Below are 55,635 nucleotides of genomic sequence, written 5' to 3' on the forward strand. Positions count from 1 at the left end.
GGCAGGGGCTCGAAGATCGAGGTCCACACCGAGTTGTAGTTGACCGAGGAGGCCATGACGGCCACCAGGGCCTCGCCCGGGCCGAGTTCCGGCACGGGGACGTCGTCGAGGTGGATCGACTTGCGCGGGTCCTTGTCGCGGGTCTGAAGGCCCGCGAACATCTCCGTCTCGTCCTTGTGCACGGTGATCGCGCGGTACGAGTCGGGGAGCGGCAGGGCGGCGAAGTCGGCGGACGTGGCGTCCTTCGACTGGATCGCGTCCAGGATGTCCTTCACGGTCACGGTGTTGCCTCCGGCGGTGAGCGCCCTGAGGGAGGGGCGCTGAGGGTTCGTCGGTGCTGCTGCTTGGGAGTGCTGCTGAGGGTTTTGGGGGAGGTGCCGTCGGTTCGGCCCGGTGGTGCTTCGGCAGCGCTTTGTGGCGCGGGAGGGTGCCTGTGACGCAGGCGTCCGGGCGTGGGGGCCATGGCCCTTGGGGACAGCCGGCGAGCGAACGGTCTCTGCTCGCCGGCCGCCCGGACCCCTTCAACGTATGACACCGCGTGTCAGGTGACAAGGCACTGAGTGCCAGAACTTGAGCTCAGGTGAAATCTTTACGTAACAAATGAGCGATGATCGATCGAACGGCGCTTGAAATCTGCTGGAAAACGGGCCCTGACATGGCAAAACGGCCACCCGGTCGGGTGGCCGTCGTCACAGTGGGGGAGCGAGGCTCGGCGCTCCTTCCGAGCCTCGCTCAGCGCTCTTTCAGCGCCTCCTCGATGGTTCGCATGACCTCGTCCAGCGGGGCGTCGGTGCGGGCGACCGTGACGAGCACCTCGCCGTGCGCGGAGGCCGTCGCCGGGGCGGTGGCGGCCGGCGTGGGGGCCGAGCCGCGTCCGGCGCCGATGCCGGTGCCGAACGTCTTCCGGACGATCGCGAAGGCGTGGTCGAGCTGCGCCTCCACGTCGCCCTGGCCGCCCGCCCGCAGCCAGCGCCTGAGGACGTGGTTGTGGGCGGTGACGACGGCGGAGGCGGCCACCTCGGCCAGCAGCGGGTCGTCGTTGGCGTCGTCGGCGTGCGCGTGCTCGTCGAAGTGGCCCAGGAGATAGCGGGTGAACAGGCGCTCGTACCGGGCCACCGAGGCGATCTCGGCCTCCCTGAGGGTCGGCACCTCGCGGGTGAGCTTGTAGCGGGCGACCGAGATCTCCGGGGCGGCGGCGTACATCCTCATGACTTCCTTGATGCCGCGGCACACCGTGTCGAGCGGGTGCTCGTGCGCGGGGGCGGCGTTCAGGACCGCCTCGGCGCGGATCAGGGTGTCGTCGTGGTCCGGGAAGATCGCCTCTTCCTTGGAGCGGAAGTGGCGGAAGAAGGTGCGGCGGGCGACTCCGGCGGCGGCCGCGATCTCGTCGACGGTGGTCGCCTCGTACCCCTTGGTCGCGAACAGCTCCATCGCTGCGGCCGCCAGTTCTCGGCGCATCTTGAGCCGCTGGGCGGCGGCGCGACTGCCTGCGGCACTTTCCGGCGCGTCGGGCGTAGCTGGTGTACGTGAGGACTTGGCGGGCTGGGACATGACCCGAACGTACTGCATGTGCCCAGTTCGGTGCGCGGGTGAGGGGTTTTCCCCGCCCCGGCGGCCCGCCTCCGCCGGGGAGCCTCCCCCGCCCCAGGAGGGCGGGGGAACGTCCACCGGGCCGAGCAGTCCGCCCCAGTCCGTCTCCGCGTGGGACCAGTCCCCGCCGCCGTCAGCGGCGGGCATACTCGCGGAAGCCGCGGCCGGTCTTGCGGCCGAGGCAGCCCGCGGCCACCAGGTGCTCCAGCAGCGGGGCCGGGGCGAGGCCGGGGTCGCGGAACTCGCGGTGCAGGACCTTCTCGATGGCCAGCGAGACGTCCAGGCCGACCACGTCCAGCAGCTCGAAGGGGCCCATCGGGTAGCCGCCGCCGAGCTTCATCGCCGCGTCGATGTCGTCCAGGGACGCGTAGTGCTCCTCGACCATCTTGATCGCGTTGTTCAGGTACGGGAACAGCAGCGCGTTGACGATGAAGCCGGCACGGTCGCCGCAGTCCACCGCGTGCTTCTTGATCTTGGCGCAGACCTGGCGGACCGTCGCGTGGACGTCGTCGGCGGTCAGCACGGTCCGCACGACCTCGACCAGCTTCATCGCCGGGGCCGGGTTGAAGAAGTGCATGCCGATGACGTCCTGCGGGCGCGAGGTGGCGCGGGCGCAGGCGACGACGGGCAGCGAGGAGGTGGTGGTGGCGAGGACCGCGCCGGGCTTGCAGACCTTGTCCAGCGTGGCGAACAGCTGCCGCTTGATCTCCAGGTCCTCGGCGATCGCCTCGACGGCCAGGTCGACCTCGGCGAAGGCGTCGTAGGACCCGGCCGGGGCGATCCGGTCCAGGATCTGGGCGGCGGCCTCGGCGGTCAGCCGGCCCTTGTCGACAGAGCGCGAAAGCGACTTGCCGATCCGGGCCTTGGCCGCTTGGGCCTTCTCCTCGCTGCGGGCGGCCAGCACGACGTCGTAGCCCGCCTTGGCGAACACCTCGGCGATGCCGGAGGCCATGGTGCCGGAGCCGGCGACGCCGACGGAGCGGACCTCGCGCCCCTGGGCCGTCGCGCCGTCCGCCGCCGGAGTCAGCGCGTCCGGCACGACCGTGGCGCTGCCCGGCGCCTCGTACGTGTAGAAGCCGCGCCCGGACTTGCGGCCGGTCAGGCCCGCCTCGCTGAGCTGCTTCAGGATCGGGGCCGGAGCGTGCAGCCGGTCGCGGGACTCGGCGTACATGGCCTCCAGGACCGTACGCGCGGTGTCGATGCCGATCAGGTCCAGCAGCGCGAGCGGGCCCATCGGCAGGCCGCAGCCGAGCCGCATCGCCGCGTCGATGTCCTCGCGGGAGGCGTAGCTGGCCTCGTACATCGCGGCGGCCTGGTTGAGGTAGCCGAAGAGCAGGCCGTCCGCGACGAAACCGGGGCGGTCGCCGACCGCGACCGGCTCCTTGCCCAGCTCGATCGCGAGATCGGTGACGGCGGCGACGGCGCCCGGCGCGGTCAGCACCGAGGAGACGATCTCGACCAGCTTCATGGCCGGCGCCGGGTTGAAGAAGTGCAGGCCGAGCACGCGCTCGGGGCGGGCCGAGTCGGCGGCGAGGCGGGTGACGGACAGGGCGTTGGTGCCGGTCGCGAGGATCGTCTCCGGGCGGACGACACCGTCCAGCTCGCGGAAGATCTGGTGCTTGGTCTCGTACGACTCCGGGGCCACCTCGATGACGAGGTCGGCCTCGGCGGCCGCCGACAGGTCGGTGGCGGTGCGGACCCGGGCCAGGGCGTCGGCGCGCTCCTGCTCGGTGAGCCGGCCGCGCTCCACGCACTGGGCGGTGCGGGCCTCCAGGGCGGCGACACACCTCGCGGCCTGGGCCTCGCTGATGTCGATGCCGATCACCTCGCGGCCCGCCTTGGCGAGGACCTCGGTGATGCCGGTGCCCATGGTGCCGAGGCCGACGACGGCGATCGTCTTGAGGGGGGACAGGCTTGAGTCGGAAAGGGGAGTGGCCATCGCGGGACTCCAGAAATGAGGGTGACGACGAGGAGCGCGCCGGGTGCGCCGGGAGGGCGCACCGCGGAGCGGAGAGAATTGCGGGTGTTTTCCGGGCTGCGAGCGCACACGCCCGGTGCTGCCGGGTGCCACGGGCGTTGCACACGCCCGCCGACGGCCATCGGCAGGGAATCCGACCGGCCCTGTCCCGGAGCCGGGTCGTACTGCGGTACGTCGTACCGAACCGACAACGCTCACAACGGCTGCGTCACCAAACCGTCGCCAGCGGAAGTGCGAGTGGGTAACTCGCTCGTCTGAGCTTAACCCGCGAGTAACGAGCGCGCCAGAGCTGAGTCCGGGCGGACTTTGTGATGTAGCTCCCTCCGGCCCCGCCACCCGCCTACGCTGGACTTCGTGGACGAAGAGTTGCGATCGCTCACGGAGCGCTTACGGCAGGAGTCGCACGGCTCGGCGGCGTTCGACCGGTTGCTGGCGACCGAGGACCACGACGAACTCGCGGAGGTGCTCACCGCGCCCGGGCAGCCGCTGTGGGCCAGGGAACTGGCCGCGTTCCGGCTCGGCCTCGCCGGCGACCGGCGCGCCTTCGAGTCCCTGGTGCTCCTCCTCAACCACCGCGACGCCCCGCGCTGCGCCTCCGCCGCCCATGCCCTCGCCCGCCTGGGCGACCCCCGCACGGCCCGCGCCGCGGCGGCCCTCGCCACCAACGAACTCCGCGTCGCCTACGCCCTGCACCCGGTGCGGCTGCTGACCGACCTGCGGGCCCCGGAGTCCGTGCCCGCCCTGATCACCACCCTGGAACGCCGGCTGCGGCCGCACGACCCCTACCGCCGCGTCGCCCTCGCCTGCGTGGAGGGCCTCGGCGCCCTCGGTGACCCCCGCGCCCGCCGCGTCCTGAAGGAGGCCCTGGCCCATCCGGCCCTCGCTCAGGCGGCGGTACGGGCGCTGGCCCTCATCCCGCGGCAGAGGGAGGCGAGGTGACGCCCCGCCGACCGGGCAGCTCCCTGACGTACCGCACCTCGGGCACGGACACACCGCCCGCCTCGGACGGCTCCTCGGCGCCGTCCGGCCGGAAACCGGCGCGCTCGTAGAAGCGGCGGGCCGGGGCGTTGCCGCGCACGACCCACAGATACATGCGCGGGTACGACGAGCACCGCTCGACCGCCTCGGCCAGCAAGGCCCGGCCCACGCCCGCGCCGAGGTGTGCGGGATCGACGTAGACGGCGTACAACTCGGCGTCCCGGGTGCGTACTTCACCGTCCCGGTACGGCCCGCACGCCGCCCAGCCGAGAACCTTTCCCTCCTGCTCGGCCACCAGGTTCACCACCGAGCCGTCCCCCTGGGCGAACCAGGCCCGCCGCCGTTCGGCGTCCGCCTCGACGCTGAGCCCGTCCAGGTACGACTGCGGCATCAGCTCCCGATAGGCGTGCTGCCAGCCACGGATGCGGATCTCGGAGACGCGGCCGCAGTCGGCGAGGGCCATCTCCCGGACGTCCACGGAGGTCACCCGGCCACCACCGCGAGCGCCTCGATCTCCATCAGGAACTCCGGGGCCACCAGCGCGGCCACCTGGACCGCGGAGGATGCCGGGAGGCGGTCGTCGGGTATGTGGGCGGCACGGGCCGCGCGGATGGCCGGGAGGTGGGCCGTGTCGGTGACGAAGTAGGTCAGCTTCACCACGTGTTCGAAGCCGGCGCCGGCCGCGGCGAGGCAGCGCCTGAGGTTCTCGAAGACCTGGCGGGCCTGGGCCGCGGGGTCGCCCTCACCGACCAGCTTGCCGTTCTCGTCCAGGGCGAGCTGGCCGGAGACGGCGACGAAGCGGCCGGTCGCCGAGACGACGTGGCTGTACTGGGTCGCGGGGGCCACGCCGTCGGGGGCGGGGATGCGGGTCGGCTCGGTCATGGCTCCATGATGGAGCACGCCGCTGACAACCCCCGACGGGTCCCGGAGCCCTCCTGCCGGCGGACCCCCTTCCTAGCGGCGGAAGCCCAGCAGGCCGTGCAGCGCCGAACCGCGTGCCGACGTCGACGCCGCCTTCGCCGCCAGGGGTTTCGGGTCGGGCGACTTCGCGCAGACGGCGTCGGCGACCCCCTTGCCGCGCGGCACCCTGCCGTCCGTCAGATACGCGGCCAGGTACCTGTCCAGGCAGGCGTTGCCGCTCAGCGTGATGCCGTGGTTGCCGCCGCCCGCCTCGACCACCAGGCTGGACCGGGCGAGCAGCCGGTGCGCCGTGACACCGCCGGCGTACGGCGTGGCCGCGTCGTCCGTCGCCTGGAAGAGAAGCACCGGCGGCAGCGCGGCGTTGGCGATGTTCACCGGCTTGCGCCGCGCGGTCGGCCAGAACGCGCAGGGCGCGTTGTACCAGGTGTTGTTCCAGGCCATGAAGGGCGCCTTGCCGTACACCCGCCAGGTGTCCGCGCGCCACCGGGTCCAGCTGCCGGGCCAGTTGGCGTCACGGCACTGCACCGCCGTGTACACGCTGTAGCCGTTGTCCCCCGAGCCGCCCACGGCACCGAGGTTCTCGTACGCCTCCACCAGCGGCCCGGTGTTCTTGTCGCGCACGTACGCCGCGAACGCCTCGGCCAGGTAGGGCCAGTAACCGTCGTAGTAGCCGCCGGGGATGAAGGTGTCCTCCAGCTCCGAGGCGCCCACCTTGCCGTCGGCCGGCTTCTTCGCCAGGGCCGCCCGCATCGCGTACCACTCGGCCGCGACGTCCTCGGGATTGCTGCCGAGGTGGTACGTGGAGTCGTACCGGGCGATCCAGGCCATCAGCGCGCGATGGCGCTCGTTGAAGGCGTAGTCCTGGCCGAGGTTGTCCTCGTACCAGACGCCGGCCGGGTCGACGACCGAGTCCAGCACCAGGCGCCGGACCCGCTGCGGGTACAGCTTCGCGTAGACCGCGCCGAGGTAGGTGCCGTAGGAGTAGCCGAAGTAGCTGATCCGCGGCGCGCCGAGCGCCCGGCGGACGGAGTCCATGTCGCGCACGGCGCTGACGGTGTCGATGTACGGCAGCACGTCGGCGTACGTGCGCCCGCAGGCGGCGGCGAAGGACCGGGCGCGTGCGAGGTCGGTCCGCTCCAGCGCCGCCGTGGCGGGCACGGTGTCCGGGCGCACCGTCTTGAAGTGGCCCGGGGCGCAGACCAGGGCCGGGCTGCTCCGGCCCACCCCGCGCGGGTCGAAGCCGATGACGTCGTACTGTGCGGCCACGCTCCGGGGCAGTGCCGAGGCGACGAACCCGGCGAGCGTCAGTCCGCTGCCGCCGGGGCCGCCGGGGTTGACCAGCAGCGGTCCCTGGGAGGTCTTCGCGGTGTGCGGGACGCGGGAGAGGGCGAGCGTGATCTGCCGGCCCGACGGGTGCGCGTGGTCCAACGGCACCTTCAGGGAGGCGCACTGGAGCGTCGGATAGTCGCCGGTGGGGCACTTCTTCCAGTTGAGGTGTGGCAACGGGGCGGCCCCCGCGGGGGCGGCGGAGAGCGAGCCCGCCAGCAGGGCGGCGGCTGCGCACAGCACGGCTGCGCGTGTTCTCATGCGTCCTCCCGGGACGGAGGTGTCGGCGGACCGCGAGGGCCACATCTTCCGCCGCATCGTCCCGGAATCGGCGCCCTGAAGAACGCGTTATAGGCATAGTTGACCCGTTTGGGTCGCCCGAAGCCCTCGAACGCCCCGAGTTGGGGGAGACGCCCTCGCACCGGGGTGGGCCATGCCCTCACAGGAGGGTGAGCTGGGTCGGTTCGGTCAGGGCCGGGGGCTCGGCGGGCTGCGCCGGGCGGATCCGGCGGGCCAGGCCCGGGCGGGAGGGGCCGATGCCGAACTCCTCGGCCAGCTCGTGCACCTGACGGGTGATCCGGCGCTGGTACCACTTGGGTGCGTACGCACCCTCCGCGTACAGCCGCTCGTAGCGCCGCACCAGGTGCGGATGGTGCTGCCCGAGCCAGGCCATGAACCACTCCCGCGCGCCGGGCCGCAGATGCAGCACCAGGGGGGTGACGGAGGTGGCCCCGGCCGCCGCGATCGCCCGTACCGTGGCCCGCAGCCGGTCCGGATGGTCGCTCAGGAACGGGATGACCGGCGCCATCAGCACCCCGCAGCCGATGCCGTGCTCGCCCAGCGTGCGCACGACGTCCAGGCGGCGCTCCGGCGCGGGCGTGCCCGGCTCCACCGTGCGCCACAGCTCGGTGTCGAGGAAGCCGACGGAGACCGAGATGCCGATGTCCGTCACCTCGGCCGCCCGGACCAGCAGGTCCAGGTCGCGCAGGATCAGGGTGCCCTTGGTGAGGATCGAGAACGGGTTGGCGTGCTCGGTCAGGGCCGAGATGATGCCCGGCATCAGGCGGTAGCGGCCCTCGGCGCGCTGGTAGCAGTCGACGTTCGTGCCCATCGCCACGTGATCGCCCTGCCAGCGGCGGGAGGCGAGCTGGCGGCGCAGCACCTCGGGCGCGTTCACCTTGACGACGATCTGGGTGTCGAAGCCTATGCCGGTGTCGAGGTCCAGATAACCGTGCGTCTTCCTGGCGAAGCAGTAGACGCACGCGTGCGTGCAGCCCCGGTAGGGGTTCACGGTCCACTCGAACGGCATGCGCGAGGCGCCCGGCACCCGGTTGAGCACCGAGCGCGCCCGGACCTCGTGGAAGGTGATCCCGCGGAACTCGGGCGTGTCGAACGTGCGGGTGATGACGGCGTCCGCGCCGAACAGCGCCGCCTCCGCGGCCCGGCCGTGTTCGCTCTCGCCCGTGAGGTTCTCCCAGCGCATGACGCCTCCTCGGTAGCACTGCGGCACACAATAGAACATCTGTTCCCATGATCGTGCGAGCCCTGGTGAGGATCCTTGACGGCGACCCCGGATTTGGCGGCCGGGCACCGGGGTGGTTGGCTTTCCCCAACCCCGAGAAACACGGTCCTGGAGGAACGCAATGGCGCAGGTCGAGGCCACTACGGAGCGGGTCGTCGCGGCGGACGCGGAGAAGGTGTTCGACGCCCTCGCCGACTACCGCGGCACGCGGCAGAAGCTGCTGCCCGAGCACTTCAGCGAGTACGAGGTCCGCGAGGGCGGCGACGGCGAGGGCACCCTCGTGCACTGGAAGCTCCAGGCCACCAGCAAGCGGGTGCGCGACTGCCTCCTGGAGGTCAGCGAGCCCACCGACGGCGAGCTCGTCGAGAAGGACCGCAACTCCTCCATGGTGACCACCTGGCGCGTCACCCCGGCCGGTGAGGGGAAGTCCCGGGTCGTCGTCACCACCACCTGGAAGGGCGCCGGCGGCATCGGCGGCTTCTTCGAGAAGACCTTCGCGCCCAAGGGCCTCGGCCGGATCTACGACGCCGTGCTCGCCAGGCTCGCCGCCGAGGTCGAGAAGTAGACCCAAACCCCGCACGGTGAAGGCGGGTTGCCTCCCGGCCGCCCCCTTCACCGGTTCGAGTGGATCCCCCTCTCTTCCGGAATGATGCCGTAACCCACCGCAGTTGTTCACAGTTGACGCTCAATGCGGGAAATGTGACAGGTGCGACGAGGGGAGCGGTACGTGGGCGGGACGACTCTGGTGCGGGACGAGCCGCTCACGGCGCCCCCCGGGGCGCCCGAGGTCCCACCGGCCGAGAGCGCCGAACTCGGCGCGCGCCGCGTGCGGTTGGTGTTCTTCGGGCTGATGCTCGCCCTGCTCCTCGCGGCGCTCGACCAGATGATCGTCGCGACCGCGCTGCCGAAGATCGTCGGTGAACTGCACGGCCTGGACCGGATGTCCTGGGCGATCACCGCCTATCTGCTCACCTCCACCATCGGCCTGCCGCTGTACGGCAAGCTCGGCGACCTCGTGGGCCGCAAGGGTGTCTTCCAGTTCGCCATCGCCGTCTTCGTCCTCGGCTCCGCGTTCGCCGGCCGGGCCCAGTCCATGGACCAGCTGATCGCCTTCCGAGCGGTCCAGGGAGTCGGCGCCGGCGGGCTCATGATCGGCGTGCAGGCGATCATCGCCGACATCGTGCCGCCCCGGCAGCGCGGCCGCTACATGGGCCTGATCGGCGCCGCCTTCGGCCTCGCGTCCGTCGCCGGGCCGCTGCTCGGCGGCTACTTCACCGACCACCTGTCCTGGCGCTGGTGCTTCTACGTCAACGTTCCCTTCGGCCTGGTGACCCTCGCCGTCGTCACGGTCGTGCTGAAGCTGCCCAAACCCGCCGGCCGCGGGCGCTTCGACGTCGTCGGCGCGCTGCTGCTCGCCGCCGCCTCCACCTGCCTGGTGCTGCTGACCAGCTGGGGCGGCACCGAGTACGCCTGGGGCTCACGGCAGATCATCGGCCTCGGCGCCGGCGCGCTCGCCGCCGCCGTCCTCTTCCTCGTCGTCGAGCGCTTCGCCGCCGAACCCCTCATCCCGCTCCGGCTGTTCCGCGACTCCGTCTTCGACGTCAGCGGTCTGGTGGGCCTCGTGATCGGTGTCGCCCTGTTCGGCGCCGCCAGCTACCTGCCGACCTTCCTGCAGATGGTCGACGGGGCCAGCGCCACCGGGTCCGGGCTGCTGATGCTGCCCATGATGGCCGGGATCGTGGGCGCCTCCATCATCGGCGGTCAGCTCATCAGCCGCACCGGCCGCTACAAGATCTTCCCCGTGCTCGGCAGCGCCGTCTCCGCGGTCGGCATGTGGCTCCTGTCCCGCCTCGAAGCCGACACGCCCCGGCTGCACTACAGCATCTGGATGGCCGTGCTCGGCGCCGGCATCGGCATGGTGATGCCCGTCCTCGTGCTCGCCGTGCAGAACTCCGTACGGCCCGCCGACCTCGGCACCGCCACCAGCGCCAACAACTACTTCCGGCAGATCGGCGGCAGCGTCGGCGCCGCGGTCTTCGGCACCCTCTTCGCGAACCGGCTCACCGACGCCCTGCGCAGGCAACTGCCGCCGCGCACCGGGACACGGCTGCCCGACCCCGAGTCCATCACCCCGCAGCTCGTCCACGCGCTGCCCCCGGCGCTGCGCGACGCCTACATCCGCGCCTACGCCGAGGCGATGCCCCGGATCTTCCTCTACCTCGTCCCGGTGCTCGTCCTCGGCCTGCTCATCGCCTTCTTCCTCAAGGAGAAACCCCTGGTGTCCCACCACACCGCCGAAACCGAGCCAGAAACCATGAACACGCCGATTCCGCAGGCCCGTTCGCCCTACGCCGCCGGAATCCCCGTCTGCGGCACCGTCCAGCACCCCGACGGCACCGTGGTGCCCCGCGCGGCGCTCACCCTGATCGACGTCGCCGGGCAGCAGATCGGGCGCGGCGCGAGCGGCGAGGACGGACGGTACGCGCTCAGCACGCCGGGCTCGGGCTCGTACGTGCTGATCGCCGCCGCCGGCGGCCACCAGCCGCAGGCCGTCTCCGTCACCGTCGGCGAACGGCCCGTCGAGCTCGACGTCGTCCTCGGCGGCGCCGGACGCCTCGCCGGCAGCGTGCTCACGGCCGACGGCACCCCCGTGCGCGACGCCACCGTCACCCTCACCAACGTGCACGGCGAGGTCGTCGCCACCACCCGCAGCGGCCGCGAGGGCGGCTACGTCATCACCGAACTGGTCGCCGGCGAGTACACCCTCGCCGCCAGCGCCCCCGCCTTCCGCCCGGCCGCGCTCCCGGTCACCGTGCAGGCCTCCCGGGAGACCCGCCAGGACGTCGAACTCGCGGGCGGCGCCGTGCTGCGGGGCACGGTCCGGGCGAGCGGCGGACGGCCCGTGGAGGACGCGCGCGTGACGCTCCTCGACGCCGCCGGGAACGTCGTCGACACCCTCACGACCGGAGCGGACGGAACGTTCCGGTTCGTCGACCTCTCCTCCGGCGAGTACACCGTCATCGCCGCCGGCTACCCGCCGGTCGCCACCGTGCTGCAGGTCGCGGGCGGCGGCCGTACCGAACGGGACCTGCAGCTGGGGCACGAGGACTGACGCGAGCGCGGGGGCGGCGGCGCCCGCGGGGCGCCGAGCTGCGCGGCGGTGCGATCCGGTGAAACCAATTCCAGGATTGCCACACATCGCGACCGGCCGTCGCCGTACCGTAGTGGCGGGCGGCACAGATCGTTTGCGTACAGCCGTGGGGAGAGAGGGCCTGGGCCATGGACCGTGGCAGCGAACGGGACACACCTCCCGGCCGCGGCGTCGGCGACGCGGCGGGCCGGATTCCACTGGCCGTGGTCGTCGTCGACCGCGCCGGCCTGGTGTCCCACTGGAGCAGTGGCGCGCGCCGTCTGTTCGGCGTCGGCCGGGAAGAAGCCGTCGGGCGTGCCGCGGCCGACCTGCTGCCCGTCTCCGGCGCCCTTCCCGAGGACCTGCGCGGCGAGATGACACCGGACGCCTGCCAGGAGTACGACGGGCTCGGCCCCGACCTGGAGGCCTCCCTCGGCGGGCACACCGCCTACGCCACCGCCGGCCGCGCCCGGCTCTTCCCGCACGAGCCGGCCCCCGACGGCGAGCGGCTCGACGTGCTCTGGTGGGCCTATCCGCTGGTCGGCCCCGGTCCGGCCCGGCTGCTGGTGCTCGCCGCCGACGCCACCCGGCTGCGCGACGAGCGCGGCTACGACGACGAGACCGCCGAACGCATCTCGCCCGGCTTCGCCCGCCACACCGAACTGCCCGCCTCCGAGGAACTCGAACGCCGGCTGCCCGAGATCCTGCCCAACATGGGCCCGGGACTGAGCGGCCGTATCGTCTCCCAGGTGCTGGAACTGGGCTATCCGGTCCTGGAGTTCAGCCAGTCCGACCGGGTGCCGGTCACCCCGTACTGGGGCGTGCCCCGCCGCGCGGGACGCACCCGCACCGAGGTCGTCGTACCCCAGCAGCGGGTGACGTCGGTCGTCGTCCCGGCCGGTGCCGAGCAGGAACTGGAGTACGCCGCCGTGCGCGAGCGGCTGGAGTTCCTGAACGAGGTCAGCTCCCGCATCGGCTCCTCCCTCGACCTCGGCGAGACCATCCGCGAGGTCACCAGCGCCGCCGTACCCCGCTTCGCGGACTTCGCCGGCACCCATCTGCGCGCGGCCGTCCTCGCGGGCGAGGGCTTCCCGGACGGGCCGCCGGACGCGCACACCGTGATGTTCCGCGTGTGGGTCGAGCACAACGACGAACCGGGCCGCTGGGACGACACCGTGCCGGTCGGCGAGTCCTTCGCCTTCCCCGAACACACGCCGTTCTACAAGTGCATGGTCACCGGCGAACCGGTGCTCATCCCGCGGGTCACCGAGGAGCTGTCCGAGCGCATCTCCGGCGAGTTCGAGAAGCGCGACCTCAGGCCGCTCATCGGCGGCCGCTCCCTGCTGATCGTCCCGCTCAAGGCGCGCAACGTCGTCCTCGGCTTCATGGTGCTGATGCGCCGCCCCGACCGGCCGGGCTTCGACGACATGGACCGCACCACCGGCGCCGAACTCGCCGCCCGCGCGGGCCTCGTGCTCGACAACGCCCGCATGTACACCTACCAGGAGAACGTCGCCGACACCCTGCAGGACAGCATGCTCCCGCAGGTCAACCCGCGGATGGCCGGCTGTGACGTCGCCACCCGGTATCTGCCGGGCACCCGGCTCGGGCGGATCGGCGGCGACTGGTTCGACACCATCAAACTGCCCGGCTCGCGCACCGCCCTCGTGGTCGGCGACGTGATGGGCCACGGCCTCAACTCGGCGGCGATGATGGGCCAGTTGCGCACCGCCGTGCAGACCATGGCCACCATGGAGACCCCGCCCGCCCAGCTCCTGCGCAACCTCGACGACCTGGCCCGTCGGCTCGGCGACAACTACCTCGCCACCTGTCTGTACGCGGTCTACGACCCGATCCGCGGCGAACTGCACCTGGCCAACGCCGGACACATCCCGCCCGTGCTGGTCCGCGCGGAGGACGGCGGCAGCGAACTCCTCGATCTGCCCACCGGCGCCCCCATCGGCGTCGGCGGCGTACCCTTCGAGGCGACCCGGGTCAAGGTCTCGCCCGGCGACCGGCTGGTGCTGTGCACCGACGGCCTGGTCGAGGTGCGCGGCTCCGACATCGGCGAGGGCCTCGCCGCGCTCTGCGAGTCCGCCGCCCACCCCGCCGCCTCCATGGACGACGCCTGCGACACCATCATCCGCGCCCTGAACACGCGCGGCGGCCGCAAGGACGACGTCGCCCTGCTCATGGCCCGCCTCAACGGCATCCCCGACGACCACGTCGCCGAATGGCGGCTCGACGCCGACCCGCGCGAGGTCGCCCGGGCCCGCCGCCTGGTCCGCGAACGGCTCCTCGCGTGGGGTCTGCCGCAGGCCGTGGAGACCGCCGAGCTGCTGGTCAGCGAGGTCGTCACCAACGCCGTACGGCACGCGGTGAGCGAGCCGGTCGGGCTGCGCGTGGTCCGTACCGACGCCCTGCTGTTCGAGGTCACCGACGACGAACCCGGGCTGCCCGAGATGCTCGCCGCCGAGCCCTACGACGCGTCGGGCCGCGGCCTGCGCGTGGTCAGCCGGCTGGCCCGGGAGTGGGGCGCCAGCGCCAGCGGGCACCGCAAGACGGTCTGGTTCGAACAGGCTCTCACCGGAAGGGGATGACGAAGGGGGCGTGCATGCTGCCGGCGCGCGCCCCCCGCAGGCTGTCCAGGGTCCGTACATCCGGTGAAGGTGGCCTCCGGCCCCTTGCCTCGTTCCAGGCCCGCGCGATATTCCGATCACGGAACCGAACCGTGGGGAGATCGCCATGAACGTCTCGGACAAGTACCGCAGCAACTGGGAGAGTTACTGGAGCCAGACCTCCGACGAGGCGGGCGAGGCGATCTGGGACTGCGATCCCGCCCTGTCCGCCGAACCGCACACCGCCCTCCTCCTGCCCCACGCGGACCCCGCACGCACCATCGTCGACCTCGGCTGCGGCAACGGCACCCAGACCCGCTACCTGGCCACCCGTTTCGCGCGCGCCGTCGGCGTCGACCTCTCGCACGCCGCCGTCGAGCACGCCCGCCGCGCCACGCAGGACGACGCCGTCGAGTTCCAGCAGCTCGACCTCACCGACTCCGAGGCCGTGCATGCCCTGCACGAGCGCCTCGGCGACGTCAACGTCTACATGCGGGCCGTCATCCACCAGAGCGAACCGGAGGCGCGACCCGCGGTCGCCGCCGCCGTCGCCGAGCTCGTCGGCACCGAGGGCCGCGCGTTCGTCGCCGAACTCACCTCCGGCTCCCGGGACGTGCTCAGGCGCGCCGCGTCCCAGGAGGGTGGCCCGGGACCCAAGTTGCAGCGTGTCTTCCACCACGGCCTCAAGCCCGCCGACGCCGACGATCCGGAGATCCCGCGGCTGCTCGGCGAGGCCGGGCTGAAGGTCCTCGCCGAGGGGGAGACCACCCTGCCGCAGACCGAGTACCTGACCGACGGCACCCGCATCGACCTGCCGGCCCACTGGTTCGTCCTCGCCGGGGCGCAGTAAGGGGCTTTTGCGGCTTTCCGGGGCCGAGGAGGCGGCCCGTCAGGAGAGGCGGGGCACCTGGAGACGGGTCGGCAGTGGAGCGCTCGGTGACCGGGCGCTCCGGGTCGTAGCCCGGCCGCTCCGCGGCGCGTAACGTGACGCAGCATGAAGATCCTCATCAGTGCCGACATGGAGGGGGCCACGGGCGTCACCTGGCCGGCCGACGTGCTGCCGGGGACGCCGCAGTGGGAGCGGTGCCGGTCGATGTTCACCTCGGACGTGAACGCCGCCGTGGAGGGCTTCTTCGACGGCGGCGCCGACCAGGTGCTCGTCAACGAGGCCCACTGGACCATGCGCAACCTGCTGCTGGAGCGGCTCGACGAGCGGGTCGAGATGCTCACCGGGCGGCACAAGGCGCTGTCGATGGTGGAGGGCGTGCAGTACGGCGACGTCGACGGCATCGCGTTCGTCGGCTACCACGCGGGCGCCGGCATGGAGGGCGTCCTCGCCCACACCTACCTCGCCAACCAGATCACCGGTGTGTGGCTGAACGACGCCCGCGCCAGCGAAGGCCTGCTCAACGCGCATGTCGTCGCCGAGTACGGCGTCCCCGTCGTCCTCGTCACCGGGGACGACGTGGCCTGCGAGGACGCGCTCGGCTACGCGCCGGAGGCGCTGAAGGTCGCGGTGAAGGACCATGTGTCCCGGTATGCGGCGGTGTGCCGGACGCCCGCGCGCACCGGCGCCGACATCCGCGCCGCCGCCGAGGAGGCCGCCCGGCTCGCGGTGCGTCATGAACCGGTCGAGGCGGGCCCGTTCACCGTCGCCGTCGAGTTCGACGCCGAACACCTGGCGATGGCGGCCACCGTCGTGCCCGGGGTCGCCCGCATCGCGGAGCGGAAGGTGGCGTACACCAGCGCCACGATGTACGAGGGGATCCGGACGTTCAAGACGGTCACCACGATCGTCTCTGCCGCCGTGGAGGAGCAGTATGGCTGAGAGGCCCGCCGACCAGCAGGCCCTGGACGAGGTCGTGGAGTTCACCTCCGGTCTGATTTGCATCGACACCACCAACCGGGGCGGCGGGGACTGCCGGGAGCGGCCCGCCGCGGAGTACGCGGCCGAGCGGCTGGCCGGGGCCGGACTGGCACCCGTGCTGCTGGAGCGGACGCCGGGCCGCACCAATGTCGTCGCCCGGATCGAGGGCACCGACCCCTGCGCCGACGCGCTCCTGGTCCACGGTCACCTGGACGTGGTGCCCGCGGAGGCCGCCGACTGGAGCGTGCCCCCGTTCTCCGGGGAGATCCGGGACGGGGTGGTGTGGGGGCGGGGCGCCGTCGACATGAAGAACATGGACGCGATGATCCTCGCGGTCGTCCGCTCCTGGGCCCGGCAGGGCGTGCGGCCGCGCCGGGACATCGTCATCGCGTTCACCGCCGACGAGGAGGCCAGCGCCGAGGACGGCTCCGGGTTCCTCGCCGACCAGCACGCCGAGCTGTTCGAGGGCTGCACCGAGGGCATCAGCGAGTCCGGCGCCTTCACCTTCCACGACGGCGCCGGGCGGCAGCTCTACCCCATCGCCGCGGGGGAGCGGGGCACCGGCTGGCTGAAACTCACCGCGCGCGGCCGGGCCGGACACGGCTCCAAGGTGAACAGGGAGAACGCGGTGACCCGGCTCGCCGCCGCCGTCACCCGCATCGGCGAGCACGAGTGGCGCATCCGGCTCACCCCGACCGTGCGGTCCGCGCTCACCGAACTCGCGGCCGTGTACGGCATCGAGCCCGACTTCACGGACGTGGACCTGCTGCTGGAGAAGCTCGGCCCGGCGGCCAAGCTGGTCGAGGCGACCGTCCGCAACAGCGCCAACCCGACCATGCTGGACGCCGGTTACAAGCTGAACGTGATCCCCGGCGAGGCGGTCGCCTATGTCGACGGGCGCTGTCTGCCGGGCACCGAGGAGGAGTTCACCGCCGCCCTCGACCACCTGACCGGGCCCGACGTGAGCTGGGAGTTCGCGCACCGGGAGGTGGCCCTCGAGGCGCCGGTGGACTCGCCGACCTTCGCGAAGATGCGGGCCGCCGTCGAGGAGTTCGCGCCCGAAGGGCACGTCGTGCCGTACTGCATGTCCGGCGGCACGGACGCCAAGCAGTTCTCCCGGCTCGGCATCACCGGCTATGGTTTTACTCCCTTGAAGCTGCCCGAGGACTTCGACTACCAGGCGCTGTTCCACGGTGTGGACGAGCGCGTGCCGGTCGAGGCGCTGCACTTCGGTGTGCGGGTGCTCGACCGCTTCCTGCGGACGGCCTAGGCAAGGGGGGCGAGATGCGGGCGTCGCCGTACGGATCGTGGCCGTCGCCCATCGACGCGGCGCTGGCCGCCGCGCACGACGGGCACCCGGAGTGGGTGGGTTTCGTCGGGGACGAGGTCTGGTGGACCGAGCCCCGGCCGGCCGAGGGCGGACGCCGGGCACTGGTGCGGCGGACGGCACAGGGCGCGGAGGAGGTCGTACTGGCCGCGCCGTGGAACGTGCGCAACCGAGTGGTGGAGTACGGCGGCCGCCCCTGGGCCGGGGTGCCGCGTGACGGCGGACCGCTCGTGGTGTTCACCGACTTCGCCGACCAGCGGCTGTACCGGTACGAGCCCGGCGGCGAGCCGCGCCCGCTGACCCCGGTGTCCCCGGTGGGCGGCGGACTGCGCTGGGCGGACCCGCACGTGGACCTCGCACGCGGCGAGGTGTGGTGCGTGCTGGAGGAGTTCACCGGGGACGGCCCCTCGGACGTGCGGCGGGTCCTGGCCGCCGTACCGCTGGACGGATCCGCCGCCGGGGACCGGTCCGCCGTGCGTGAACTCACCGGCGGCCGGCACCGGTTCGTCACCGGGCCCCGCGTCTCGCCGGACGGCCGGCGGGCGGCCTGGCTGGCCTGGGACCATCCGCGCATGCCGTGGGACGGGACGGAACTGCTCGTCGGCGACATCGGCGACGACGGCACACTGCACACCGTCCGCACGGTGGCCGGCGGCCCCGAGGAGGCGATCGCGCAGGCCGAATGGTCGGCGGACGGCCGTCTTCTGTACGCGAGCGACCGCAGCGGCTGGTGGAACCTGTACCGGGACGGCGTCCGGCTGTGCCCGCGCGAGGAGGAGTTCGCCGGCCCGTTGTGGAAGCCGGGCCTGCGCTGGTTCGCGCCGCTGGACAACGGTCTGGTGGCGGTCGTACACGGCCGGGGGGCGACCGTACTCGGGATACTGGACACGGAGTCCGGGGAGATCGTCGACGCCGCCGGGCCGTGGACCGAGTTCGGCGCCACCCTCGCGGTCCACGGCGGCCGCGTCGTAGGTGTCGGTGCCAGCCCGCGCACCGGGCCCGAGGTGGTCGAACTGGACACCGCCACCGGCCGGGCCCGCGCGATCGGTGCCCGGCACCGGGACGCCGTCGACCCCGCGTACTACCCGGAGCCGCGGATCCGCGTCTTCGCCGGCCCGGACGGCCGCGAGGTGCACGCCCACGTCTACCCGCCGCACCACCCCGAACGCACCGCTCCGGACGGCGAGTTGCCGCCCTACGTCATCTGGGCGCACGGCGGCCCCACCGGCCGGGTGCCGCTCGTGCTGGACCTGGAGATCGCCTACTTCACCTCGCGCGGCATCGGCGTGGCGGAGGTGAACTACGGCGGCTCCACCGGGTACGGCCGGGCTTACCGCGAGCGGTTGCGTGAACAGTGGGGCGTGGTCGACGTCGAGGACTGCGCGGCCGTCGCCCGCGCCCTGGCCGACGAGGGCACCGCCGATCCCACCCGGCTCGCGATCCGGGGCGGCAGCGCGGGCGGCTGGACCGCCGCCGCCTCCCTGACCACGACCGACGTCTACGCCTGCGGCACCATCATCTACCCGGTCCTGGACCCGGTCACCTGGGGGCCGGGGACCCACGACTTCGAGTCCCGCTACCTGGAGTCGCTGATCGGCCCGCTCGCCGAGGTGCCCACCCGGTACGCCGAGCGCTCGCCGAGCACCCACGCCGACCGGCTCACCGCGCCGTTCCTGCTCCTCCAGGGCCTGGACGACGTGATCTGCCCGCCCGCCCAGTGCGAACGCTTCCTCGCCCGGATCGCCGGCCGGGACGTGCCGCACGCCTACCTCACCTTCGAGGGAGAGGGGCACGGGTTCCGGCGGGCGGAGACCATGGTGCGTGCCCTGGAGGCCGAACTCTCCCTGTACGCCCAGGTGTTCGAACTGGACGTGCCCGATGTCCCGAGACTGGAGCTGCACACGTGAAGGAACTGACGCGCCCGGAGCGGCTGGCTCCGGGCGCCCGTGTGGCCGTCGTCGCCCCCAGCGGGCCGGTGCCCGAGGAACGGCTCCAGGCGGGGCTCGACGTGCTGCGCGGCTGGGACCTGGATCCAATCGTGGCACCCCATGTGCTCGGCCGGCACGAGGAGTTCGGCTACCTGGCCGGCCGGGACGCCGACCGCGCGGCCGACCTCCAGAACGCCTGGTGCGACCCGTCCGTCGCCGCGGTGCTGTGCGCCCGCGGCGGGTACGGCGCCCAGCGCATGGTCGACCTGCTGGACTGGGACGCGATGCGGGCGGCCGGGCCCAAGGTGTTCGTGGGCTTCAGCGACGTCACCGTGCTGCACCAGGCGTTCGCCACCCGGCTGGGCCTGGTCAGCCTGTACGGACCGGCCGCCGCCGGGGTCGACTTCGTCAAGAGCGCCCGCGCACAGGATCATCTGCGCTCCACCCTGTTCGCTCCGGAGAGCGTGCGGACCCTGACCTCGACCGGGGCCGGGTTGGCGCCCGGCCGGGCCCGGGGGATCACGCTCGGCGGCTGTCTGACCCTGCTGGCCGCCGACCTCGGCACCCTGTACGCCCGGCCCGGTGCCCGGGGCGGGCTGCTGCTCCTGGAGGACGTGGCCGAAGCGCCCTACCGCGTCGACCGGCTGCTGACCCAGTTGCTGCGCTCCGGCTGGCTCGACGGGGTCGCCGGGATCGGGCTCGGCTCCTGGCGCGACTGCGGCCGTGACGAGGAACTGCGCCCGGTCCTCGCCGACCGGCTCTGCGGACTCGGGGTGCCGGTGGTGGAGGAGCTGGGATTCGGGCATTGCGACGACGCGGTGACCGTCCCGTTCGGTGTGCGGGCCGAACTCGACGCGGACGCGGGCACCTTGACGCTGGAGCAGCCCGCGCTGCGCTGACGGCACGCACTGAATCCCGTGTGCCCCGACCGGCGCCCCGCCGCGCGCGAGCCACGACGCCTACTTCGGGCAACCGGGGGATCAGGCCGGTCACCGTGCTCAGCACCCCGGGGACACCGGGGTGCTGCGACTACCGGTCGTGAGCGGCTGAGCCGGGGATGGCGGGTTCCGGCAGTGGGTCCGGGGGCTTGGGGCAGCTGGACGGGGCCGGTTCCGGGGTCGGCCCGGGGGACTTCGAGCAGCTGGGCCCTGCGGATGCCGGGTGCCGGTTCGGGGGGATCGGCTGGAGTCGGGCCGGGCGGGTTCCGGTGCCGGTTGGGGCGAGTTCGAGGTACCGGCCCACGCTGATCGGCTGGATCCCGACCGGGTGGATGCCTGGAGCAAGCTGGGCGGATTCCATGTGCTGGTCGGGGCGGGTCCGAGGTGCCGGTTGGGGCGGATTGGCTGGGCAGCCGGGCCGGGAGAATTCCGGGAGCTTGGGCCGATGGGCTGGGGAGCCGGCCGGGTGGACGCCGGGAGCCCGGCCGGGTGGATGTCAGGAGTCGGGGCGGGCGCGTTCGAGGTGTCGGCCCAGGCGGTTCCTGGAGTCGGCGTCGGTGAGTTCCCGGAGACGGCGCGGGCCGGTTTCCGCAGACGGCGTGGGTGGGGACGCCGTACCCTGGCCCGATGCCGCACACCGCGCCCCGTTACCTCGCCGAAGGCCCCCGCGTGGGCATCCGTCACTTCACCCTCGGAGACGGACCCGAGTTCACCGCGCGGACCCGCGAGAGCAAGGACCTGCACCGGCCCTGGCTGTTCCCGCCGGACAACGACGAGGCCTACGCCGCCTACGTGCGCCCGCTGATCGAGGACCCGACCAAGGCCGGCTTCCTGGTGTGCGAGAAGGACAGCGGGGAGATCGCCGGGTTCATCAACATCAACAACATCGTGCGCGGCGGCTTCCAGTGCGGCGCCCTGGGCTACGGGGCCTTCGCGCACGCCGCCGGGCGCGGCCTGATGCGCGAGGGCCTCGACCTGGTCATCGGATACGCCTTCGGCCCGCTCGGACTGCACCGGCTGGAGATCAACGTGCAGCCCGAGAACACCGCCTCGATCGCGATGGCACGCGGCGCCGGTTTCCGGCTGGAGGGGTTCTCCCCGGCCATGCTCCACATCGACGGCGCCTGGCGCGACCACGAACGCTGGGCACTCACCGCCGAGATGCGCGACCCCACCGCCTGAACACACCCTTTGCGCAATCCTGACCGGCACATCCCCTGGCCGACTCGACGCACGCCGGGTTCCATGGTGATCGTGACGAGGATCCGACGTGAGGTACTGACGCTGCCCGCCGCGCAGTTGGGACCCGACAACCCCCTGCCCCCGCTGCGCCCGCTCGACGAGGTCCACCGCATCGAGGACCGCGACCGGGACGGCATGCCCGGGGACATGGCCCGCCAGCTCGCCTACGAGCCGCTGCACAGCCTGCTCCCGGTCCGCGTCCGCGACGGCTACGACAGAACCCGCGAACCCCGCCCCCTCGACGCCCTGGTGATCGAGAACGACCGGCTGCGCGCCACCGTCCTGCCCGGCCTCGGCGGCCGTGTCGCCTCCCTGATCCACCTGCCCACCGGACGCGAACTCCTCTACCGCAACCCGGTGTTCCAGCCCGCCAACTTCGCCCTCAACGGCGCCTGGTACTCCGGCGGCATCGAATGGAACATCGGCGCCACCGGCCACACCACGCTCTCCTGCGCACCCCTGCACGCCGCCCGCGTCCCCGCCCCGGACGGCGGCGAGATGCTGCGCCTGTGGGAGTGGGAACGACTGCGCGACCTGCCCTTCCAGGTCGACCTGTGGCTGCCCGACGGCTCCGACTTCCTCTACGTCGGCGTCCGCGTCCGCAACCCGCACGAGCGCCCGGTGCCGACCTACTGGTGGTCCAACATCGCGGTGCCGGAGGAGTGCCGGGTCCTCGTCCCCGCCGAGGAGGCCTGGCACTTCGGCTACGAGCGCCGCCTGCGCCGCGTGCCCGTCCCGTCGTACGACGGCATCGACCGCACCCACCCCCTCGACAGCCCCTACGCCGCCGACTACTTCTACGACGTGCCGGACGGCAGCCGCCGCTGGATCGCCGCGCTGGACGCCGACGGGCACGGCCTGGTGCAGACCTCCACCGACACCCTGCGCGGCCGCAAGCTCTTCGTCTGGGGCCATCTGCCCGGCGGCCGGCGCTGGCAGGAGTGGCTCACCGAACCCGGCACCGGCGGCTACTGCGAGATCCAGGCCGGGCTCGCCCGCACCCAGCTGGAACACGTCCGGCTGGACGCCGAGAGCGAGGTGTCCTGGCTGGAGGCGTACGGCCCGCTCGACGCACCCCCGGAAGGGGAGTGGACCGGGGCCGTCCAGGGCGCCGGGGAACGGCTGGAGTCCGCCCTGCCGCGCGCCCGGGTCGAGGAGGCGTACGCGGCCTGGCGGCCGTGCGCCGACACCGAACCCGGCGAGATCCTGGCCGCCGGATCCGGCTGGGGCGCCCTCGAAGTGCTGCGCGGCGACTGGAAACTGCCCGGCACCCCGTTCCCCGAGTCCACCCTCGGCGAGGCACAGGCGCCCTGGCGGGAACTGCTGCGTACCGGCTCCCTGCCCGAGCCGCGCCGGGTACGGCCGCCCGGCGAGACCCTCGTCGCCCCGCACTGGCGGGACATGCTGGAGACCGCGCCCGCCGGCCCGCACACCGAGTACCACCTCGGAGTCGCCCAGTGGCACGCCGGCGACCGCGCCCAGGCCGTCCGCAGCTGGGAACGCGCCCTCGAACTCGCCCCGTCCCTCTGGCCGTCGCTGCGCTGCCTGGCCGTCGCCGACCAGGAGTCCGGCCACCACGAACGGGCCGCCGAGCGGTACGCGGACGCCTTCGACGACCTGTGCCGCGAGCGCCGCGACGACAAAGAGACGTGGACCGCCGCCGTGGCCGCGCTCGGCCGGGAGACCCTGCAGGCACTGCTCCGGGTGCGGCGGACGGCGGACGCCCGGGCGGTCTGGGACCGGTTGCTGCCCGCCGTGCGCCGGCGCGGCCGGTTCCGGCTGCTGGAGGCCGAACTGCTGCTCGCCGAGGGACGGCCCGAGGAGGCCCGCGCGGTCCTCGACACGGGCTTCGAGGTCGCCGACCTGCGGGAGGGCGAGGAGGCGCTCGGCCGGCTGTGGTCCCGGCTCACCGACGAGCCCCTGCCCGCCCGCCACGACTTCCGGATGCGGCCCGACGCGTTCTGACCGGCTCAGGCCCGCTGGTCGACGTACTCGAACACCGACCCGTCCGGATGCATCGCGATCAGGTTCCGGCCCGCCGGCGTCGGCAGCGGCCCCGCGATGATCCGGGCGCCGAGGCCGGTCAGCAGCCGGTGCGCCTCGTCCACGTCCTCGACGGCGATGGTCGCCGCCACCTTGCGCAGGATCTCCAGTTCCGCCTCCGGGCCGCTCATCAGCAGAAAGGAGCCGATCGCGGCGACCTGGACCCCGCCGCGCTCGAAGCGCAGCGCTCTGCCGCCCGCCAGACGCTCGTAGAAGGGGATCGCGGTCTCGAGGTCGTCGACGCAGATGCGCAACGAGGCGCCCAGAATCTCCATGCGCCCGAGCCTAGTTGCGGCGGCCCGGGCCGTGCAGGGCGCCCGCGTTACCCGCTGTGCCCGCCGGGTACCCGCAGGGTATGGACCGTTCGGAACGCCTGGATCACCTGGAACATCTCGACAAGCACCTGGTCGAAGAGCTGGCACAGGTGGCACGCGAGACGGTACGCGACGAGCTGCGCGAGCAGACCCGCAAGCAGCGCCGCACCGCCCTGCTCTACGCCGCGTCCGGCGCCGCCGCCCTGTACGCGGGCGCCGCGCTGGCCCTCGCCGTCGGCCTGGCCCTGGCGACCGGCCTGCCCGGCTGGGGCGCAGCCCTGATCACCGCGGCGATCATGGGTGCGGTGGCCTACGCCCTGCGGGGTGCCGCCCACCCGAGGCACAGCCACCCCTCGCCGCCGGCTCCTGCCATCGGCGGCACCCCACCGGCGGGTCCGCCGAGCGGCCTGGGCCTGCCGTACCCGCCGATGCCGAAGGAGCCCCCGGACACCGGCCACCACAGGGCCTGAGCGCAGCGAACCGAACCACCGCCCACTCAGCCGCCGAGCCGCGGCAGCACCTTCGTCCGGTAGAAGTCGAAGAACCCCTTCTGATCGGCCCCGATCTGGTTCACGTACACCCGGTCGAACCCGGCGTCGGCGAACGCCCTCAGCGCGGACACGTGCTGGTCGGCATCGTCCCCGCACACGACCTTCTCGCGCACCATGTCCTCGGTGACCAGCTCCCGCAGCTGCTCGAAGTGGCGCGGCGAGGGCAGCACCTGCCCCATCTCCCCGGGCAGCAGCTCGTTGTACCAGAGCCGGTGCACGGTACGGACGCACTCCTCGCGATCGGTGCCGTAACAGACCTTCGTACCGCCGCTCACCGGCTTCGTCCCGCCCCCGCCCTTGCGGAACTGAGTGACCATCTCCTCCTCCGGCATCATCGTGATGTACCCGTCGCCCACCCGGGCGGCGAGCGACGTCGCCTTCGGCCCGAAGCCGGAGACGTCGATGGGCACGGGTTCGTCGGGAACGGTGTAGAGGCGGGCGTTCTCCACGGTGTAGTGCGTGCCCTGGTGGTTGACCTCCTCGCCGGTGAACAGCCGGCGCATCACCTGCACGGCCTCCTCCAGCATCTCCAGGCGCACGTGCAGCGGCGGCCAGCGGTCGCCGAGGATGTGCTCGTTCAGCGCCTCGCCGGTGCCGATGCCCAGCCGGAAACGTCCCTCGGTCAGCACCGCGCTCGTCGCCGCGGCCTGCGCCGTCACCGCCGGGTGCATCCGCACGGTCGGACAGGTCACCGCCGTCTCGATGGGCAGCGACACCGCCTCCGACAGGGCGCCGATCACCGACCACACGAACGCGCTCTGCCCCTGCGCGTCGTTCCACGGATGGAAGTGGTCGGAGATCCACAGCGCCCGGAATCCGGCCTGCTCGGCCATCCGAGCCTGCTCGACGAGGTGGGCGGGGGTGTGTTCCTCGCTCGCCAGGAAACAGCCGTACTCGGGCATGGGGAAACCTCCGCGCGGGCGACGCTGCTGCGGTGTCATGCGGTCCCGGGCCGGGTAACCGGCGCCCGGCGGGCGAAACGCCGGGGGCGCGGCGCGGCGTTCGGGTGCTCCGACCGGCGTACGGGTGACCCGCGCGGCGTTTGGGTGCCCCGGCCTCGGTTACGCGGAAAACCTCGGACGAGCCACACCGCCGGAGGCGCACCGTGAGCCGACCTCACGTCGTGATCGTCGGAGCCGGTTTCGCCGGGTACCGGGCTGCCCGCACGCTGGCCCGGCTGACCCGGAACCGGGCCGACATCACTCTGCTGAACCCGACCGACTACTTCCTGTACCTGCCGCTGCTGCCCCAGGTCGCCGCCGGCATCCTGGAGGCCCGCAGGGTCACCGTGTCGCTGCCGGGCACCCTGCACGGAGTGCGGATGGTGCTCGGCGAGGCGGACCATGTCGACCTCGACGGCCGTACGGTCCACTACTCCGACCCCGAGGGCGGTATCGGCGCCCTCACCTACGACCGGCTGGTGCTGTGTGTCGGCAGCGTCAACAAGCTGCTGCCCATCCCCGGGGTCGCCGAGCACGCGCACGGCTTCCGGGGGCTGCCCGAGGCGCTGTACCTGCGCGACCACGTGACCCGGCAGGTGGAGCTGGCGGCCACGGAGGACGATCCGAAGGCCTGCGCGGCCCGCTGCACCTTCGTCGTGGTCGGCGCCGGCTACACCGGCACCGAGGTGGCTGCGCAGATGCAGCTGCTCACCGACCGGCTGGCCCGCCGGCATCCGCTGTGCGCCGGGTTCCGGCCGCGCTGGATCCTGCTGGACGTGGCGCCGCGCGTGCTGCCGGAGATGGCCGAGCGGCTGTCCCGGACGGCCGACCGGGTGCTGCGTGCGCGGGGCGTCGAGGTCCGGATGGGTACGTCGGTGAAGGAGGCCACCCACGACGGGGTGCTGCTCACCGACGGCGAGTTCGTCGCGTCCCGGACGCTGGTGTGGTGTGTCGGGGTACGGCCCGATCCGCTGGTGGAGGCGGTCGGGCAGCCGCTGGAGCGGGGCCGGCTGATCGTCGACCCCCATCTGCAGGTGCCGGGCCGGCCGGAGGTGTTCTGCTGCGGGGACGCGGCCGCCGTACCGGACCTGGAGAAGCCGGGGTCCTTCACGCCGATGACGGCCCAGCACGCGTGGCGCCAGGGCCGGGTGGCCGGGGAGAACGTGGCCGCCTCGCTCGGTGTCGGCCGGCGCCGGCGGGCCTACCGCCATCGCGACCTGGGTTTCGCCGTCGACCTCGGCGGGATCCAGGCCGCCGCGAACCCGTTCGGCGTCCCGCTGTCCGGCCCGGCGGCCGGTGCGGTCACCCGCGGCTACCACCTGGCCGCGCTGCCCGGCAACCGCGTCCGGGTGGCCGCCGACTGGCTGCTGGACGCCGTACTGCCGCGCCAGGGCGTCCAGTTGGGCCTCGTACGGTCCTGGTCGGTTCCCCTGGACACGGCCTCTCCGGAGCTGGCACGCGTGCCGGGGGGAACGGAGCGGGCGGGAGGGCCGGAGCAGGCCGAAGAAGCGGTGCGGCCCCGGGAAGCGGAACGTGACGCCCATCCGCCGGCCGCCGGGCGCGGGGACCACCCCGCCCCCGGCCCGGTCAAGCGCACCGACCCGCCGGACCCCGCTGCCGAGTGACCCCGCTGCCGAGTGGCCCCCGGCCGTATCCCTCGACTCACCGCAAGGAGACCCATGAACACCGCCGAACTCGCCGAGCTGGGACAGCAGTTGCGCGTGGACAGCGTGCGGGCGTCCGCCGCCGCGGGATCCGGGCACCCCACGTCCTCGATGTCCGCCGCGGATCTGATGGCCGTACTCCTCGCCAACCATCTGCGCTACGACTTCGAACGCCCCGAGCACCCCGCGAACGACCGCTTCGTGCTGTCCAAGGGACACGCCACGCCCCTGCTGTACGCCGCGTACAAGGCGGCCGGTGCCGTCGAGGACGGCGAGCTGCTCACCTTCCGCAAGCTCGGCAGCCGGCTCGAAGGACATCCGACGCCCCGGCGGCTGCCCTGGGTGGAGACGGCCACCGGATCCCTCGGCCAGGGCCTGCCGGTCGGGGTCGGCATCGCCCTCGCCGGCAAGCGCCTGGAGCGCACCGGCTACCGGGTGTGGGTGCTGTGCGGCGACAGCGAGCTCGCGGAGGGCTCGGTGTGGGAGGCCGCCGAACACGCCGGGCACGAGCACCTGGACAACCTGATCGCGATCGTGGACGTCAACCGGCTCGGCCAGCGCGGCCCCACCCGGCACGGTCACGACCTGGACGCCTACGCCCGCCGCTTCCAGGCCTTCGGCTGGCACACCGTCGAGATCGACGGCCATGACGTCGACAAGATCGACCGGGCCTACGGCGAGGCGCTGTCCACGGCAGGGCAGCCCGTGGTGATCCTCGCCCGCACCCTCAAGGGCAAGGGCGTCGCCGCCGTCGAGGACCTGGAGGGCCATCACGGAAAGCCGGTGCCGGACGCGGAGGAGGCCGTCGCCGAGCTCGGCGGACCGCGCTCGCTGCACGTCCGGGTCCACGAGCCGCCGGCCGCCGCCGCGCTGCGCGACCTGACGACCGAGGTGCTGCAGCTTCCGCGCTACGACGAGGGTGACGAGGTCGCGACCCGGGACGCCTTCGGCGCGGCCCTCGCCGCGCTCGGCAGCGCCCGGGGCGATGTCGTCGCCCTGGACGGCGAGGTCGGCGACTCCACCCGCACCGAGGAGTTCGCCAAGGCCCACCCCGACCGGTTCTTCGAGTGCTACATCGCCGAGCAGCAGATGGTCGCCGCGGCCGTCGGCATGGCCGCGCGGGGCTGGCTGCCGTACGCCTCGACGTTCGCCGCGTTCCTCACCCGCGCCCATGATTTCGTGCGGATGGCGTCCATCAGCGGCTCCGGCATCAACCTGGTGGGCTCACACGCCGGTGTCGCGATCGGCCAGGACGGGCCCTCCCAGATGGGCCTGGAGGACCTGGCGATGTTCCGCGCCCTGTACGGCTCGACCGTGCTGTATCCGTGCGACGCCAACCAGACCGCCCGGCTGGTCGCCACCATGGCCGGACTCGACGGGATCCGCTATCTGCGCACCTCGCGCGGCAAGACACCGGTCATCTACGGCCCCGACGAGGAGTTCCCGGTGGGCGGCAGCAAGACGCTCGTCTCCAGCGAGGAGGACCGGCTGACGGTCGTCGCCGCCGGGGTCACCGTGCCCGAGGCGCTCGCCGCGGCCGACCGGCTCGCCGCGGACGGCATCCGGGTACGGGTGATCGACCTGTACTCCGTCAAGCCCGTCGACGCCGAGACGCTGCACCGGGCCGCCGAGGAGACCGGCTGTCTGCTCACCGTGGAGGACCACCATGCCGAGGGCGGCCTCGGTGACGCCGTCGCGGAGGCCTTCTGCGACGGCCGGCCCGTGCCCCGGCTGGTCCGGCTCGCGGTGCGCACCATGCCGGGCTCGGCCGCGCCCGACGAGCAGCTGAACGCGGCCGGCATCGACGCCGTGGGCATCGCGGCGGCGGCCAGGCTGCTGGTGGAGGAGGCGGTCGTGCGATGAACGACGAGGACGCCCGGACCGTACGGGCGGGGCGCCGCACGGTGCGGATCCAGCGGCCCGGGAAGGTCCTCTTCCCGGGCGGCGCCGGCGCCGAGGAGTACACCAAGGGCGACCTCGCCGACTACTACCGGTCCGTCGCGCCGTACCTGCTGCCGCACCTGCGGGGCCGTCCGCTGATGCTGGAGCGCTATCCGGACGGCCTGGACGGGCAGCGGTTCATGCAGAAGAACATCCCGGAACACTACCCGGACTGGATCACCCGCGCCGAAGTCCCCAAGGAGGGCGGCACGGTCACCCATGCCGTGTGCGACGACACCGCCACCCTCCTCTACCTCGCCGACCAGGCCTGCCTCACCCTGCACCGCTGGCTCTCCCGCACCGACCGCGCCGCCGGCCCGGACCACCCCGACCAGCTGGTCTTCGACCTCGATCCACCCGGCGACGACTTCGCCCCGGTGCGCGAGGCGGCCGGCCTGCTGCGGGAGCTGCTGGACGAACTGGGGCTGCCCGCCGCCCCCATGACCACCGGGTCGCGCGGTCTCCACCTCGTCGTCCGTCTCGACGGCCGTCAGGACTTCGACGAGGTCCGCGAATTCGCCCGTGGTGTCGCCGAGTTGCTCGCCTCCCGGCATCCGGACCGGCTCACCACCGCCGCCCGCAAGGAGGACCGCGGCGACCGCCTCTACCTCGACGTGCAGCGCAACGCCTACGCGCAGACCGCCGTCGCCCCCTACACCGTGCGCGCCCGCCCCGGCGCCCCCGTCGCCGTACCCCTCGTCTGGGAGCAGCTGGACGACCCCGGCCTCGACGCCCGCCGCTGGACCATCGCCGACGCCGTCGACCAGGCCGGCACCGACGCCTGGGCCGGCCTGCCGAGCCGAGGCCGCGCCCTGGGCCCGGCCCGGCGGCGTCTCGCGGACCATCGCTCCCGAATGTTTGACCAGGGATGACCGGGCCACCCGCAGAGGGAGGTGGCCATGTCGAACACAAACAACGCATCCCAGTCACAAAATTCACAGAGAACACATAACTCACAGGAGTCACACAGCGACGACAAGCGCGGCAAGGCGGAGGAGCCCCGGCCGGCGCCCATCGAGGTGCTGCGCCAAGCGCGTGCCCAGCTCGTCGAACTCACCGGACTTGCCCCCGAGTCCGTGACCTCCTTCGAGCAGACCGAGGACGGATGGGTGCTTGAAGTGGAGGTTCTCGAACTCGCGCGGGTCCCGGACACCATGAGCCTGATGGCGAGCTACCAGATCGATCTCGACCAGGAGGCCCGGCTCACCGGCTACCGGCGCGTTCACCGATATGAACGCGGACGGTCCGACGCGCGCCGACCCGGCGGCCGCTAGGCCGCCCCCCGTCCACCGCGCACACGGAGCCACCGTGACACCGAACACTCATGAGGAGGAGCAGCCGGCATGACCGTTGTCCCGGCACAGCAGACCGGAGGTGGAGGCGGCAGCAGCGGCCTCTACGACGTACTGGAACTGGTACTGGACAGGGGACTCGTGATCGACGCGTTCGTGCGGGTCTCCCTGGTCGGTATCGAGATCCTGAAGATCGACGTCCGGGTCGTCGTGGCCAGCGTCGACACATATCTGCGCTTCGCCGAGGCGTGCAACCGTCTCGACCTGGAGGCCGGCCCGCACAAGAGCCCCGGGCTTCCCGACCTCGTCGGCGAGGTCACGGAGTCCGGCGCCCGCGGCAAGTCCAAGGGGGCCCTGTCCGGCGCCGCGGAGACCATTTCCGACGCCTTCAAGCAGGCCCGCGAGGAGGGTGCCGAGGCCCGGCCCCGCGCCCGTAAGGACACCGCCCGCAGGAAGGAGGAGAGGGAGTGAGTACGTACGTCTACGGGATCACCGCCCGGTCGCACCCCTCCCTGCCCGAGGGCATGACGGGCGTGGGCGAGCCGCCCCGTCCGGTGCGGGTCGTCACGGCCGGTGAGCTGGCAGCCCTGGTCAGTGACGCCCCCGAGGGGTTGCGGCCCAAGCGCCGCGACCTGCTCGCACACCAGAACGTCCTCGCCGAGACCGGCGCGGCCGGCTGTGTGCTGCCGATGCGGTTCGGGAACCTGGCCCCCGACGACGACACCGTCACCCACGTGCTCGACGAGCGCGCCGACCACTACCGGGAGCGGCTGAAGGCCCTGGACGGCAAGGTCGAGTACAACGTCAAGGCGAACCACGTGGAGGACGCCGTCCTGCAGCGTGTGATGGCCGAGGACGCGGAGCTGCGCTCGTTCGCCGAGGACACCCGACGTGCGGGCGGCGGCACATACGAGGACAGGCTGCGCCTCGGCGAGATGGTCGCGGCCGCCGTCAAAGCCAAGGAGGCCGAGGACGCCGCCTCGGTGCAGGCCGCTCTCGAGCCGGCCGCCACCGCGGTCAGCGCCGGCCCGCAGTCCACGGGCTGGCTGCTCAACGTCTCGTTCCTGGTCTCCCGGGACGGGGCCGAGGGCTTCATCAACGCCGTCGAGCAGGTCCGCGCCGGCCATCCCCACCTCGAACTGCGCGTCAACGGCCCGCTGCCGCCGTACAGCTTCGTCGAGCCCGGCCCCGCCGAGCCGGCGGCCGACACGGCCGGCACGGATGCCGGGGCGCGGTGAGACGACGGGTCCGAAAGGAGGAGGCGATGGGGCTGATCGGTGAGGTGCTGCTGCTGCCGTTCGCACCGGTGCGCGGCGCCGGGTGGGTGATGGGCCAGGTGCTCCGCGAGGCGGAACGGATCTACTACGACCCCGCCACCGTACGGGCCGAGCTCGCCCGCCTCGAAGAACAACTGGAGGCCGGCGAGATCACCGAGGAGGAGTTCGACCGTCGCGAGGACGAACTGCTCGACCGGCTGGAGGCCGCGCTGCGCTCCGGCGACACCACAGGCAACGGGACGTGAGATGAACCGAATGGCACTGGGCCTCGCTGTAGGGGCCGGATACTTCCTGGGACGGACGAAGAAACTCAAGATGGCCCTCGCGGTCGGATCCCTGGTCGCCGGGAAGAAAATGAGCCTCAGTCCGAAGATGATCGCGGACGTGGTGAGCCAGCAGCTGAAGAACAACCCGCAGTTCAAGGAGATCGGGGACCAGCTGCGCCAGGAGCTGCGAGGGGCCGGCAAGGCCGCCTCCGGGGCCATGGTCGAGCGGCAGATGAACGCGCTCGCCGACCGGCTGCACGGCCGCACCTCCCAGGTGCGCGACGACCTGACCGGAGCGGTTCCCGGCACCGGATCCGCCGAGTCCGACGACGAGGAGCCGCAGGAGGAGGAGTCGCGGGACGAGGAGTCGCGGGACGAGGAGTCGCGGGACGAGGACCAGGAGGACTCCCGCGAGGAGAGGACCCACCGCGGGGACGGTGAGAACGCCGGCCGGCGGGGCGACGCGCCGCGCAAGAAGGCGGCCAAGAAGGCCCCCGGCAAGAAGTCGGCGTCGAAGGCCCCCGCCAAGAACGCCCCCGCCAAGAAGACGGCGGCGAAGAAGACGACCACGGCCCGCAAGACGGCCGCGAAGAAGACGGCCGCCGCCGGCGGCGCCGCCCGCGGCGCCTCCTCGCGGCAGTCGAAGGGCGGCGATGACCGATGACCGAGGCTCTCGGATCCGCCACGTCCGCGGCCGGCAAGGCCACGGATGCGGCCAACGAAAACCCGCTGACCAGCCTCGCCCACAGCGAGGCCGCCGACCGGCTCAAGGCGGAGGCCCAGGACTATCTGGCCGCACAGGCCACGAAGATGCTCACCGGTCTCGGCCGCAAGCTCGGCGAGACCACGGGCAAGCTCAACGACATAGCCGAAGGAAACAGTCCTGGATTCGCCAAGCTCGCGCTCGACGGCGGCCGCAAGCTCGCCGAGGGCAAGGGACCGCTGCGCTCCGCGCTGGAACTGGGCGGCTCCCGCGTCAAGGAGAAAATGATGAACGCGGTGAGAGGCCTCGGGGGCAGCAAGGGCAAGAAGGGCGGCGCGGGCCACAAGCCCACCGTCATCATGGAGTCCATCGATGTCGGCGTACCGCTGCGCACCGCCTACGACCAGTGGACGCAGTACAAGGACTTCAGCAGCTTCGCCAAGGGCGTCAAGAGCGCAAGCCGCGCCGACGACACCCATTCCGACTGGCAGGCGAAGATATTCTGGTCCAGCCGCAGCTGGAAGGCGCAGACCACCGAACAGATACCCGACTACCGCATCCAGTGGACGTCGGAGGGTGCCAAGGGCACCACCAAGGGCGTGGTCTCGTTCCACCGGCTGGAGGAGAACCTCACCCGCGTCCTGCTGGTCATCGAGTACTACCCGACCGGCCTGTTCGAGAAGACCGGCAACATCTGGCGCGCCCAGGGCCGCCGGGTCAGGCTGGACCTGAAGCACTTCGCCCGCTTCATCACCCTCAAGGGCGAGGCGGAGGACAGCTGGCGCGGTGAGATCCGCGACGGCGAGGTGGTGAAGAGCCACGAGGACGCCGTGGCCGAGGAGGAGCAGGAGCAAGAGGCCGAGGAGCCGCAGGAGGGCGAGGAAGAGGAAGAAGCGGAGGAAGAAGAGGGCGAGCCCGAGGAGTACGAGGCCGAGGACGAGGAGCCCCCCGAGGACGACGAAGCCGAGGAGGGTGAGGAGCCCGAGGGCGAGTACGAGGAGGGTGAGGAGCCCGAGGAGGAGTACGAGGAGGACGAGGAGCCCGAAGGCGAGTACGAGGAGGAAGAGGAACCCGAGTACGCCGGAGGCGGGAGCCGTCGATGACGACGCCCGCCCGCTTCGGCGACTCCGGCAGCCGGTTCCCCGAGCCGTACGGCCAGGGCGGAGGAGCCAACCTCGCCGACATCCTGGAGCGCGTGCTCGACAAGGGCATCGTGATCGCGGGCGACATCCGGATCAACCTGCTCGACATCGAACTGCTCACCGTCAAGCTGCGCCTCATCGTCGCATCGGTGGACAAGGCCAAGGAGATGGGCATCGACTGGTGGGAGACCGACCCGGCGCTCTCCTCCCGGGCCCGCCGCGACGAGCTGACCCGGGAGAACGCCGCGCTGAGAGAACGGGTGGCCCGCCTGGAGGAGCTGGAGCCGGGCCACGCGCCGAAGGAGGCACCATGACCGGACTGCGCTACGTCTACGCCGTGTGCCGCCCCTTCGGGACGCCCCTGCAGTCCCAGCTCACCGGCGTCGGGGGCGCCCCGCCGGCGTTGCTGCGCCACCACGGGCTGGTCGCGGTCGTCAGCCAGGTCCCGGCGGCCGACTTCTGCGAGGAGGCCCTGAAGGCGCACCTGGAGGACCTGGACTGGCTGTCCGTGACCGCCCGCGCGCACCAGGGCGTGATCGACGCCCTCACCACGGTCACCACTCCGCTGCCGCTCCGGCTCGCGACCGTCTTCCAGGACGACAGTGGGGTGCGCACCATGATCGAGGCCCGCGAGGACGACTTCCTGCGCACCCTCGACCGGCTGGAGGGCCGGGTGGAGTGGGGGGTCAAGGTGTACCTGGAGCCCGAGCCCGCCGCCGAGCCTGCCCCCGCCGCGCAGCCCGCGAGCGGCCGGGACTATCTGCGCCGGCGGCGCCAGAGCACCCACGCGACCGAGGAGCGGTGGCAGCGGGCCGAGGCCTTCGCCCGCTCGCTGCACGAGGGCCTTTCCCGGTACGCCGAGGATTCCCGGCTGCACGCCCCACAGAATTCCGCGCTTTCCGCCGAGCCCGGCCGGAACGTGCTCAACGCGGCCTATCTGGTGCCCCGCGCGCATTCCGAGGAATTCGTGGAACTGGTGGACCGCACGAAGGACGAGGCACCCGGAATCCGGGTGGAACTCACCGGACCCTGGGCGGCCTATTCGTTCGTCGGGGAGGCGACGCCGTGACCGTGGTCGAACGACGCGAGATAGCCCTCGTCGACCTGCTCGACCGGCTGCTGGCCGGCGGAGTGGTGATCACGGGTGACCTCACCCTGCGGATCGCGGACGTCGACCTGGTCCGCATCGATCTGAACGCGCTGATCAGCTCAGTGAACGAGTCGGTACCCTCGCCTTTCGAGGAGATCCTGTGACCCCGCGCAACCGCCTGGACCTGGAACCCGACACGGTCGAGCGCGACCTGGTGAAACTGGTGCTCACCGTGGTGGAACTGCTCCGGCAGCTCATGGAACGGCAGGCCGTGCGGCGCTTCGACACCGGCGAGCTGACCGAGGAGCAGGAGGAGCGCATCGGGCTCACCCTGATGCTCCTGGAGGACCGCATGGCCGAGCTGCGCGAACGCTACGGACTGCGGCCCGAGGACCTGAATCTGGACCTCGGGCCGCTCGGACCGCTGCTTCCCCGCGACTAGCTCACGTCACCACCGGTACCAGCGGCCCCTGCCGCCACCGGCGGTGGTGCTGCGGACCAGGAAACCCAACAGCCAGATGACCAGCACTATCAGTGCAATCCACCAGAGAATCTTCACCGCGAATCCGACACCGAAAAGGAGCAGCGCCAGAAGCAGTACCAGCAGGATGGGAACCATAGTGTGAACCTCCTGCAATCCGGGTTGCCCGGAATACGCGGATCAGGCTTCTTTACGGCACAGAATCTCGCCGTGCAGGACCGCGAACCAGCCGTCCTCCCGCCGGCCCCATTCCCGCCACGCCTCGGACACGGCCCGCAGGTCCTCCTCGGTCGCGTGACCGCCCTGCGTGGCCCGTTCGGCGTAGGAGGAGGCCAGCGTGCGGTCCGCCCACAGGCCGCTCCACCAGGCCCGCTCCTCGGGCGTGGTGAAGGTCCAGGTGCTGGAGGTGGCGGTGATGTCGGTCAGCCCGGCGGCCAGCGCCCACGCCTTCAGCCGGCGCCCGGCGTCGGGCTCGCCGCCGTTGGCCCGGGCCACCCGCTCGTACAGGTCCAGCCAGTCCCGCAGACCGTCCGCCGCCGGGTACCAGGTCATCGCCCCGTAGTCCCCGTCGCGTACGGCGATGAACCCGCCCGGCTTCGTCACCCGGTGGATCTCCCGCAGCGCCTGCACCGGGTCGCCGACGTGCTGCAGCACCTGGTGGGCGTGGACCACGCAGAAGGTGTCGTCCGGGTGGTCCAGCGCGTGCACGTCGGCGACCGCGAAGTCCACGTTGGTCAGGCCGCGCCCGGCGGCGGTGGCCCGGGCCTGCTCCAGGATTCCCGGCGCGTGGTCGACGCCGGTGACGTGGCCGTCCGGGACCCGCTCCGCGAGGTCGGCGGTGATGGTGCCGGGCCCGCAGCCGATGTCCAGGATCTTCATGTGGGGCTTCAGGGAGCCGAGCAGATAGGCCGCGGAGTTCTCGGCCGTCCGCCAGGTGTGCGACCGGAGTACCGACTCGTGGTGCCCGTGCGTGTAGACGGCGGTCTCCTGCGCCTTCGGCATGGCTGTTCCCCTTCTTCACCCTCGTGTCCGCTGGTACGCATCACCGTACGCGCGCATGCCGAATGATGAGACACGTGTTTCACATCCTGGACGCCTCAGGAATCCTGACCGCCCGTCAACAGGCGGCGGTCGACGGCCGGTACACCGTCAGGGCCCCGGGCAGCTTCTCCAGCGTCACCTCGCCCGACACGGCCGTCACCTCGCCGTCGTACGCCATCGGGGTGCCCGGCGTGATGCCGGTCAGCCGGAGCCGGTGCACCTGGACCGCCGCGTGGGCGGGGGAGCGGGTCAGCGGGCCTGCGGCAGCGGCCGCCAGCAGCCGCAGCGCGGGCCGGCGGCCGCCGTGCACCACCCGCACGTCCAGCAGTCCGTCCGCGAGATCGGTACGGCGGCCGGGCGCGAGCCCCATGCGGTGGTAGACGCCGTTGCCGACGAACAGCAGCCACAGCGGCCGCCGTTCACCGCCCAGCTCCACCTCCAGCGGATGCCCGTCCGCGCGCAGCACCCGCAGCGCGCCCAGCACCCCGGCGGGCCACCCGCCGATCCGGCGCGACCACCGCTCCCGCACACGCACCAGTTCCGGATAGACGCCCAGGCTCAGCGTGTTCAGGAACAGGCCCTCGCCGTCGCCGGTGACATACCGGACCGCGTCCACCCGCACCGCCTCGCCGCGCCGGACCGCACGGGCCAGATCGTGCTCGTCCTCCACGCCCAGGTCGAGGGCGAAGTGGTTGAGGGTGCCGCCCGGCAGCACCGCGAGCGGCAGCCCGTGCCCGAGCGCGATCCTCGCCGCCGTGTTCACGGTGCCGTCGCCGCCGCACACACCCAGCACCCGGGCGCGGGCCGCCGCCTTCACCAGTTCGTCGCCGATCTCCTCGGGCGCGCACTCGACGATCTCCGCCAGCGGCAGCGCGGCGTGCAGCGCACGCACCCGGTCGGCCGTCCCCGAGGCCCGGTTGGCGACCACCACCAGACCGGCGCCCTCCGGCAGCGCCGGCGCCTCGGCGCGCGGCCGGGACCGTCGCCGCACCTGGGCGCGGGTCGGCATCAGCCGCCGTACCAGGAAGGCCGCGCCCGCGCCGAGGGCCGCCCCGGCCAGCACGTCGCTCGGGAAGTGCACACCCGTGTACACCCGCGAGGCCGCCACCGAGAACGCCACCGGCGCCACCGCCGCGCCCCACGCCGGGGACTCCAGCGCGACCCCGGTCGCGAACGCGGCGGCCGACGCGGCGTGCCCGGACGGGAACGACGTGGTGATCGGCTGCCGCTTGAGCTGCCGCACCAGCGGCACCGGCTCCAGTACCGGCCGGGCCCGGCGCACCGAGCGCTTGCCGATCGTGTTGATGGCCAGCGAGGCCACGCTGAGGGAGGCCAGGCCCCGGGCTGCCGCCCGGCGGGCCCTCGGGGTGCGGCTCGCGGCCATCGCGGCGGCCGTCGCGAACCACAGCACGCCGTGGTTCGCGCCGCGGCTGAGGCGGGGCAGCACCCGCTCGGCGCCGGGCCAGTGCCGGGCGGCGGCCGCCTCGAACAGCCGGCCGTCCAGATCCAGCAGCCGGCACAGCGGGTTCCGGCCGGCCGGGCGGGCGGTCAGGTCCAGGTCTGTCAGGTCCAGGTCCGGGCTCATGGGGTCCGGTTACCCTGAAGTGCCCGTTTCTTGTGCCTGTCTGCGCCGGGCACCCGCCGGCGCGTGAGGAGATTCCCCCGGATGCGCCTCCTGCTCGTCCGCCACGGCGAGACCCCGTCCAACGTGCACCACCTGCTGGACACCGACGTACCGGGACCCGCGCTGACCCCGCTGGGCGAGGCGCAGGCCGCCGCACTGCCCGCGGCGCTCGCCGACGAGGACATCGAGGCCGTCTACGCCTCCACGCTGCTGCGCGCCCAGCTCACCGCCGCCCCGCTGGCCGCCGCCCGGGGCCTGGAGGTGATCGTCCGCGAGGGCATCCGCGAGGTGTCCGCCGGCGACCTGGAGATGCTGCCCGGCGAGTCCGCCGAGGGCCGGGAGTACATGCGGGCGATCTTCGCCTGGGCGGCCGGCGACACCGCGTCGCGCATCCCCGGCGGGGAGAGCGGCGAGGAGGCCCTGGCCCGGTACGACGCCGTGATCGCCGAGGCCGCCGCGAGCGGCGCCGGCACGGTCGCCCTGGTCAGCCACGGCGCCGCGATCCGCATGTGGACCGCCGCCCGCGCCCACAACGTCGACGTTCCCTTCGCCGCCGCCCGCCCCCTGGGCAACACCGGCGTGATCGCCCTGGAGGGCTCCCCGTGCGACGGCTGGAAGGCCCTGTCCTGGGAGGGCAGCACGGTGGCACCGACGGGAGAGGCCGGGCCGACGGGGGAGCCGGTGGATACGGCGGGGTAGGTGGCCGGCAGACGGGGCGGCTGGGCGGCGCAGGCCTGCGCGGGGCGGACCGGTGGCTGGGTCCTGCGGAGGATCCCGTGCGGGGACGAGCCGGGTGCATTCGATACCCGGTTGCCCGTGGCCGAGGGAAGACCGGAGAATGCCTCCCCATGGGACATCTGGAAGCCGCGCACCTCGAGTACCACCTCCCCGACGGGAGGACCCTGCTCGGGGACGTGTCCTTCCGGGTCGGCGAGGGCGCCGTCGTCGCCCTGGTCGGCCCGAACGGCGCCGGCAAGACGACCCTGCTCCGGCTGGTCTCCGGCGAGCTCAAGCCGCACGCCGGCACCGTCACCGTCAGCGGCGGCCTCGGCGTGATGCGCCAGTTCGTGGGCTCCGTACGGGACGACACGACCGTACGGGACCTGCTCGTGTCCGTGGCCCCGCCCCGCATCCGCGAGGCGGCCAGGGCGGTCGACGAGGCCGAGCACGCCATCATGACCGTCGACGACGAGGCCGCCCAGCTGGCCTACGCACAGGCCCTCGCCGACTGGGCCGAGGCACGCGGCTACGAGGCCGAGACCCTCTGGGACATGTGCACCACCGCGGCCCTCGGCATGCCCTACGAGCGCGCCCAGTGGCGCCAGGTGCGCACCCTCTCCGGCGGCGAGCAGAAACGCCTCGTGCTGGAGGCGCTGCTGCGCGGCACCGACGAGGTGCTGCTGCTGGACGAGCCGGACAACTACCTCGACGTGCCCGGCAAGCGGTGGCTGGAGGAGCAGCTCAGGGAGACCCGCAAGACCGTCCTGTTCGTCTCCCACGACCGTGAACTCCTCGCCCGCGCCGCCGAGAAGATCGTGTCCGTGGAGCCCGGCCCCGCCGGCACCGACGCCTGGGTGCACGGCGGCGGCTTCGCCACCTACCACGAGGCCCGCCGTGAACGCTTCGCCCGCTTCGAGGAGTTGCGCCGCCGCTGGGACGAGAAGCACGCGCAGCTGAAGAAGCTGGTCCTCAACCTCCGCCAGGCAGCCGCCGTCAGCCATGAGATGGCCTCCCGGTACGCGGCCGCCCAGACCCGCCTGCGCAAGTTCGAGGAGGCCGGGCCGCCCCCGGAGCCGCCGCGCGAGCAGGACATCACCATGCGCCTGAAGGGCGGCCGCACGGGCGTAAGGTCCGTCACCTGCAAGGGACTTGAGCTGACCGGCCTGATGCGGCCGTTCGACCTGGAGGTCTTCTACGGCGAACGGGTCGCCGTCCTCGGCTCCAACGGCTCCGGCAAGTCGCACTTCCTGCGCCTGCTCGCCGGCGAGGACGTGGCGCACACGGGGGAGTGGAAGCTCGGCGCGCGCGTCGTACCCGGGCACTTCGCGCAGACCCACGCGCACCCCGAACTCCACGGCCGCACCCTGCTCGACATCCTGTGGAAGGAGCACTCCCAGGACCGCGGTGCCGCCATGTCCCGGCTGCGCCGCTACGAGCTGACCCTGCAGGCCGAGCAGCCCTTCGACCGGCTCTCCGGCGGCCAGCAGGCCCGCTTCCAGATCCTGCTGCTGGAGCTGGCCGGTGCCACCGCGCTGCTCCTGGACGAGCCCACCGACAACCTCGACCTGGAGTCGGCCGAAGCCCTCCAGGAGGGCCTGGAGGCCTTCGACGGCACGGTGCTCGCGGTCACCCACGACCGCTGGTTCGCCCGCTCCTTCGACCGCTACCTGGTCTTCGGCGCCGACGGCCGCGTGCGCGAGACGCCGGAACCGGTCTGGGACGAGCGCCGCGTGGAGCGCGTCCGCTAGGGGCACGCGGCGGAGCCGCATGTCGATACGGCCTCACGCCCCTGGAGGAGCTGTCCCTTCACTTCCAGCGCAGCAGCGCGCCCATGCCGCCCGGAGCGACCTCCTCACCCGTGTCCTTCAGCACCGGAGTCAGTGACACCACCGGTGCGTCGGTCACCACGGCCGCCCGTACCAGCGCGTCGTCGGCGCGGGCCGGCCACGCCTGCCGCTCGCCGAGGGTCCTCAGCTCGTCGCGGCGGGCCGCCAGCTGGTCCGGGTCCTCGCCGATCCACACCTCGCGCTGCGTGTCGGGCGCGTCCGGGCGGATCAGCAGCTCGGCCAGCCGGTGTTCGCGCGCCGCCTCGATCAGCTGCGGCACCCCCTCGACGGCCGCCGCCCGCCGCTCCTCGTCCGGCGTCCGCGCCTCCCGGAAGCGATTCACCTCCGACAGGATCCGCTGCCGTACGTGCTCGGCGCGTATCTCCTCCACTTCCTGCGGCCGCAAGTTGCTGTCCTTGCCGCGCGACGTCTCCACCGCGCGGTCCTTCAGCGCCTTCGGCAACTGCTCGTGCACCGACCTGCGCTCGCGGTCGTCCCCGCACAGGATCAGCAGGTCGGCACCGGTCTCCTCCTGGCAGGCGGCCAGCGCTTGGGCGACCTCACGCGCATTGTGCTCCCAGGTGTCCTCCACCTTCAGCTGGAAGTGCCGCTCGGACCAGTCGGCGGCCTTCGACCGGTGCATCGGCCACTGCCGGCCCGTCACCTGCCCGGCCTCCTCGTGCAGCAGCGCGCTGCGCAGTTCGATGCGGGCTCCGGTCCGGTCGATGTAGGCCACCAGCGACAGCGGGTCCTCACCGGCGAGGTCCAGCAGCGGTGTCACTCGGGGCAGCGCGCCCCAGTACGCCTCGCCGTCCTGCGGCCCCCGTGTCAGCGGCACCTCCAGGACCACCTCGCCGTCCCGGGCGAACACGGCCCGGCCATAGGGCTCCGGCGCGTGCCGCAGACCCTCCAGGGCGTCGTGCACCGCCCGGCGGGTGGGCTCGTCCGCTCCCTGCCGGGCCAGCTCCCGGGTGACCGCTTCCGCGGTCAGATGACGGCGTTGCTGCTGGTCCTCCGTGTGGATCGAGGTGTCGACGTATGCGGAGGCCCAGAACCCCGGATGTTCGTACAGTGGATTCAGGAACGCGAGCTCCATGGATTCCTCCGGAAACTCCTCGGGGGCAGTGCCTGCCGGGCGGGTACCCGGGCCGGGACCCACGGACACGGATACGACGAGCGGGGCACCACATGACCGGAGTCGAGCCCAGCCGACTGGACGACCAGCAGCTCATGAAGGAGCTGGAGACGATCCACCGCACGCGCCACGACACCCTGCTGTACGGCTCGAACGACGCGCTGCGGACCCACAACGAGCGCATGGCACAGCTGGAGGGCGAGTATCTGCGCCGCAACCCGCGCCGCCTGGTCAGCGCGGGCCGCACCCGCGAGGGGGCCCGGGAACGGCGGTGCGGCGAGGCGGCGACTCCGGAGGCGTCCGGCACCTGAGCGGCCGGACCGGCCCAGGGGCCGGCACACGAACAGGGCCGGCCCGCGCGGGGCCGGCCCTCACGGTCGGGCCTTCGCCCTCGGGCGGCGGCTCAGCCGGCCTCGCCGGCGAACACGTGCAGGAACGCGTCGCAGAACGCCTTCAGATCGTCCGGCTTGCGGCTGGTCACCAGCTGGTTGGAGCCGTGGTCGCAGATCTTCACCCGCTCGTCCACCCAGGTGCCGCCCGCGTTGCGGATGTCCGTACGCAGACTCGGCCAGGACGTCAGCACCCGGCCCCGTACGACGTCCGCCTCCACCAGCGTCCACGGTGCGTGGCAGATCGCGGCGACCGGACGGCCCTGGTCGAAGAAGTCCTTCACGAACGCCACGGCCTTGTCGTCCATCCGCAGAAAGTCCGGGTTGGCCACCCCGCCGGGCAGTACGAGACCGCCGAACGACCCCGCCGACGACTCGCCCACCACCTCGTCCACGTCGAAGGTGTCCGCCTTGTCGAGATGGTCGAACGCCTGGACCCTCCCCGGTTTGGTGGACACCAGCACCGGTTCGTGCCCGGCCTCGGAGGCCGCCTTCCACGGCTCGGTCAGCTCGACCTGCTCCACACCCTGGGGCGCCGCGAGAAACGCGATGCGCATGACGTGTCACTCTCCTTCCGTCCCTCGGGCCGTCACGTCGGCGTCGACGCCACGGCCGGCACCCGCGGCGATGCCGGCCGCCCGGCAACGGCTCATGCGCCGCCCGTCAGCGCCTCGGCGAGCTGCTGCACGTTCTCGTAGCGCGCCGAGTGGGGCAGGCCGGCCACCCCGTCGACCAGTGCGGTCGGCGCGTTGTGCCGGCGCAGCATCCCGGCCAGGTCACGGGCGGTCGCCGGGAACGAACCCCGGTTCAGGGCGCGGGCCAACTCCGACCGCACCCGCTCCAGCGACGCCGGCGAACCCAGGCCGCCCACAGGCCCGCTCCACACCTCAGGGTCGTCGTCCGCGGCCGGTTCCGGATCGTGCCACTCCTCCACGCGCGTCGGATGCCCGGACCTCAGCAGGCCCTTCAGCTCGTGTTTCATCTCGTCGTCCCGGTGGACGTTCAGCCGGTCACTGCCTCGCTGCATGGCAACCTCCAGGGTGCTCGCCCTTGTCCCTGCCGGGCAGGAACTCCTGCACCTTCGCCTTGAAGCCCTGCTTGACCACCGACCCGCGGTCGGCATCCCCCTTCAGGATCGACGCCGCCGTCGCCTCCATCTGCTCCCAGGTCGCGTGCGGCGGGATCGGCGGTACCGCGGGATCGGTGAGGAACTCGATCACGCACGGCCCGTCGGCCTCCAGAGCCGCCCGCCAGCCCGCCTCCACGTCCTCCGGCTTCTCCACCCGGACGCCGGTCAGACCCAGCGAGCGGGCGAACGCCGCGTACTGCACGTCGGGGATCGCCTGCGACGGCAGGAACGACGGGGCGCCCTCCATGGCCCGCATCTCCCAGGTCACCTGGTTCAGGTCCTGGTTGTTCCACACGCCCACCACCAGCCGCGGATCCGACCAGCGGTCCCGGTACTTCGCCGCCGTGATCATCTCCGCCAGGCCGTTCATCTGCATCGCGCCATCGCCGACCAGCGCGAACACCGGCCGGTCCGGATGCGCGAACTTCGCGCCGATCGCGTACGGCACACCCGGCCCCATCGTCGCCAGCGTCCCGGACAGCGAACCGCGCATGCCCGGCCGCATCGTGATGTGCCGCGCGTACCAGTTGGCGACCGAACCGGAGTCGGAGGTGAGGATCGCGTTCTCCGGCAGCAGCGGATCCAGCGCCCGGGCCACGTACTCGGGATTGATCGGATCGGCCGACAGACCGGCCCGCCGCTCCATCGTCTCGTGCCAGCGCCGTACGTTCGCGCACACCGTGTCGTACCACTCGCGCCCGCCCCGGTCGCTGTTCAGCAGCGGGATCAGCCGGCGCAGCGTCGCCTGCGCGTCACCGACGAGGTTCACCTCGTACGGGTAGCGCATTCCGATCATGTGCGGGTCGATCTCGATCTGCACGCCGCGCGCCCTGCCGAAGTCCGGCATGAACTGCGTGTAGGGGAACGACGAACCGATCGTCAGCAGGGTGTCGCAGTCCCGCATCATCTCGTACGACGGCCGGCTGCCCAGCAGCCCGATCGGCCCGGTGACGTACGGCAGTTCGTCGCTGAGGACGTCCTTGCCGAGCAGCGCCTTGGCCACGCCCGCGCCGAGCAGCTCGGCGATCTCCTGCACCTCCGGGACCGCACCGGCCGCGCCCTGGCCCACCAGGATCGCCACCTTGCGCCCCGCGTTCAGCACGTCCGCCGCCCGGCGCAGCGCCTCGTCCGTCGGGGTCATGGTGTACTCGCTCATGCCCATGCTGGAGGGCACCATCTTGAACTCGTGCGTCGGCGGGGCGTAGTCCAGTTCCTGCACGTCACCGGGGATGATCAGGGCGGTCGGGCAGCGCCGGGCGCAGGCGGTGCGGATCGCCCGGTCCAGCACGTTCGGCAACTGCTCGGGCACGGTCACCGTCTCCACGAAGTCCGAGGCGACGTCCTTGTACAGCGTGTGCAGATCGACTTCCTGCTGGTAGGAGCCGCCCATCGCGGTCCGGTCGGTCTGGCCGACGATCGCCAGCACGGGCACGTGGTCGAGCTTGGCGTCGTACAGACCGTTGAGCAGATGGATGGCGCCGGGTCCCGACGTCGCCGCGCACACTCCGATACGACCGCTGAACTTGGCGTATCCGACCGCCTCGAACGCGGACATCTCCTCGTGCCGGGACTGGATGAACCGCGGCCGGTCCTCGGCCCGGCCCCATGCGGCCAGCAGTCCGTTGATGCCGTCGCCCGGATAGCCGAAGACCTGTTCCACGCCCCAGGCGCGCAGGCGCTCGAGGATCTGGTCGGCGACCTTGGTGCTCATGGATGACCTCCCCGGTGCGGGTGAGTGCGAAGCGGACGATCCGGTCAGCGCATACCGAGTCACCTGCCCAGGGGACGGAAAACCTCTCCGGGCACGGACACGGGACGCTCGGGCCCGTCGGCGCGGGCGCGGAGCCGGAAACCGCGGCGGCCGCCGTTTGTCACCCGGCCGGGCGTGCCCGTCCCGCGAATGGGGTCCGGCCGCGCGCGCCGCGCCGCCGGGCGGGCTGTCATGGCAGCGAGGGCACGCCCGTGCCCCGTACCCGAGACGCCGTGGGGCAGCGCCCCCGCGCCGCCGTACCGGTGCCCGACGTGACCGCGTCCCGCCAGTACGCACCGGCGTCCGGCGTACCACCACCGCCGACCGATCCGCCGTGTCAGGAGCCCGTCCCATGCGCCGCACCGCCCGTGCCCTGTCCGTCGCCTTCGTCGCCGGGGCCGTGCTAGCCCTGGCCGGGCCCGCCGCCTCCGCCGCCGACGCGGTCCCCGGCACCCCGTTCCCGACCCTCACCACCGCTCCGATGGGCGTCGGCTCCACCGCTCCGGTGGGCGTCGGCTCCACCGTCCCGGTGGGCGTCGGCCCCGACGCTCCGGTGGGCGTCGGCTCCACCGTCCCGATGGGCGTCGGCTCCACCGCTCCGGTGGGCGTCGGCTCCACCGTCCCGATGGGCGTCGGCTCCGACGCCCCGTGCCGGGCCGGCGAGCCCTGCCAGGACGCCACCGCCTGCCACAGCCCGGAGTCCTGCCCGAGCCCGAGCGGTGCGGGCTCGGGGTGTAAGCCGGGGGAGGCGTGCGCGGGTGGTGCGGGCTCGGGGTGTAAGCCGGGAGAGGCGTGCGCGGGTGGTGCGGCGTGCAAGCCGGGGGAGGCTTGTGCGGCTGGTGCGAGCTGTAAGCCGGGGGAGGCGTGCTCGGGTGGTACGGGTTCGGGGTGCAAGCCGGGGGAGGTCTGCTCGGACGACGGCCACCGGTGCGCGCAGGGCCACGACGAACCCTGCCTCCCCGGTCACGTCTGCGGCGACTCCGACGGGCGGCAGGGCCCCGGTGCCGACGACTGCGGCCCGCCCACCGTGCAGCACGGAGTCGAGGCGGGCACGGGAGGCAGCTTCACCGACTCGGTCCCGGCCCTCGCCGCCGGCGCCGCCCTCATCGCCGCGGCCTGCGGCGGAGCCGGCTACCGGCTGTACGGTCGTTGGCGCGTCGCGGGAGGCCGGTCCACGGACGAGTGACCGGGGCGACGCCCGTCACCCCCATGGAGTGCCGCCCGGCGGGTACACACCCTCCCGTGGACGCCGGCAGGCGGCCCCCACCCATCGCAAGCGACAAGGCAGGCCACGGACGCACCCACCCCACGACCCACCACCCACGCCCCAACCAGCAGCCCACGACGACCCAGTCCGCCCGTCCCGGCCGCCCGGCCCGGACCGGCGGCACACGGCACCAGGACCGCGCGGAGGCGGACATGCGGCGGACGGACCCCGAGGGCCACGGCCCGGTCCGCTACGGCCCGCCCCTGCCCGGCGACGGCCTCCCCGTGCTGCCCGAACTCATGGCCGTGCTCGCCGCGGCGGCGAGCCGCGCCGACGCCCAGCCCGTCGGCGGCGCCCCCGTCCTCCTGGAAGCGGCCTGCGGCTACTGGACCCGGCGCGGACTGCCCACCGTCCCCGACCAGGTGGCCGCCGGCCCCGGCGCCCCGGCCCTGCTGCTCGCCCTCACCGTCGCGCTCGCCGGAGACGGCGCCGACGTGCTCGTACCGCGCCCCTGCGCCGCCTGGTGGGCGCCGTACGCCCGGGTGCTCGGCCGGCCCGCCTACCACGTGCCCACCCCCGCCGAGAGCGGCGGCGTCCCCGACCCCTACGCGCTGCTGGAGACCGTCCGCCGGGTCCGCGCCGAGGGCGGTGACCCGCGGCTGCTCGTGCTGTCCGTCGCCGACGACCCGACCGCCACCGTCGCCCCGCCCGAACTGCTGCACGAGACCGTCGAGGCCGCCACCGCCGAAGGGCTGCACCTGGTCAGCGACGAGACCTGGCGCGACACCCTGCACGACCCCCACGACACCGTGCTGCTCAGCCCCGCCGAGATGCGGCCCGACCGGGTCACCGTCGTCACCGACCTCGCCGGATCGCTGCTGCCGGCCGGCTGGCCCGCGGCCGTCGCCCGCTTCCCGGCCACCGGACCCGGCGGGCAGCTCCACGCGCGCGTGCTCGACATCCTCACCGGGCTCGGCGCCCACATCGCCGCACCCGTCGCCGCCGCGGCCGGCTACGCCCTCGACGAACCCCCGCCCGTCACCGAGCGCCGCGAGGCCGCCGTACGGCTGCACGCGCGCGTGGCCGCCGCCGCGCACGCCGCCGTCGTCGCGGCCGGCGCGCTCGCCCGCCCCCCGCAGGCCGGCCGCCACCTGTACGCCGACCTCGGCCCGCTGCGCGAACCCCTCGCCGAACAAGGCGTCGGCGACGCACAGGAGTTGGAGGACCTCCTGACCGCCCGGCTCGGCATGCCCGCGCCCGGCGGTCACCGCTTCGGCGACGACCTCGGGGCGCTGCGCGTACGACTCGCCACCGGCCCCCTGCTGGGCGGCGACGACGAGGAACGCGCGGAATGCCTCACCGCGCCCGCGCCGTTGGAACTGCCGCATGTGCAACGCGCGTTGATCTCCTTGACGTCGGTCCTCGACGATCTCCGCGACGACGCTCAGCGATGGGAGTCCCCTCGATGACGCAGCAGACGCACGATCCCGAGACGAACGAGCCCGGATCGGCCACGACGGCCACGACGGCCACGACGGCCACGACGACCACGGCTGCGAGGGCAACGGCGACCGCACGGACCCCACCGACGCGCCCCACCGGCACCCCGGCCCCCCTGGCACCCCCGTTCCCCCCGCTGGCCGAGCCCCGCCCCCTCGGCGAACACCGTGTGTGGCCACGCACCTTCCACGACCGGCTCACCGCCCCCCTGCCCGGCCTCAAGGCCCTCGCCCGCTTCGCCCGCGAAGGCGCCGTGCGCCCCGGCGCCGCAGGCCTCGCGGACATCCCCCGGCTCCCCTGCGCTCCCGCCCCGCTGCCCCGCGTCGACACCCGCACCCTCGCCGTCACCTGGGCCGGACACGCCAGCTGGGTCCTGCGGATCGGCGGGCTGACCGTGCTCACCGACCCCGTCTGGTCCCGCCGCATCCTCGGCACCCCGGCCCGTATCACCCCCGTCGGCGTCCCCTGGGACGCCCTGCCCCGCGTCGACGCCGTCGTCATCAGCCACAACCACTACGACCACCTGGACGCCCCGACCCTGCGCCGGCTCCCGCGGGACACCCCGGTGTTCGTGCCGGCCGGCCTCGGCCGCTGGTTCCGCCGCCGCCGCTTCACCCGCGTCACCGAGCTGGACTGGTGGGAGGGCGCCGAACTGTCCGGTGTCCGCTTCGACTTCGTCCCCGCCCACCACTGGTCCAAGCGCACCCTCACCGACACCTGCCACAGCCTCTGGGGCGGGTGGGTGCTCACCGACGCCGACGGACAGCGTCTCTACTTCGCCGGCGACACCGGTTACGGCCACTGGTTCTCCCGCATCGGCCGCCGCTATCCCGGCATCGACCTCGCCCTCATGCCCATCGGCGCCTACGACCCCCGCTGGTGGCTCAGCGACGTCCACTGCGACCCCGAGGAAGCGGTCCAGGCCACCCTCGACGCCGGCGCCCGCCGCATGGCCCCCATGCACTGGGGCACCTTCATCCTCTCGGCAGAGCCCGTCCTGGAACCGCTCCGGAGGATACGGGCGGCGTGGGAGAAGGCGGGGCTGGACCGGGAAGACCTGTGGGACCTGCCGGTGGGGGCGTCGAGGGTGCTGGACTGAAGCGCCCGCGGACGCACCCGCGGTCCCCGCACAACCGCTCTGAGACGGCGCTACCGAACCCGCCGCACCACACCCGGCAGCGCGCTGATCAAGACGGTCAGCGCGACCGCGACCGCAACCCCCTCCCACGGCTCCCTGAACAACGAACCCCCCAGAACACCGATGACCTGATACGTGGCCGCCCACGCCAGACACGCCGGAAAGTTCCCCCGCACGAACCGCCGCAACGGCCAGTCGGCCATCAGGCAGGCCGACATCACCGGTATCCGCCCGGCAGGGACGAGCCGGGACAACACCAGTACGGCAATCCCATGCCCGGCCAACTTCTCCCTCGCCGACGCCAGCCGCGCCTCCGGCGCCCGCGACCGTATCGCCTCCAGCCACCGTGACCCGTTGCGCGACCGCATCCCGCGCCGCCCCAGCCAGTACAGCGCCGCATCCCCCAGGAACGCCGCCAGCGACGCCGTCACGAACACCAGCGCCAGCGAGAACGGCGCCGTCTGATGGAACGCCACCACCGCGGCCGAACTCACCAGCGCCCCGGTCGGCACCACCGGCACCAGCGCCCCGATCAGAACCAGCAGGAACAGTGACGGATACCCGATCGCCTGCTGCGTCGACTCCGGTGGCACCGTCGACGTGGTGGAGGCGGCGGCCAGCACCGCCATGGAGGCCGGCCACCTCACCGAGCGACCTCCAGCCGCACACTCTCGCCGTGCCCCAGCCTGTGCACCGCCACCCCCGGCGCCGTGACCGCCGCCAGCCGCACGAACTCGTCGCCCGGCGCATGGAACTCGTGCGGGCGCACCGCGTCCATCCCGATCGGCCAGTACGTCCCGTAGTGCACCGGCACCGCCGCCCGCGGCGCCAGCCGCGCCAGCGCCCGCGCCGCCCGTCCCGCGTCCAGATGCCCCTCACCGAGATACGGCCCCCAGCCGCCCACCGGCAGCAGCGCCACGTCCACCGGCCCGACCCGCTCGGCCATCGCGTCGAACAGCCCGGTGTCCCCGGCGAAGTACGTCCGCGCCTCTCCCTCCACGACATAGCCGAGCGCGGGCGAGCGGTGCGGGCCCACCGGCAGCCGCCGTCCGTCGTGCAGCGCCGGAACCACCCGTACCAGCAGCTCGTCGATCCGCACCACGTCTCCGGGCACCACTTCCACGACCCGCAGCCGGCGCAGCCGGCGCAGACCAGGCACCGCGTGTGGTGCGCCCCGGGGCACGAGCAGGCGCGTGCCCGGGGCGAGGTCCGCCAGCGAGGGCAGATGCAGATGGTCGGCGTGCAGATGCGAGACCAGCACCACGTCCGCGCGCCGGGCCTCCGCCGGCGGCACGGCACCCCGGCGCCGCCGCAGATGCGCGAGCCGGCGGGCGAACAGAGGATCGGTGAGCACCCGTGTGTTCGCGTCCTGGACGGTGCAGGTGGCGTGGCCCCACCAGGTGATCTCCACCGGCACCCTCTTCGCCTCCTTCACGCGACTCCCCGAAGCCTACGGGCAGGAGTAGGGTCGGCGGCGAAACCCGGAGGTGAGGGGGACGCCATGGGACAGCTGCGGGGTACCTCCGAGACGCCCGCGCCCGCGCTGGTGCGGGTCATCGCGATCGCCAGCCTGACCCCGCTGGAGGAACTGGAAGCGGACCCCTTCCTCGTCGACTCCCGTAGCCAGCACGCCATGTGCGCCCGCTGGGCCGCCGAACGCGGGTACGTGATCGCCCGGGAACTGCTCGTCGGCGGGCTGCGCTTCGACCACGGCGCACTGTGGGACGGCGTCCGGCCGGGAGTGGACGTGTTCGTCGCGCCCAGCCTGCGTGTGCTCCGGCGCGCTCTCTCCTCGGTCGAGGCGTTCACCGCCGAGTGCGCGCGCCGGGGCGTGCGCGTGGAGACCGTCGGGCGGGCCGAGCCGTCGTACGACGCGCAGATGAAAGCCCGCGTGCACCGCCGGCTGTCCATGCCGACGGCCGGCTACGACGGCCGCTAGGGTCCGCCGGGTTCAGCGCCCTCCCCTTCAGCCGCCGACGAGGGCGACGAGCTTGATGAAGACCAGGTCGGGATCAGCCGTGAGATCCACGACCTCGTCGAGATCCTCGACCTGGCGGTCGCCGGCCAGCACGAAGAACCCGTTGGCCAGGAAGGCGCGCTCGGCGATCTCGGCCTGGCGCTCCCAGTCGATACGGCGGGGCTCGCGCAGGCGGTAGCCGTTGAGCTCGATCTCGGCGTCGGTGGGGCGCACGAGGCCGGTGAACCGGTTGCCGGGACGGGCGTTGTACCGGGCGACCTCCTCCTGGACCCGGAGTCCGATCAGCTCCCGTACGGTCATCCGGTCCGGCAGCCCGGCCACCTCCCACTCGCTGAGCGCCCTGCCCGCCGCGGTCTCGTCCCGGAACGTCACTGTGGCCATCGGGCACCTCGCTCGATCTGCGTGAGAATGGTCCGGTCGGTGATCTTCGTGTCGGCGGCGAGCAGGAACGCCTTGCTGAGGATCAGGGAGAGCCGGTCGTCCTCGAACGGCAGGAACACCGTGCCGTCCTTCGGAGGCCGGGCCGGGACGATGCACAGGTAGCTGTCGTCCGGTTCCATCAGGATGTTGGACGAGCCCAGATGGATTCTGTAGGTGCGCAGATCGCCTCGGACGCTCAGGAAGCGGCCGTCGAGCGTGCACCGGTCGGCGATCTTCAGGCGGGGCAGGATTCGTTCCAGGGCGTCCCGGCGCGCCTCGGCGCTCTCCGTCAGGGCGCCGAAGGAGGCCCGCTCCCAGTAGGTGCGCCCCGGGCCGCCGTCGGTCCAGTCGGGGTCGGCGGCGATCGAGGTCACGCCGACGAAGAGATCCACGTCCCGCATCGCCTCGCTGAAGACCAGCGGGGGCACGTCGGCGAGCGGGGCCTCACGCCAGGCGCCCGCCACCAGGCGGTCGAAGCACACCCGGTCGGTGGAGGCCAGTTCGTCGTCGCCCGCCCAGTCGGCCCAGCTGTGGAAGAAGCGAACCCGCCACTGTCCGCCCGCGAGGGTGCGCTCGGCCTCGTCGCCGTCCCCGCCGTCCCACGGGCCGAGCAGGTCGCTCTTCCAGCCCCGGGCCCGGAACAGGGCGAACATCCTGCGGTAGCGGACCAGGTGGGCGGCGAAGCGGTTGGAGTAGACGCGGGTCTGCTCCTCGGCCGGCGTCAGGAGGTAGATCTCGCGGAACGCCTGCTTGAAGGGCTGCCGTATGCGCCGCTCGGTGAGCAGGTCCCGCCAGGCCCGTACGGCGGGCGGGTCGGAGCGCAGCGGGTGCCACAGCCGTACGGAGGCGTCCTCGGGCGCGTCGGGAAGGCGCTCCTGCGTCTCGGGCAGCACGGCCTGCCACTCGCCCGGGGCGACCTCGATCTCCCAGATCAGCCGGCGCACCAGGGTCCCGGCGAACGGGTGCCCTGCCAGTCCGGTGCGCCACCAGCCGTAGGGATGAACGGCGTCGACGGTGAAGCCACCCTCCAACGCGCGTACGAGAGTGACGAGTTGGGCGTTCACCCGCTTCACCAGGTCGCGCAGTTCCCTGACCAGGGGGGCGTGGTCGCGGCGGACCGGCGCCGGGAGGCTGCGCAGCGGGCGGCCGTCCTTCTCCCAGGTCAGCGTGGCGGATTCGGCGACCGTGATGACGGCCTGGTAGTCGCCGGCCGTGCGGCGCAGGACGCCGACCGGGGCTGAACCGCCGACGGATGCGGTCTCGAAGCCCAGTCCCGGCAGCCGGAGCGCCACATCGGTGCGTTCCGCCAGGGCCGTGTCGACCTTCTTGAGCATCTTGTCGAGCTGCTTGGGCACCCCGGCGTGCCGGACGGTCCGGCGCACCGTGCGGATCGCGGTCACCAGCTCGGGCGTCGGGAAGTCCTGCGCGGCGCGGACCACCTCGTACAGCAGGGCCTGCGAGGGAAGCGTCCTCGCCGCCGTCGGGGCGAGGGAGATGCCGGGCAGCAGCCGCTCGAACAGCTCCGGCAGCCAGGGCTCGTCGCGCAGCAGCGCCACGCGCAGGGCCTGGCCCAGCGTGGTGATCTCCCGGTCCGTGAACGCCTTGTCCGCCCGGTAGGGGATCTCGCCGCGCCGGATGGCGTCGGTGCGGTCGGCCGCCGCCTCCAGCGCGCGGCGCGTGAACGCCACGTAGGCGGGGTTGTCCGCCGATCTGCGCCACGCGTGCGCGACCGGCGACACGAACCTGTGGTCCCGGTCGATCCCGGACAGCAGCGTCTGTTCGGCCGGGGGAAGCCCGGCGACGACGGCGATCTCGTCCGCGACGATGGGGCCCACGTCACGCGAGAGGCGCTCCACGGCCGTGCGCAGGGTGTCGTCGCCGCCGTGCCCCGCGATCGCGAGGAGCGCGTACGGCTGCCGCGCGGTGTCCTTCTCCAGCCAGAACGCGACCAGGGCGCGGGCCTGTTCGGAGATGTCGGGCAGTGGCTCGGTGCAGTGCTCCAGCGCGTCCAGGGCCTGGTTCAGGTTCGCCCATCCGCGCTCCTCGTACTGCTCGACGAGTACCTCGAACATGCGCCGGCACGCGTCCGGCGTGTAGCGCGGACGCCGTTCCCGGGCCGCGTCCTCGACCGCGAAGCGGACCGACGCCACTCCCCGCGGGGCCGTGGCGGCCACCCGGTGGGCGGCCACCAGCAGGCTGCCGAGCTCCTCGTCGGAGACCCGCGACAGATCCGGGCTCGTGTCCCCGTCCTCCAGGGGGAACTCCGGGTCGGTCAGCGCGCACATCAGCCGTGCCGCGAGCTCCATCAGGCACCCCTCCTGACCTGCTCGTGCCCCATGGCCCGCCGGAACCCGGGCCGCTGACACCCCGGCAGGCCGACGGGCCGGCGGACAGGGGCTAGGGCGGCGGATCGCGCGTCGTCGGGCGGGGCGTTCCGGCGGGATGCGGTCATCGAGGCTTCGTAGAGCATGCCGGGATGATGACAGGGGGGTCTGACAACGCGATCAGCCCGGCACCGGGCGGTCGGCGGCCCGCAACCCGTCGGAAAACCCTGGCATCGGGCCCGTGTGACAAGGTGGAGCGAGGCCCCGGCGTCGAACGGGCCGGGACGTGAGGTGTGCGGGGCGTGCGAGGCGTGCGGTGGCGGCGGATCGCCAGTCAGATCGGTCGGAGCACCGCCGTATGGGCGGTCTCCACCCTCACCATGCTGGTCCTCGCCGCACTCCTGCCCGACTTCCGGCTCCAGTCCGCCGACGGCGACAGCGCGACCCGCATAGCCGTCACCGCCGCCTGCGGCGCGGGCGCCTTCGGCGTGCTGTCGGCCGTGGTGTGGCCGCTCCTGGTCCGGCTCCTGCTGCTCGTACCCGCCCTCGTGCTGGGCCTGTTGGTCTTCTTCCTCAACGGCTCCCTGCTGCTGCTCGCCCTGCGCATCAACCCCTCCGGCCGCGGCGAGGCCGCCCCCGAGACCGCCGTCATCGTGGCCGCGGTGATGTCCGCCGTGGCCTCCGCCACCGGCGCCGCCCTCGCCGTACGCGACGACGAGACCTACCGGCGCCGTCTGCACCGACTCGCCGCCCGCCGCCGCAGATCCGACCCGCCCTGCCCCACCACCCCCGGACTGCTCCTCGTCCAGCTTGACGGCGTCGGCCACGACGTCCTCGAGGACGCGGTCCGCAAGGGGGTGATGCCCACGGTCGCGGGCTGGCTGGGGTTGGGCGGCCTGCGGCCGACCGGCGACGACGTCCCCCGGCCCACCCACCGCCTCACCCCCTGGCGCACCGACTGGTCCAGCCAGACCGGTGCCAGCCAGCTCGGCATACTCCACGGCAGCACCTTCGACGTGCCCGCCTTCCGGTGGTACGAGAAGGACCGCGGGGAGGTGATGGTGTGCAACCGCCCCACGAGCGCCGCCGAGTTGCAGCGCCGCGCCATACGGCACACCCGTGACGGCGGACTGCTCACCGTGGACGGCGCCAGCCGCGGCAACCTCTTCAGCGGCGGCGCCGGCGAACAGGCCCTCGTGCTGTCCATCGCGGCCCGCCGCCGGGGCCGGGAGAACCGTTCCCGCGCAGGCTACTTCGCGTACTTCTCCGATCCCGCGGGCGCCGTCCGCACCGCCCTGTCCTTCGTCGCCGAGGTGGTCCGCGAGATCGGCCAGTCCACCCGCGCCTGGATCCGCAGGCAGCGCCCCCGGGTGAGCCGCGGCGGGCTCTACCCGCTCGTCCGTGCCTTCGCCACCGTCGTCGAACGGGACGTCGTCGTCGCCGCGGTGATGGGCGACATGCTCGCCGGGCGCACCGCCGTCTACGCCGATCTCGTCGCCTACGACGAGGTCGCCCACCACTCCGGACCGCGCAGCCGGGACGCCGAGAAGGTGCTGCAGCGCCTCGACCGCGCCCTCGCCCTCCTGCAGCGGGTCGCCGAGCACGCGCCCCGCCCGTACCGCATCGTCGTCCTCTCCGACCACGGGCAGAGCCCGGGTGAGACCTTTCGCTCCCGCTACGGACTCACCCTCGGCGACCTGGTGCGGGCCGGGTGCGGGCTGCCCGTGCCGCGCCGGGCCGAGGGCACGCACAGTGGTGCCGAGGCCCGTGCCGCCGTCCGGGCCGCGCTGCGCCGGCCCGTGGAGGAGAAGGAGGGGCAGCGGCGCCCCGTCCGCGGCTCCGAGCCGATCGTGCTGGCCTCCGGCAACCTCGGCCTGGTCTCCTTCCCGGACGTGCCCCACCGCATGACCAAGGAGGAGATCGACGCCCGTCACCCCGCCCTGCTGACCACCCTCGCCAACCACCCCGGCATCGGCTTCCTGCTGGTGCGCAGCACGGAACACGACGGCGTGGTGCTCGGTGCCCACGGCGCCGAGATCCCGCTGGCCGAGCTCGACGACCAGCCCGGCCCGCTGGCCCGGTTCGGCCCCGGCGCCGCCGACGCGGTGCGCCGTACCCACTCCTTCCCGCACACCGCCGACATCATGGTGAACTCCGCCCTCGACCCCGCCGACGGCGAGGTCCTCGCCTTCGAGGAGCAGATCGGCTCCCACGGCGGCCTCGGCGGCGCCCAGTCCCACCCGTTCCTGCTCTCGCCGCTGGAGTTGTCCGCACCGGTCGACGGCGGGGAGGAACTGACCGGCGCCGAGCGGGTGCACCAGGTGCTGCGCCGCTGGCTGGGCGAGCTCGACGGCCCCCAGGTCCCGCTCACCGACGGCACCGGT

The 55,635-nt window shown here is 73.0% G+C and carries 52 protein-coding genes and 1 pseudogene (1 of these 53 only partly in view); 33 read left to right on the forward strand and 20 right to left on the reverse strand.

Annotation, left to right across the window (positions count from 1 at the left end; translation table 11 throughout):
• The 3 genes and pseudogenes from ABT288_RS13865 to ABT288_RS13875 all read right to left on the reverse strand — a co-directional run.
• Positions 1–275: pseudogene (locus ABT288_RS13865) on the reverse strand (crotonyl-CoA carboxylase/reductase); the annotation flags it as partial.
• A gap of 457 nt (positions 276–732) precedes the next feature.
• The gene (locus ABT288_RS13870; RefSeq protein WP_351606446.1) at positions 733–1,551 is read right to left on the reverse strand and encodes a TetR family transcriptional regulator; all 819 of its coding nucleotides are present in this window, start codon (positions 1,549–1,551) and stop codon (positions 733–735) included.
• Positions 1,552–1,723: 172 nt separating this feature from the next.
• Entirely contained in the window at positions 1,724–3,529 is a 1,806-nt protein-coding gene (locus ABT288_RS13875; RefSeq protein ID WP_351606447.1) for a 3-hydroxyacyl-CoA dehydrogenase family protein, read from the reverse strand.
• 393 nt (positions 3,530–3,922) lie between these two features.
• Between ABT288_RS13875 and ABT288_RS13880 the strand changes: the two genes are divergently transcribed.
• Positions 3,923–4,507 (forward strand): adenylosuccinate lyase, encoded by a 585-nt coding sequence (locus ABT288_RS13880; RefSeq protein WP_351606450.1) that lies wholly within the window; start codon positions 3,923–3,925, stop codon positions 4,505–4,507.
• Here ABT288_RS13880 and ABT288_RS13885 read toward each other — a convergent pair.
• From ABT288_RS13885 to ABT288_RS13900, 4 genes are all read right to left on the reverse strand, one after another.
• Entirely contained in the window at positions 4,479–5,009 is a 531-nt protein-coding gene (locus ABT288_RS13885; protein ID WP_450858911.1) for a GNAT family N-acetyltransferase, read from the reverse strand. The genes ABT288_RS13880 and ABT288_RS13885 overlap by 29 nt on opposite strands.
• Positions 5,010–5,029: 20 nt before the next feature.
• The gene (locus tag ABT288_RS13890; protein ID WP_351606455.1) at positions 5,030–5,428 is read right to left on the reverse strand and encodes a RidA family protein; all 399 of its coding nucleotides are present in this window, start codon (positions 5,426–5,428) and stop codon (positions 5,030–5,032) included.
• A 72-nt stretch (positions 5,429–5,500) separates the two neighbouring features.
• On the reverse strand, positions 5,501–7,054 hold the full coding sequence (locus ABT288_RS13895; RefSeq protein WP_351606457.1) for an alpha/beta hydrolase: 1,554 nt from the start codon (positions 7,052–7,054) through the stop codon (positions 5,501–5,503).
• Between the two features lie 178 nt (positions 7,055–7,232).
• The gene (locus ABT288_RS13900) at positions 7,233–8,276 is read right to left on the reverse strand and encodes an Rv2578c family radical SAM protein (protein WP_351606460.1); all 1,044 of its coding nucleotides are present in this window, start codon (positions 8,274–8,276) and stop codon (positions 7,233–7,235) included.
• Positions 8,277–8,436: 160 nt separating this feature from the next.
• Between ABT288_RS13900 and ABT288_RS13905 the strand changes: the two genes are divergently transcribed.
• From ABT288_RS13905 to ABT288_RS13950, 10 genes are all read left to right on the forward strand, one after another.
• A complete protein-coding gene (locus ABT288_RS13905) occupies positions 8,437–8,880 on the forward strand; it encodes an SRPBCC family protein (protein ID WP_153545860.1) in 444 nt (147 codons plus the stop codon).
• Positions 8,881–9,042: 162 nt separating this feature from the next.
• Entirely contained in the window at positions 9,043–11,427 is a 2,385-nt protein-coding gene (locus tag ABT288_RS13910) for an MFS transporter (protein WP_351606463.1), read from the forward strand.
• A 167-nt stretch (positions 11,428–11,594) separates the two neighbouring features.
• The gene (locus ABT288_RS13915) at positions 11,595–14,045 is read left to right on the forward strand and encodes an ATP-binding SpoIIE family protein phosphatase (RefSeq protein ID WP_351606466.1); all 2,451 of its coding nucleotides are present in this window, start codon (positions 11,595–11,597) and stop codon (positions 14,043–14,045) included.
• A 145-nt stretch (positions 14,046–14,190) separates the two neighbouring features.
• Positions 14,191–14,913, forward strand: coding sequence for a methyltransferase domain-containing protein (locus tag ABT288_RS13920; protein WP_351606469.1), 723 nt, complete (start codon positions 14,191–14,193; stop codon positions 14,911–14,913).
• A gap of 144 nt (positions 14,914–15,057) precedes the next feature.
• Positions 15,058–15,891: a M55 family metallopeptidase gene (locus tag ABT288_RS13925; protein ID WP_351606472.1), complete on the forward strand. Its 834-nt coding sequence runs from the start codon at positions 15,058–15,060 to the stop codon at positions 15,889–15,891.
• Positions 15,884–17,200, forward strand: a complete 1,317-nt coding sequence (locus ABT288_RS13930; RefSeq protein WP_351606474.1) for a M20/M25/M40 family metallo-hydrolase — start codon at positions 15,884–15,886, stop codon at positions 17,198–17,200. The genes ABT288_RS13925 and ABT288_RS13930 overlap by 8 nt, the downstream gene beginning before the upstream one ends.
• A 14-nt stretch (positions 17,201–17,214) precedes the next feature.
• Positions 17,215–19,164, forward strand: a complete 1,950-nt coding sequence (locus ABT288_RS13935; RefSeq protein WP_351606477.1) for a S9 family peptidase — start codon at positions 17,215–17,217, stop codon at positions 19,162–19,164.
• Positions 19,161–20,084 carry a S66 peptidase family protein gene (locus ABT288_RS13940; RefSeq protein WP_351606480.1) on the forward strand — a complete coding sequence of 308 codons (924 nt, stop codon included), beginning with the start codon at positions 19,161–19,163 and terminating at the stop codon, positions 20,082–20,084. The genes ABT288_RS13935 and ABT288_RS13940 overlap by 4 nt, the downstream gene beginning before the upstream one ends.
• A 666-nt stretch (positions 20,085–20,750) precedes the next feature.
• Entirely contained in the window at positions 20,751–21,305 is a 555-nt protein-coding gene (locus ABT288_RS13945; protein ID WP_351606483.1) for a GNAT family N-acetyltransferase, read from the forward strand.
• 63 nt (positions 21,306–21,368) lie between these two features.
• Complete coding sequence (locus ABT288_RS13950; RefSeq protein WP_351606486.1) at positions 21,369–23,330, forward strand: DUF5107 domain-containing protein; 1,962 nt, start codon at positions 21,369–21,371, stop codon at positions 23,328–23,330.
• A gap of 5 nt (positions 23,331–23,335) precedes the next feature.
• On the opposite strand, the gene ABT288_RS13955 is transcribed toward ABT288_RS13950, so the two are convergent.
• Positions 23,336–23,683 (reverse strand): VOC family protein, encoded by a 348-nt coding sequence (locus ABT288_RS13955; protein WP_351606489.1) that lies wholly within the window; start codon positions 23,681–23,683, stop codon positions 23,336–23,338.
• 80 nt (positions 23,684–23,763) lie between these two features.
• On the opposite strand from ABT288_RS13955, the gene ABT288_RS13960 reads away from it, so the two are divergent.
• Complete coding sequence (locus ABT288_RS13960) at positions 23,764–24,192, forward strand: phage holin family protein (RefSeq protein WP_351606492.1); 429 nt, start codon at positions 23,764–23,766, stop codon at positions 24,190–24,192.
• 26 nt (positions 24,193–24,218) lie between these two features.
• Here ABT288_RS13960 and ABT288_RS13965 read toward each other — a convergent pair whose 3' ends face one another.
• Positions 24,219–25,175 carry an LLM class F420-dependent oxidoreductase gene (locus ABT288_RS13965; RefSeq protein ID WP_351606495.1) on the reverse strand — a complete coding sequence of 319 codons (957 nt, stop codon included), beginning with the start codon at positions 25,173–25,175 and terminating at the stop codon, positions 24,219–24,221.
• 203 nt (positions 25,176–25,378) lie between these two features.
• Here ABT288_RS13965 and ABT288_RS13970 point away from each other — a divergent pair, with 203 nt between their 5' ends.
• The 13 genes from ABT288_RS13970 to ABT288_RS14030 all read left to right on the forward strand — a co-directional run bounded on the left by ABT288_RS13970 (position 25,379) and on the right by ABT288_RS14030 (position 35,031).
• The gene (locus tag ABT288_RS13970) at positions 25,379–26,839 is read left to right on the forward strand and encodes an NAD(P)/FAD-dependent oxidoreductase (protein ID WP_351606498.1); all 1,461 of its coding nucleotides are present in this window, start codon (positions 25,379–25,381) and stop codon (positions 26,837–26,839) included.
• Positions 26,840–26,893: 54 nt separating this feature from the next.
• Positions 26,894–28,741, forward strand: a complete 1,848-nt coding sequence (locus ABT288_RS13975; RefSeq protein WP_351606501.1) for a transketolase — start codon at positions 26,894–26,896, stop codon at positions 28,739–28,741.
• On the forward strand, positions 28,738–29,691 hold the full coding sequence (gene ligD / locus ABT288_RS13980; RefSeq protein WP_351606503.1) for a non-homologous end-joining DNA ligase: 954 nt from the start codon (positions 28,738–28,740) through the stop codon (positions 29,689–29,691). The genes ABT288_RS13975 and ligD overlap by 4 nt, the downstream gene beginning before the upstream one ends.
• Positions 29,692–29,718: 27 nt before the next feature.
• A complete protein-coding gene (locus ABT288_RS13985; RefSeq protein WP_351606506.1) occupies positions 29,719–30,093 on the forward strand; it encodes a gas vesicle protein GvpO in 375 nt (124 codons plus the stop codon).
• A 69-nt stretch (positions 30,094–30,162) separates the two neighbouring features.
• Entirely contained in the window at positions 30,163–30,582 is a 420-nt protein-coding gene (locus ABT288_RS13990; RefSeq protein WP_351606509.1) for a gas vesicle structural protein GvpA, read from the forward strand.
• Positions 30,579–31,349, forward strand: coding sequence for a GvpL/GvpF family gas vesicle protein (locus ABT288_RS13995; RefSeq protein WP_351606512.1), 771 nt, complete (start codon positions 30,579–30,581; stop codon positions 31,347–31,349). The genes ABT288_RS13990 and ABT288_RS13995 overlap by 4 nt, the downstream gene beginning before the upstream one ends.
• A gap of 26 nt (positions 31,350–31,375) precedes the next feature.
• Positions 31,376–31,633 (forward strand): gas vesicle protein GvpG, encoded by a 258-nt coding sequence (locus tag ABT288_RS14000; protein ID WP_351606515.1) that lies wholly within the window; start codon positions 31,376–31,378, stop codon positions 31,631–31,633.
• Position 31,634: 1 nt separating this feature from the next.
• Positions 31,635–32,318, forward strand: a complete 684-nt coding sequence (locus ABT288_RS14005) for a DNA primase (protein ID WP_351606517.1) — start codon at positions 31,635–31,637, stop codon at positions 32,316–32,318.
• Positions 32,315–33,460 (forward strand): SRPBCC family protein, encoded by a 1,146-nt coding sequence (locus ABT288_RS14010; RefSeq protein WP_351606519.1) that lies wholly within the window; start codon positions 32,315–32,317, stop codon positions 33,458–33,460. The genes ABT288_RS14005 and ABT288_RS14010 overlap by 4 nt, the downstream gene beginning before the upstream one ends.
• Positions 33,457–33,813 carry a gas vesicle protein gene (locus ABT288_RS14015; protein ID WP_351606521.1) on the forward strand — a complete coding sequence of 119 codons (357 nt, stop codon included), beginning with the start codon at positions 33,457–33,459 and terminating at the stop codon, positions 33,811–33,813. The genes ABT288_RS14010 and ABT288_RS14015 overlap by 4 nt, the downstream gene beginning before the upstream one ends.
• Entirely contained in the window at positions 33,810–34,568 is a 759-nt protein-coding gene (locus ABT288_RS14020) for a GvpL/GvpF family gas vesicle protein (protein ID WP_351606524.1), read from the forward strand. Before ABT288_RS14015 ends, ABT288_RS14020 begins: the two co-directional genes overlap by 4 nt.
• Positions 34,565–34,753 carry a gas vesicle protein gene (locus ABT288_RS14025; protein ID WP_351606526.1) on the forward strand — a complete coding sequence of 63 codons (189 nt, stop codon included), beginning with the start codon at positions 34,565–34,567 and terminating at the stop codon, positions 34,751–34,753. The genes ABT288_RS14020 and ABT288_RS14025 overlap by 4 nt, the downstream gene beginning before the upstream one ends.
• Positions 34,750–35,031, forward strand: a complete 282-nt coding sequence (locus ABT288_RS14030; RefSeq protein ID WP_351606529.1) for a gas vesicle protein K — start codon at positions 34,750–34,752, stop codon at positions 35,029–35,031. Before ABT288_RS14025 ends, ABT288_RS14030 begins: the two co-directional genes overlap by 4 nt.
• Positions 35,032–35,037: 6 nt before the next feature.
• Here the strand turns inward: ABT288_RS14030 and ABT288_RS14035 are convergent, their stop codons facing one another.
• The 3 genes from ABT288_RS14035 to ABT288_RS14045 all read right to left on the reverse strand — a co-directional run bounded on the left by ABT288_RS14035 (position 35,038) and on the right by ABT288_RS14045 (position 37,696).
• On the reverse strand, positions 35,038–35,208 hold the full coding sequence (locus tag ABT288_RS14035) for a hydrophobic protein (RefSeq protein ID WP_351606532.1): 171 nt from the start codon (positions 35,206–35,208) through the stop codon (positions 35,038–35,040).
• A gap of 42 nt (positions 35,209–35,250) precedes the next feature.
• A complete protein-coding gene (locus ABT288_RS14040; protein ID WP_351606535.1) occupies positions 35,251–36,072 on the reverse strand; it encodes a class I SAM-dependent methyltransferase in 822 nt (273 codons plus the stop codon).
• A 115-nt stretch (positions 36,073–36,187) separates the two neighbouring features.
• Positions 36,188–37,696, reverse strand: coding sequence for a bifunctional phosphatase PAP2/diacylglycerol kinase family protein (locus ABT288_RS14045; protein ID WP_351606538.1), 1,509 nt, complete (start codon positions 37,694–37,696; stop codon positions 36,188–36,190).
• An 81-nt stretch (positions 37,697–37,777) separates the two neighbouring features.
• On the opposite strand from ABT288_RS14045, the gene ABT288_RS14050 reads away from it, so the two are divergent.
• Positions 37,778–38,434: a histidine phosphatase family protein gene (locus tag ABT288_RS14050; protein WP_351606540.1), complete on the forward strand. Its 657-nt coding sequence runs from the start codon at positions 37,778–37,780 to the stop codon at positions 38,432–38,434.
• A gap of 149 nt (positions 38,435–38,583) precedes the next feature.
• Positions 38,584–40,203, forward strand: a complete 1,620-nt coding sequence (locus ABT288_RS14055) for an ABC-F family ATP-binding cassette domain-containing protein (protein WP_351606543.1) — start codon at positions 38,584–38,586, stop codon at positions 40,201–40,203.
• A gap of 58 nt (positions 40,204–40,261) precedes the next feature.
• Here ABT288_RS14055 and ABT288_RS14060 read toward each other — a convergent pair whose 3' ends face one another.
• Complete coding sequence (locus ABT288_RS14060) at positions 40,262–41,377, reverse strand: baeRF2 domain-containing protein (protein WP_351606546.1); 1,116 nt, start codon at positions 41,375–41,377, stop codon at positions 40,262–40,264.
• A 92-nt stretch (positions 41,378–41,469) separates the two neighbouring features.
• Between ABT288_RS14060 and ABT288_RS14065 the strand changes: the two genes are divergently transcribed.
• Positions 41,470–41,727: a DUF6158 family protein gene (locus ABT288_RS14065; protein WP_351606549.1), complete on the forward strand. Its 258-nt coding sequence runs from the start codon at positions 41,470–41,472 to the stop codon at positions 41,725–41,727.
• A 92-nt stretch (positions 41,728–41,819) separates the two neighbouring features.
• Here the strand turns inward: ABT288_RS14065 and ABT288_RS14070 are convergent, their stop codons facing one another.
• From ABT288_RS14070 to ABT288_RS14080, 3 genes are all read right to left on the reverse strand, one after another.
• Positions 41,820–42,362, reverse strand: coding sequence for a type 1 glutamine amidotransferase domain-containing protein (locus ABT288_RS14070; RefSeq protein ID WP_351606552.1), 543 nt, complete (start codon positions 42,360–42,362; stop codon positions 41,820–41,822).
• A 92-nt stretch (positions 42,363–42,454) separates the two neighbouring features.
• The gene (locus ABT288_RS14075) at positions 42,455–42,832 is read right to left on the reverse strand and encodes a DUF2795 domain-containing protein (RefSeq protein ID WP_351606555.1); all 378 of its coding nucleotides are present in this window, start codon (positions 42,830–42,832) and stop codon (positions 42,455–42,457) included.
• Complete coding sequence (locus ABT288_RS14080; protein WP_351606558.1) at positions 42,816–44,645, reverse strand: thiamine pyrophosphate-requiring protein; 1,830 nt, start codon at positions 44,643–44,645, stop codon at positions 42,816–42,818. Before ABT288_RS14080 ends, ABT288_RS14075 begins: the two co-directional genes overlap by 17 nt.
• 391 nt (positions 44,646–45,036) lie before the next feature.
• Here ABT288_RS14080 and ABT288_RS14085 point away from each other — a divergent pair, with 391 nt between their 5' ends.
• The 3 genes from ABT288_RS14085 (at position 45,037) to ABT288_RS14095 (ending at position 48,490) form a co-directional block, all read left to right on the forward strand.
• A complete protein-coding gene (locus ABT288_RS14085; protein WP_351606561.1) occupies positions 45,037–45,870 on the forward strand; it encodes a hypothetical protein in 834 nt (277 codons plus the stop codon).
• 233 nt (positions 45,871–46,103) lie between these two features.
• Positions 46,104–47,360, forward strand: a complete 1,257-nt coding sequence (locus ABT288_RS14090) for an aminotransferase class I/II-fold pyridoxal phosphate-dependent enzyme (protein WP_351606663.1) — start codon at positions 46,104–46,106, stop codon at positions 47,358–47,360.
• The gene (locus ABT288_RS14095) at positions 47,357–48,490 is read left to right on the forward strand and encodes an MBL fold metallo-hydrolase (RefSeq protein ID WP_351606564.1); all 1,134 of its coding nucleotides are present in this window, start codon (positions 47,357–47,359) and stop codon (positions 48,488–48,490) included. Before ABT288_RS14090 ends, ABT288_RS14095 begins: the two co-directional genes overlap by 4 nt.
• A 50-nt stretch (positions 48,491–48,540) precedes the next feature.
• Here the strand turns inward: ABT288_RS14095 and ABT288_RS14100 are convergent, their stop codons facing one another.
• Both ABT288_RS14100 and ABT288_RS14105 read right to left on the reverse strand, forming a co-directional pair.
• Entirely contained in the window at positions 48,541–49,158 is a 618-nt protein-coding gene (locus tag ABT288_RS14100) for a DedA family protein (protein ID WP_351606567.1), read from the reverse strand.
• Between the two features lie 14 nt (positions 49,159–49,172).
• Positions 49,173–49,946: an MBL fold metallo-hydrolase gene (locus ABT288_RS14105; protein WP_351606665.1), complete on the reverse strand. Its 774-nt coding sequence runs from the start codon at positions 49,944–49,946 to the stop codon at positions 49,173–49,175.
• 84 nt (positions 49,947–50,030) lie between these two features.
• Between ABT288_RS14105 and ABT288_RS14110 the strand changes: the two genes are divergently transcribed.
• Positions 50,031–50,468 (forward strand): hypothetical protein, encoded by a 438-nt coding sequence (locus ABT288_RS14110; protein WP_351606569.1) that lies wholly within the window; start codon positions 50,031–50,033, stop codon positions 50,466–50,468.
• 27 nt (positions 50,469–50,495) lie between these two features.
• Here the strand turns inward: ABT288_RS14110 and ABT288_RS14115 are convergent, their stop codons facing one another.
• On the reverse strand, positions 50,496–50,888 hold the full coding sequence (locus ABT288_RS14115; protein ID WP_351606571.1) for a hypothetical protein: 393 nt from the start codon (positions 50,886–50,888) through the stop codon (positions 50,496–50,498).
• Entirely contained in the window at positions 50,876–53,233 is a 2,358-nt protein-coding gene (locus ABT288_RS14120) for a DUF4132 domain-containing protein (RefSeq protein WP_351606573.1), read from the reverse strand. The genes ABT288_RS14115 and ABT288_RS14120 overlap by 13 nt, the downstream gene beginning before the upstream one ends.
• Before the next feature lie 320 nt (positions 53,234–53,553).
• Here ABT288_RS14120 and ABT288_RS14125 point away from each other — a divergent pair, with 320 nt between their 5' ends.
• A protein-coding gene (locus ABT288_RS14125; protein WP_351606575.1) for a phage holin family protein crosses the window boundary here: on the forward strand, positions 53,554–55,635 show its 5' portion. The gene runs 63 nt beyond the window's last position; only the first 2,082 of its 2,145 coding nucleotides appear in the window; it begins with the start codon at positions 53,554–53,556; its stop codon lies beyond the right edge, outside the window.

It is taken from the genome of Streptomyces sp. NPDC001093 (assembly GCF_040298985.1).
GTDB lineage: Bacteria > Actinomycetota > Actinomycetes > Streptomycetales > Streptomycetaceae > Streptomyces.

Excerpts from the sequence above, each read along its gene's own strand:
- ABT288_RS14010 (WP_351606519.1), top strand. The coding sequence starts at position 32,315 with ATGACCGAGGCTCTCGGATCCGCCACGTCCGCGGCCGGCAAGGCCACG.
- ABT288_RS13965 (WP_351606495.1), bottom strand. The coding sequence starts at position 25,175 with ATGCCCGAGTACGGCTGTTTCCTGGCGAGCGAGGAACACACCCCCGCC.
- ABT288_RS13930 (WP_351606474.1), top strand. The coding sequence starts at position 15,884 with ATGGCTGAGAGGCCCGCCGACCAGCAGGCCCTGGACGAGGTCGTGGAG.
- ABT288_RS13925 (WP_351606472.1), top strand. The coding sequence starts at position 15,058 with ATGAAGATCCTCATCAGTGCCGACATGGAGGGGGCCACGGGCGTCACC.
- ABT288_RS14055 (WP_351606543.1), top strand. The coding sequence starts at position 38,584 with ATGGGACATCTGGAAGCCGCGCACCTCGAGTACCACCTCCCCGACGGG.
- ABT288_RS13900 (WP_351606460.1), bottom strand. The coding sequence starts at position 8,276 with ATGCGCTGGGAGAACCTCACGGGCGAGAGCGAACACGGCCGGGCCGCG.
- ABT288_RS14075 (WP_351606555.1), bottom strand. The coding sequence starts at position 42,832 with ATGCAGCGAGGCAGTGACCGGCTGAACGTCCACCGGGACGACGAGATG.
- ABT288_RS13960 (WP_351606492.1), top strand. The coding sequence starts at position 23,764 with ATGGACCGTTCGGAACGCCTGGATCACCTGGAACATCTCGACAAGCAC.
- ABT288_RS14050 (WP_351606540.1), top strand. The coding sequence starts at position 37,778 with ATGCGCCTCCTGCTCGTCCGCCACGGCGAGACCCCGTCCAACGTGCAC.
- ABT288_RS14065 (WP_351606549.1), top strand. The coding sequence starts at position 41,470 with ATGACCGGAGTCGAGCCCAGCCGACTGGACGACCAGCAGCTCATGAAG.
- ABT288_RS13985 (WP_351606506.1), top strand. The coding sequence starts at position 29,719 with ATGTCGAACACAAACAACGCATCCCAGTCACAAAATTCACAGAGAACA.
- ABT288_RS14080 (WP_351606558.1), bottom strand. The coding sequence starts at position 44,645 with ATGAGCACCAAGGTCGCCGACCAGATCCTCGAGCGCCTGCGCGCCTGG.
- ABT288_RS13920 (WP_351606469.1), top strand. The coding sequence starts at position 14,191 with ATGAACGTCTCGGACAAGTACCGCAGCAACTGGGAGAGTTACTGGAGC.
- ABT288_RS14090 (WP_351606663.1), top strand. The coding sequence starts at position 46,104 with ATGCGGCGGACGGACCCCGAGGGCCACGGCCCGGTCCGCTACGGCCCG.
- ABT288_RS14120 (WP_351606573.1), bottom strand. The coding sequence starts at position 53,233 with ATGGAGCTCGCGGCACGGCTGATGTGCGCGCTGACCGACCCGGAGTTC.
- ABT288_RS13895 (WP_351606457.1), bottom strand. The coding sequence starts at position 7,054 with ATGAGAACACGCGCAGCCGTGCTGTGCGCAGCCGCCGCCCTGCTGGCG.
- ABT288_RS14110 (WP_351606569.1), top strand. The coding sequence starts at position 50,031 with ATGGGACAGCTGCGGGGTACCTCCGAGACGCCCGCGCCCGCGCTGGTG.
- ABT288_RS13870 (WP_351606446.1), bottom strand. The coding sequence starts at position 1,551 with ATGTCCCAGCCCGCCAAGTCCTCACGTACACCAGCTACGCCCGACGCG.
- ABT288_RS14060 (WP_351606546.1), bottom strand. The coding sequence starts at position 41,377 with ATGGAGCTCGCGTTCCTGAATCCACTGTACGAACATCCGGGGTTCTGG.
- ABT288_RS13915 (WP_351606466.1), top strand. The coding sequence starts at position 11,595 with ATGGACCGTGGCAGCGAACGGGACACACCTCCCGGCCGCGGCGTCGGC.
- ABT288_RS13975 (WP_351606501.1), top strand. The coding sequence starts at position 26,894 with ATGAACACCGCCGAACTCGCCGAGCTGGGACAGCAGTTGCGCGTGGAC.
- ABT288_RS14045 (WP_351606538.1), bottom strand. The coding sequence starts at position 37,696 with ATGAGCCCGGACCTGGACCTGACAGACCTGGACCTGACCGCCCGCCCG.
- ABT288_RS14005 (WP_351606517.1), top strand. The coding sequence starts at position 31,635 with ATGAACCGAATGGCACTGGGCCTCGCTGTAGGGGCCGGATACTTCCTG.
- ABT288_RS14020 (WP_351606524.1), top strand. The coding sequence starts at position 33,810 with ATGACCGGACTGCGCTACGTCTACGCCGTGTGCCGCCCCTTCGGGACG.
- ABT288_RS14100 (WP_351606567.1), bottom strand. The coding sequence starts at position 49,158 with ATGGCGGTGCTGGCCGCCGCCTCCACCACGTCGACGGTGCCACCGGAG.
- ABT288_RS14000 (WP_351606515.1), top strand. The coding sequence starts at position 31,376 with ATGGGGCTGATCGGTGAGGTGCTGCTGCTGCCGTTCGCACCGGTGCGC.
- ABT288_RS13945 (WP_351606483.1), top strand. The coding sequence starts at position 20,751 with ATGCCGCACACCGCGCCCCGTTACCTCGCCGAAGGCCCCCGCGTGGGC.
- ligD (WP_351606503.1), top strand. The coding sequence starts at position 28,738 with ATGAACGACGAGGACGCCCGGACCGTACGGGCGGGGCGCCGCACGGTG.
- ABT288_RS14070 (WP_351606552.1), bottom strand. The coding sequence starts at position 42,362 with ATGCGCATCGCGTTTCTCGCGGCGCCCCAGGGTGTGGAGCAGGTCGAG.
- ABT288_RS13950 (WP_351606486.1), top strand. The coding sequence starts at position 21,369 with ATGGTGATCGTGACGAGGATCCGACGTGAGGTACTGACGCTGCCCGCC.
- ABT288_RS13885 (WP_450858911.1), bottom strand. The coding sequence starts at position 5,009 with ATGGCCCTCGCCGACTGCGGCCGCGTCTCCGAGATCCGCATCCGTGGC.
- ABT288_RS14040 (WP_351606535.1), bottom strand. The coding sequence starts at position 36,072 with ATGCCGAAGGCGCAGGAGACCGCCGTCTACACGCACGGGCACCACGAG.
- ABT288_RS13990 (WP_351606509.1), top strand. The coding sequence starts at position 30,163 with ATGACCGTTGTCCCGGCACAGCAGACCGGAGGTGGAGGCGGCAGCAGC.
- ABT288_RS13890 (WP_351606455.1), bottom strand. The coding sequence starts at position 5,428 with ATGACCGAGCCGACCCGCATCCCCGCCCCCGACGGCGTGGCCCCCGCG.
- ABT288_RS13905 (WP_153545860.1), top strand. The coding sequence starts at position 8,437 with ATGGCGCAGGTCGAGGCCACTACGGAGCGGGTCGTCGCGGCGGACGCG.
- ABT288_RS14035 (WP_351606532.1), bottom strand. The coding sequence starts at position 35,208 with ATGGTTCCCATCCTGCTGGTACTGCTTCTGGCGCTGCTCCTTTTCGGT.
- ABT288_RS13955 (WP_351606489.1), bottom strand. The coding sequence starts at position 23,683 with ATGGAGATTCTGGGCGCCTCGTTGCGCATCTGCGTCGACGACCTCGAG.
- ABT288_RS14085 (WP_351606561.1), top strand. The coding sequence starts at position 45,037 with ATGCGCCGCACCGCCCGTGCCCTGTCCGTCGCCTTCGTCGCCGGGGCC.
- ABT288_RS14015 (WP_351606521.1), top strand. The coding sequence starts at position 33,457 with ATGACGACGCCCGCCCGCTTCGGCGACTCCGGCAGCCGGTTCCCCGAG.
- ABT288_RS13875 (WP_351606447.1), bottom strand. The coding sequence starts at position 3,529 with ATGGCCACTCCCCTTTCCGACTCAAGCCTGTCCCCCCTCAAGACGATC.
- ABT288_RS13935 (WP_351606477.1), top strand. The coding sequence starts at position 17,215 with ATGCGGGCGTCGCCGTACGGATCGTGGCCGTCGCCCATCGACGCGGCG.
- ABT288_RS14115 (WP_351606571.1), bottom strand. The coding sequence starts at position 50,888 with ATGGCCACAGTGACGTTCCGGGACGAGACCGCGGCGGGCAGGGCGCTC.
- ABT288_RS14095 (WP_351606564.1), top strand. The coding sequence starts at position 47,357 with ATGACGCAGCAGACGCACGATCCCGAGACGAACGAGCCCGGATCGGCC.